This window comes from Streptomyces sp. AMJ-169, from assembly GCF_055597585.1.
The window spans coordinates 110,648-167,617 of sequence record NZ_JBVLTJ010000007.1 but is presented as its reverse complement, the minus strand read 5'-3'; the positions used below and the strand labels follow the sequence as shown (position 1 = coordinate 167,617).

Genomic DNA, 56,970 nt, shown 5'->3' with positions numbered 1-56,970 from the left:
CGCGGTCATGCTGGACCCGGGTTCCGCCGTGACGGCCGTCGAAGGGAGGCGGTCTCCGGCGCCTTTCCGCTAGTTCGCTTCGATGACCGGGTACTCGTAGACAGCGCGCTTAACTCGCAGCTGCCCGTCTGGGCCGCCCGCCGACCCGGCGCCACATGGACGGTCGGCATCCGCTTGCGCGTACCGCTCGCCCGTAGCGGCCTCCCGGCTCTGCACCGCGCGGTTCTGCTTCTGGCGGAGACCGTTCGCCCCGAGGTCGAGATCGCCGTCAACACCTCCGCCTGGTCCACACGGAACGCGCCCCGACTGATGGCCCTCGGGTACGACACCACCTCCGACCGGCTCCGGGAACGGGCACACGCTGGATCGTCATTGACCATCGCGGCTTTCTCGATGCGCTGGTGATCGTGACCCTGCGCCGCAGACACGGCGTCTGGCCCTGCACCTTCGCCCGGCAGGACTTCTTCGATAACCCCGTCAGCTGTGCGGTCTTTCACGACCTGCGGGCGACTCCTACTCTCCGAGGGAGTTCGGCTCTGGACGGACTACGGTGGGCCGAAAGGTTGCTGGTGAACGGTCAGGCCGTCGTGGTCGCAGTGGAAGGACGCATCGTCCCTGAACGAGAGTGTTTCGACAGGGGGACCACGGACTTGCTGCCCAATCCGCTATGTCGGTCGATGAGTTCGTCAGCCAGGGGCAGACCGCTGGAAACCTGCGTACGGACTCCTCTGGCGTCGACGTGCCGAACCTGCTGGAGATGTTCGCCTCTGTCACTGCGGTCTTAGGCGTGGAACCCTGTTGTCGGTGCCGCGTGTGAACCGCAGCCCGGCCGTGTGAAGAGGGCCTGACCACGGCATCAGGCGCTCTGATGATCTGGCTGGTGGAGTGGTTACTCGTCCCTCTGTTGCAACTGCTGCGCGAAAGTGTGTCCGGCTCGGGCGAAGGAATCCAAGAGCGCCAGGTAGTGAGGGCGGGTGGCGGTAGTGAGGAGGGGGTGCAGAGTCTCGAGCCATTCGGGCATGAGGAAGCCTGGCGAGGCCGCCGCGTCGTCGAGCGGGTCGGTGAGTTCCCGTGCCCAGCGCAGGCCGGGGTCGAGTTGGAAGCTGATGGGTTGTGACTTCAGGAGGCCTACGAGAGCGTCCGTGCAGCCCCGGACCTCACGGGCTTCGGGGATCCACGCCTCGATGTGCTCGTGCAGGGGGTGCGCGGACAGCCAGTCTGCGCGTGCTTTTTGAAGGACAGTGTCCAGGGAACTGTCGGAAACGTGAGCCTTGGGCTCGGGGAGGAGCTCCTGCAACAGTGCTTCCCTGTCACGGTTGGCCAGGTCCGCGGAAGAGGGGAGGGTCAGGGCGGTCTCCATGATGTGCGGCCACACGGCTGCGAGCGGGCCGACGAGCTCTGGCTCGTAGGTGGCCGCCATCTTCAAGGCTTCCAGGAACAGCCCCAGCACGGCTGCGGAACCTGCCAGTTGATCGACGATCGCGGTCGTGACCGCGGGTTCCTGGGTCGAGGCGTGCAAAACTGCCGCCGCGAGCGGCGCGATCATGTCAGAACGCTGGTCATGGAACCTTCCGTGGTCCACACAGGCCGCCCGGGTGTAGGCGTTCAGCACCGCAGGCCTCAGGGCCCGTGCCGCAGACGTCGCGCAGTGCCCGCCGGCGGCGGCGTCCAGGACCGCTGCCATGCTCGGGGACAGCAGGTCCAGACGGATCCGGTCGTCCGGCATGGCCTCGAGCTCTGCCGCGAGGGTGTCCGCCTCGCCACAAGCTGTGGACAGCTGTGGGGCTTCATCGTCCTCGTCCGCTATGACGAGAGGGTTGGCGGGGACCAGCCGGATTCCTTCGAGTACCGCTTCCCAGGCAAGCGTGTGATGACAGGAGGGGCCGGTGCACGGTTCGGCCCACACTGCGGTCAGCCCGTCGTAGATGTAACGCCGTACCTCGTGCACCGGATGGCACGCTGCCACGCGTACGGCCTGGGTCGCCGTTTCCACCAGTTCCGGGCCGATCTGCCGACCGGTCCTGGGCAGCAGCAGCTGGGGCAGGACCAGCGCCGCCATCCGGCTCCCGTCCCAGGGATAGGAGGCGTCGGCAGAACCGGTCGGCGTGCGATCGATGATGGCGCGCACGAGCAGTTCGACTGCCCACTTTAGATCGCCGCTGTCCAGGTCATGGCCGCAGGAGGAGGCCATGACGGCCCCGGCGGCCACCGCGTACAGCCCGTCGAGAGCCTGGGCACCGAAATCCTTGGACAGAGGGGACTCGGCGGCCTCCCGGGCTGTACGCAAGTCCAAGGCCAGCTGAGCCAGATCCCTGGGCACCATGGCTGCGGCACGCCGCCACAGATCCGTCAGCGCCCGGTAGCCAGAGGTCATGCCGTACAGCAGGTCCTGGCGACTGCTGTACTCCCGCTTCTGCTCGATCCGGTCCGCGATGTCGGGGGAGGGGAGGACTTCGATCACGGCCTCCCGCCCTTCCGAGCGGATGCTGTAGCGGTCGAAGTCCAAGTGGTCGGCCCAGTTGCCCACCGCCACCGGGTCCAACGAGCCCGGGTCGGCTTCCCGTAACCGCCGTGCGACTTCCTGCAGCCGCGCCAGAGCTGTCTGATCGTCACTGCGTGCGGCCTCGATGACCAGGTGCATGGCGATGCGGCCCGGCGGGGCCGTCAGGAAGACGTCGCCAGGCAGTTCCTTGGGCGAGCTGGAACGGAACACGGCCCGGTACACGGTGCGTTGATTCTCGAAGGACCACACCAGCGGCTGTGCGAGGAAGTCGTCCAGTTCGTCGGTGACGCTGTCCAGGTGGCGCACCAGGAAGGCATAGGCCAGCCCTGCACCAGCGGCCGTGCCGACGTGGCGCAGCGGGAACTCCGCCACGTGCCGCAGCTGCATCCCGGCCTCGAACATCTGGTGCAGCATCAGATCCAGAGCCATCAGGGAACTCATGCACGGCTGAGGCCCGTTGAGGGTTCCCTGATGCCAGCCCCACGCTCCCGGGCCTCCAGCGTACGCGCGGGCACCGATGTCCAGCAGGTCCGCCTCCAGCACCGGCTCGCCGGGGGAACTGGCGCCGTCCGGCTCGCCCGGGACACCGTCCCAGTACTCGTTGCCGGGCCCGCGTACGCAGTCGTGGGCCAGTGCCGACGCCAGCGACAGTCCGTGCCGGGGGGAGGCCCGCAGCAGTGCCATGAACGGTCCCCGGTACCAGGCGGCCTGGCTGCGCAACAGCAGTCCCTCGTACTCGTGCTGTCCCCGGGACTTCTCCTGCCGCCGCGGGCCCCGCCTCGCAACGTCTGGACCCGAGCAGTAGTAGGCCGCCGCGAGCCGCAGCAACAGGTCCGGATCGATGGTGGCGAGCGAGCGCGCGGGGTCGAAGCGGTCCACCACCGGAGCCAGTTTGAGTCGGTTCGTGTCGGCGACTTCCTTCAATGCGCCCACCACGCGCTCGTCCAGGTCACCGCCTAGCAGCCCCAGCGCCTCCAGCCGAAGCCTGCCCCTGCTCCCACCGCATCCGCCGCGCAGCAAGCACTCACGCACCAGGACCCGTACAGGACGGTGCTGCGACACATCCGTCCCGGCCGCCTCCAGACGCGTTACGCCGCGTAGCCAGGTAACCGCCACCTCCTCGCCCCGAGAAGGCTCGTAGTCGGTCGACGGCGCGAACAACGGTGTGTTCGAGGCGAGCCATGCCACGACCGGTGCCGCGACCACAGGATCACAGGCTCCCTCACCAGCGAAGCGCAGTTGTACGCACGACAGCAACTCGTCCAACTGCCGCGGATCACCGGCCAGGGAACCGGACAAGGCATCCAGCGCCTGCCCACACCAGCCTGCCGCGAGCATCGCTTCCCACGGAACCTCTGCCCATCTGGCCCCGTGCACTGTCGCCAGCCTCGTGAACCAGGCCGACAATTGCTCCCACCGGAGTCGGAACATGTCGGGTCCACCGCCACGCTGCCACAGCCTTGCCTGGCATACGATCCGCGCCGCGCGTACCGCCCATCGCTGCCCCGAGGCTTCCAGCAGCGGCAGTCCGTCTTCCAACAGCAGCCGCCGTGCAAGTGCGTAGTCCCTCAGCACGTCGTGCGTGAACTGGTGCTCCTCGCTTCCCACTGCGGACATCTCGTCGACCGGCGCCAGGATGCCGGCCGATCGCAGTGATGCCAGTGCCCGACCCGTAGGAAGACGGACCCGACGAGCCGTCAGTCGCGCCTGCGCCAGCGACACGAGGGCATCGGCCCGGTCGTTACCTGACACTCCGTCACTGTCATTACTGCGCCCGCCTCGCAGCACCAGGGCCTGCCACACCACTTTGTAGACGTCCGCCTCGCAGGACAGCGCGTCGGGCAGATGGGCACCGGCACGTGCCGCGCGCAGCAGCAGGTCGACGGTCGTCAGCCGACCAAGCAGCCAACGGGATCTGGCGTCCCGGGCGATCCGGGCGAGTTCAGGGGCGGCGGACAGGACCTGGGCGCTTTCTCCGTCGTTCAGCGGTTCGAGCGTGAACTCCCGCACGGGGCGCCCTGTCGGCTCCAGGGCCTGTAACAGGGTGTCCACTGCGTCATCGCGGCTGACCAGGACAAGAGCGGCCCCGCAGACCCGGATTGCTTCCGCGGCCTCGGCGACCAGATTCTCCAGCCCCTCCTGCACTGCCTCCGCACCATCCAGGAGCACGGCACAGCGCTGCGGCCCGCTCTCGGCAGCCAGCGCGTGCTCCAGAAGTTCCCGCACCCCGTACTGGTGCTCGGCCAACATGCGGAAGCCTGCCGCGAGCACGGTGAACCGGCGCTGTCTCAGTTCGTCGACGACGCCCAGCGCCAGAGACGACTTCCCGGTGCCTGGTTCTCCGCGCACCAGGACGACTGCGTCCGTTCCCGCGTCGGCGGTGAGAGAGGCCAGGTCGCTGACGGCCGCACTCCTGTCGATGCGCAGGTCCTCGCCGGTGCTGGTGCGCACGACGCCCGGGGTGAGCCGACGCAGCCCCCGTTCCCATTGGGCGAACAGCAGCGGACCGTCCGCAGAGGCGTACCGCACGAACACGTCGCCGTCCTGGGTGGCGAACACGCTTCCGCCGGCGGAAGCGGTGTTGACCTGGACCGGTATCTGCTCTCCGGGGCGGGTACGGTCGTTGCCGTCGGTGTCGCGGCGTGGTTCATTCTGTGCCATTTCATGCTCCGGGTGACAGGGGTCGGTCTTGGCGGATGGTGAGAGAGCCTTTCTGGACCGCGTTGACCGTGCCGTGAGTGTGTGCGGTGTTCACCTGCACCGGCCCGCCGACTGAGTCAGTCCCGGGGGCCTGCGGAACTCTGTCGTGAGGGCGCGGGGCCCCTCCCTGTCCGGGGGCGAGGGAGGCGATGACCGCAGCCGCCGCCGCGGCTGCGTGGGCGGCGGCCAGGGGCTGTGACCCGGTGGCGTCGGCCGCCGCCTTCGCGCCGTCCGCATAGTCGCTCAGCCCCCGGATCACCAGTGCCTCCAAGCCCCCGAGGCTGGCGGCCTCGGCGAGACCCGCGCTCTCCATGTCGATGGCCGCTGCGTCGTCGAAGGTCTCCGCCAGCCGCCTGCGCATTTCTCCTGTCATCGTGTTGAGGACCGCCTCGCCGGCCGCGATCGGCTTGAAGTGCACAGTGGGTCCCCTCCCCTTCTTCTCCCACTGAAGGCGTACATCCGGGGGAACCCGCGCATGCCATTCCCGGCCGCGCAGAGCGTGCCGGGCCGCCTGTGAGATCTGGTGCGAGGAGGGCCAGGACTGAGGGCGCGGGAGCGTGCCCGCCGTTGTGTGCTTGGCGCCCTCGTACGCGTGGATCCGGGTCGCCACCACGACGTCCCCAAGCGCCACATCACTCTTCAGTGCGCCCGCGACACCGACGAACATTACAGCCCACGGACCCAAGTGCTGCCGGGCCTGTTCGGTCACGACGGCGGTGGGCCGGTTCCCTGTGCCGACCTCGGCCAGAGCCACCACCCGTCCAGTCCCCGTGAGCACGCCCATCTCGAAGATGGTCCCGTCATGAACGACACGCCTCATCTCGGATAGGTGAACCCGAAAGGCCTCGTACTCCAACCCCAGAGCGGTCAGTACCACCACAGGCCGAGATTCGATACCACTCACCGGACCCCCAAAGAAGGCAACATCCCTACTCGTACGGACTTTCCCTCGTTCGAATGCATCGGCCCCGCGCCACGGCAGGTCTCTTCGCATCCTTGTCCGTCTGCTGACAACAATAACGCCACCCTCTGACAATGAAGGAGCTCCTGTGGGAGAAGAAGCGACCTCCGTCAAGGCCCTGTTCCTTGAATACCAGCAGACCAAAGAGGAACAGAAGTCCAGGATCGCCTTCCGTGACAACCTCCCCTACGTCACCCTCGGCCTCGTCGCCGCCATCCTCGTCGCCGGCATCCAGGCCGGACCCCTCACCCCACCGCTCCTTCTCCTGGTCTCCGCGGCCACCCCCGCCTTGGGCTGGACCTACCTCGTCAACGACAAGAAGATCAGTGATATGGGGCGCTACATCCGCACCAGCCTCGATCTCCGCCTCGGCGCTGCCAGCCAGGAACAGGTGACGATGTTCGGCTGGGAGCACTTTCACCGCGGTGACGCCAGGCGGACCCAACGCCGGACCATCCAGTGCGCCGTCGATCTTGGACTGTTCACCGGAATCCCAGGCGCGGCGCTGACCGCCTACTGGGCCGGTCCTCAAAACTCCGCCCTAACGCTGACGGTATCCGCTGTCGAAGCAGCAGCGGTGATCACATTGGCAATCCAGATCATCATCCATGCCAAAGCTAGTCACTAAATGAATAAATTCAGAAACCTATCTGATCTCGATGAGTCATAATTCATCAAATTGGAAACCGGTCGGCTCGCGCGACACCTTTCAGGCACGGAAACTCGAGAACCGCAGAAGTTTCCTGTCCCTCCCCGCATGGCAGTCCGCCGAAGCCCCCGCACGAAGGACGGGACAGCCGTGGGGGCGAGGTCGACGGCGCGGTCCTGCTCGCCCACGATGTTGAAGTTGAAGGGGACAGCGCCGTCGAGGGCATGGCCGGTGTGTTCTGTACGTACGAGTCGGGCATCCCATCCGGCCGGGTGGTCTGCCGGTTGACGCCGATGCCGAAGGGGGAGCCGGGGTTTTCCTCGAACAGCGGGATACTCGATCCGGAGATGTAGGTGCGCAAGGTGGGCAGGTCACCGTTCACGACGACATGCAGACGTTGAATCCTGACTTGGACGATCTGCGCGCGGTCGTCTTCGACCTGAAGGGCCGGACTCACCGTGCACTCCAAGGAGTTCACGCACGCCGCAGCCATCGCAGCCGTCCTCGACGCTCTCCCGTACGGCACCGGCAGCGTCGACGAGGCCGAGAACCTCACCGACTCCGTTCTCCGGCACGCCGGATACGCGGTGCAGCTCAAGCCCAAGGGTGCCGAGCACTACACCCGCGCCGCCCGCTACACCACGGCGGACATCGTCGCGGCGGGGAGACTGATCGTCACGTAGACGACCCGCCGTACAGGTGAACAGATTGCCGACGTCAGCGCCGACACGGTCGCGATGCCCCTCTCCGTCGCCGAGGTCCAACAGGGCTTGGCGTTCCCCGGCGAGCAGCGCGCCGTGCTGGACCGCTCCTCACTGCCGGACACGGCGTCGACGCGGTGATCGGCGTCACGGGCGGCGAGCACGGCCTTCCTGCGGCGGATCGGCCGGCCCGACCGGACGCCCGCCGCGCTGATCTTCGAGATCGACGTCCCGCGCCAGGAGTACAGGGGGCTCGCCGGGGTCGACGCCCTTCAACGGCACCATCCCGAAAGGTGAGGTCGGCATCAGCCCCGCCTACCCCGGCCTCCGGCACCAGGTCTGGCGGGCCGAGTAGGGCGACGGGGGCCGGCTCCACCCGGCCGAAGAACTGGACGTGACCCTCGTCTTGCGACTCGTCGACATCAAGCACACCCTGATGCGCAACAGCCAGTCGGCCACCACCTATGGACTGGCCCAGGCCCTGCGCGTCGCCGCGAAGGAACTCGACGTTCACCGCACCTGTATGGCCAGCCAGAAGGCGTGGCCTGTCGGCCGAATCGACAACGTGCCCCGCAAGGTACAGATCGACGGCTTCCTCCTCGTACCCGGGAGGCGGGATTGCCTTGGCCACATCAACACTCGTCTCGACCTGATCAACTGTGTCTTCCACGACTAGGACGACGATCCCGACTACCACCCGCACTTCTGGGTGTACGACTTCGAGAAGTTGGTGCAGCTGTTCACGGAGGCAGGATTCGCCGGAGTCGAACTGTGGACCTTCGATCCCGGGTCGCCAGTCCGAAGCGTGAGTGGGTGAGCGTGTACGCGGCCGCCACCAAGTAGCGCTTCTGCGCGAGGAAGACAGCGAGCCCTCGCCTGGTCGGTTGAACGCAGGCTCTACAAATCGGCTGAATCTGCGGTTTCTGGTGTTGGCGCATGATCTGGGGCTAGCTACGAAAAGCGTGCGCGTGTGCGCCCCGTACTGCACCTCCCCGTGTCCAGGTTGGCGTTGTGCGCAATATGCGAAGGGGTATGTCCTGGACACCCATGTGAGAGGGCCCCGGCGCGTGTTCCTGGCTACCAACCTGAAACGCACCGAGGCCCTGCTCCCAGGCGAACCTGAGAGGAGAAGTACGTGAGCGTACCTCGGTATGTGGATGCCCAGGGTGGATGCCCGGCACACGGCGCAATGGGGTGGCACGTCATCGTCGTCATCGTGTCGATCACGGTGATCGTGCTTGTGCGCCCCGGTGTGAGCCCTGAGTGGCTTACTGCTGCGGTTGCTTTGATCGCCGCAGCCTCTAGCTCTGTCCAGCGCAACTGACCAGCAGGCGGAATTGCGCTCAGCTCCGTCTCGTGGTTCGCGAGACGGAGCTGGTGGGCGGAGTAGCCATGAGGTAGCGGCGAGCGGTATGGCCGCAAGGTAGGGGCTTGGTCTCGGCCGGCCAGGCCCCCAGCGTGGCGGCGACGGGCGTTCCCAAGGCGAAGATCGACTACAAGTCGGAGCTCCCCCGGTCCGGCGCGGAGGCGATCCTGCCGGGTTTGCGGGAGTCGTCGGCGGAGGTGAGTAACGTGCCGTCCACATCGGCGTAGACAACGGCGCTGGTGAACCGACGTGTCCGCGAGGTGGGTGAGCCCGTGAGGGCCGAACGTCTCAATGCCTCTTCTCCAGTCGGCCGCTGACAGCCTCAGCAGGAGGTTGCCGGAGACAGGGGCCTGACCGAAGGACGGGTTCCCCAAGTCCTGGTGGCCCGCTGCTGTCTGCCGCGTCCGCCGTCAGCGCCGCAGCCCCAGCGCCGCGCGGCCCGCGTAGCGCGCCTGGGATCCCAACTGCTCCTCGATGCGGACCAGTTGGTTGTACTTCGCGGTGCGGTCGGCGCGGGAGAGGGAGCCGGTCTTGATCTGGCCGCAGCCGGTGGCGACGGCCAGGTCGGCGATGGTGGTGTCCTCGGTCTCGCCCGAGCGGTGGGACATGACGACGGTGTACCCGGCGCGGTGCGCGGTGCCCACGGTGGCCAGCGTCTCGGTGAGGGTGCCGATCTGATTGACCTTCACCAGGACCGAGTTGGCGATCCCGTCCCGGATCCCCGCCTTCAGCAGCGCCTCGTTGGTGCAGAAGACGTCGTCGCCGGTGAGCTGGCAGCGGTCGCCGAGCCGCGCGGTCAGCTCCCGCCAGCCCTTGTGGTCGTCCTCGGCCATCGGGTCCTCGACGGAGGCGACGGGGTGGCGGTCGACGAGCGCGGCGAGGTAGTCGGCGTGCTCGGCGGGGGTGCGCCGCACGCCCTCGCCGGTGTAGTCGTAGACCCCGTCGCGGAAGAACTCGGACGCGGCCGGGTCCATGACGAGGGTGATGTCGGTGCCGGGCTCGTACCCGGTCCGCTCGATCGCCCGGACCACGAAGTCCAGCGCCTCGTCGGCGGTGCGCAGGTCGGGGGCGAAGCCGCCCTCGTCGCCGACGTTCACGCTGTGGCCGGCGGCGAGCAGGTCGCGGCGCAGGGTGTGGAAGACCTCCGAGCCCATGCGGACGGCCTCGGCGAAGGTGGCCGCGCCGACCGGCGCGATCATGAACTCCTGGAAGTCCAGCGGATTGTCGGCGTGGGCGCCCCCGTTGACGATGTTCATCATCGGCACCGGCAGCAGCCGGGCGTCGACCCCGCCGACGTAGCGGTACAGCGGCAGCCGGTGGGCGGCAGCGGCGGCTTTCGCGGTGGCCAGGGAGACCCCGAGCAGCGCGTTCGCGCCGAGCCGCGCCTTGGTGTCCGTGCCGTCCAGCTCGATCATCGTGCGGTCGACGGCCGCCTGGTCCTCGGCGTCCAGCCCGGTCACCGCGTCCGCGACGCTCTCGTTCACCGCGTCGACCGCGCGGCGGACTCCCTTGCCGTGAAAGCGAGTCGGGTCCCCGTCGCGCAGCTCCACCGCCTCGCGGGCCCCGGTGGAGGCCCCGGACGGCACGGCCGCGCGGCCGAGCGACCCGTCCTTGAGCTCCACGTCCACCTCGACGGTCGGATTCCCTCGGCTGTCGATGATCTCCCGTGCGACGACCCGGCTGATGGCGGTCACGGTGCAACTCCTCGCGCTGGGCCCGCCGAACGGCAGGCGTTAAGTTCCGCACAGAAACAAAGTGAGTCCTGAAAGAGAACCTACTATGGGCGCATGAGGAGGCACAACGCTGACGAGAACTGCGGCATCGCCCAGGCCGCGGTCGTCCTGGGGGACTGGTGGAACGTACTGGTGCTGCGCGAGATCGCCCGCGGACACGTCCGCTTCGACGCGCTCGCCGCCGAGATCGGCCTGTCCCGCAACGTCCTGACCGAACGGCTCGGCCGGCTCGTCGCCCAGGGAGTGCTGCGGCGCAGCCTCTACCAGCGGCGCCCGGTGCGCTACGAGTACGTGCTCACCGACGCCGGGACCGCGCTGCTGCCGTTGCTCGTCGCCATGCAGGACTGGGGGGACCGCTGGATGCTGGGCGACGGCGGCCTCACCGCGACCGCCGAGGCGGCCGGCGCCGAACACACGCGGGTGCACGCCCTGGCCGGCACCCGCCTCCCCGACGGCCTCCAGCTCCCCGGATCCCAGGGCGCCGGCATACCCCTCGTCGACCCCGACGCCGCCGCGACCGTGCTGTTCACCTACCCTGGCACCGGCGTCGAATGGGGCCCGATCCCCGGGGCCGCCGGCTGCACGCTGGAGCACCGGCTCTTCCGGGACGCCGGGCGCGCGGGGGTGGCCGTACGCGGGATCAGCACCCAACTCGTCCATGAACAGGCCGAGTTCGCGCGGGCCGAGGAGATCCCGTACCCGCTGCTCTCCGACGCGGCCCACCAGCTGGCGGCGGCCCTGCGGCTGCCGGCCTTCCGGGGCGCCGGACGGCTGCGGCACAAACGCCTGATCCTGGTGGCGGACGCGGAACGGACCGTGCGGCATGTGCTCTTCCCGGTCGACGACATCCCGTACGCGGTCGCGGAGAGCCTGCGGCTGGCGGCGGAGTGCGCCGGGGGCGGCGGGGAGCTGTGAAGACGACTACGAATACGAAGGAGACAGCGTGGGCGAGTACGAGGGCGTCGGCGTGCGGGAGGGTGAGGGAGTCGAGGAGACCGTGAGCGTGCGGGAATGGCTGCGAGGGCTTGCGGTGTTCGCCGGGCCGCTGCCGGACTTCGACCCGGCGGACACCCCCGCCGACCCGGTCGAACTGTTCCTCGGCTGGCTGCGCGAGGCGGTCGCGGCCGGTGTGCCCGACGCGCACGCCATGACCTTGTCGACGGTCGGCGCGGACGGCGGCCCGGACGCCCGCGTCCTGATCCTGAAGAACGTGGACGACGACGGCTGGCAGTTCGCCGCGCACGCCGGCAGCCCCAAGGGACGCCAGCTCGCCGGGCAGCCCCGCGCGGCCCTCACCTTCTACTGGCCGCTCCTGGGCCGGCAGGTCCGGGTCCGGGGCACGGTCGGGCCCGCGTCCCCCGAACAGAGCGCCGCCGACCTGCTGGCCCGCTCGCACTCCGCCCGCGCCGAGGCGCTGCTGGGCCGGCAGAGCGACCACCTGGCCGACCCCGCGGAACGCGACCGGCTATTCCACGAGGCGCTGGCCCGCATCGAGGCGGAGCCCGGTCTGGTCAGCCCGGAGTGGACGCTCCTCACCCTCGTCCCGGCCGAGATCGAGTTCTGGCAGGCGGACAAGGACCGCCTCCACAAACGGCTGCGCTACGAACGCGCCGCCGGCCGCGGGGGATGGGAGCGCCACCCGCTCTGGCCGTAAACGCGCAGGTCAGGGGCCGGTCCGGAGCAGCTGCCACAGACCCGCCCCGCTGACCGCGGTGATCAGCGCGGTGACGGTCCACCCGGCGGCGAGAAGCCACGGACCGACCGCGCGGTCGCCCATGACCCGTGGGTGCCGCGCCGCCTTGAGAAGGAGGACCAGGCCCACGGGGGTCCCGACGGCGCCGATGATCCCGGCCCAGTACAGGATGGTGATCGGCGGGACCGAGGAGTACGCGGCGCAGGTCCCCAGCAGGATCGAGACGCCCATCGCGGCGAAGAACTTGGGCGCCTGCCGGGGCCGCAGGGACAGGCCGCGCGGCCAGTCGAGGTGGGTGCCGGTGATGTACGCGGTGGTGGCGACGATGACGGGCAGCGCCACCAGGGTCGAGACGAGCAGGCCGAGCGCGAACAGGTCTCCGGCGAACGCCCCGGCCACCGGCCGCAGCGCCTGCGCCGCGTCCTGGGCGGTGTTCACCTCCAGGTGATGCGCGCCCAGGGTGGCGCCGGTGGCGACGAGGATGAACCAGAAGACGAGGGTGGCGAAGAAACAGCCGGCCAGGGCGTCGAAGCGGCGCAACCGGTAGGCGGCGAAAGGGGTGTTCGTCTCGGACTGGGCGATGGTCTGCCAGATGTAGACGTAGCTCGTGGCGGTCGTGCCGATGAGGGACATCGCGCCGAAGACGAAGTCGGCGTCCCAGCGTATGCGCGGGATCAGCGTGCCGACGGCCACGGCGTGCCAGTCCGGGCGGGAGAGCAGGGCCGCCGCCGCGTACACGAACAGGATCAACAGCAGGTAGCGCAGGGCGCGTTGGAGCACCTGGTAGCCGACGGCGAACACCACCACGAGCAGGGTGAGCGCGAGCGGCGCGACGAACCACCGCCAGTCCCACCCCACGAGCAGCCCGAGCGCCGCCCCGCCCGCCTCCAGATCGGCGGCGATGGTGATCACGTTGACGCAGAGCACCGAGCCGAGCAGCAGCCACCGCACCCACCGGCTGTGGATCAGCGCGACCGCGCCCTGAAGATCGAGCCGGGACGCCAGACCCACCCGGGTGGCGATCGCCTGGACCACCGCGAGCAACGGGAACAGCGCCAGCACCAGCCAGCCCATCGCGTACGACGTCGACGCCCCGATCACCACGAGCGTGGCCACCGTCGTCGGATCGGCGTCCGACGCCCCGGCGATCAGGCCGGGACCCAGCGCCCGGACCCGCGCCCGCCAAGTCAGCGCCGGGGCCGGGGTGTTGGAACTCTTGGACAAGGAGAGGGGGCGCGGGGACTGGCTGCGGGAGGCGGGTTCTGTGGCCATGACCGATGTGATGTCCATACCGGGCGGAGGGGGAACCGCCGCCCGCAGGCGCACCGGAGCTTTGCCGCTCGCGCCATGCGCACGGCGATGCACCGCTCCGCACGGCGATCGCCGCTGTGGCCACGGCGTGCACCCCGCACGGAATGGGCATAAGCCCCGTGCCGGACAGCCGGCCAGGCGCCCGGTGACACCTGAAGGAGGCACACGGGAGTGAGCGAGCGAGTCGGCGGTGTGGTGCGGTGGTTCAACCAGGCCAGGGGGTACGGCTACATCGACGCGGACGACGGCGGTGAGATACAGGTGCACCGCAAGGACATCGAGGACGGCACCTTCGTGACGGAGGGACTCCGGGTCACCTACGAGGTGTCGCAGGCCGAGGGAGGGGAGCCGCGGGCCGTACGGGTGCACATCATCGAGCACGCGCGCTGACACCCGGGCCGGCGCGCCCCGTCACCGCCCGGCCCGCGGCCCGACCAACTCCTCGTACAGCGCCCGGCGTTCCTCCGAGACCTCCCCGGTGGCGGCGATCGCCTGTTCCCAGTCCCGCTGGATCTGCTCCAGATAGCCGCGCCAGCCGCCGTCGGAGCGGGAGTCCAGCTCCGCCAGGTCGACGTAGCGCTCGTTCTTGGCCAGGCCGCCGGAACCGACCTTGTCCCCCTTGTGCCCGTGCAGGACGGACTCGGGGTTCGACGTGGCCTCGGTGGAACGGACGTCGTGCCGGTAGCCGACGGGGCTTTCGGCGTGCGGCGCGATGGTCTCGACGCCGACCTGGAGGGAGCCGTCCTTGTCCATCGTCGGGCGGTGGTAGACCAGCAGGACGTGGCCGTACGAGCCGTTCGGCAGGACCATGTCGCCGTTCCAGTCCTTGGAGCCGAGCCCGCCGCCGGAGATGTCCATGCCCCACAGGTCCGGGCTGGCGGCGCCGACGGTGAGCTTGTTCGTGGCGGACGCCAGGAGGCCGCCCTTCTCCTTGAAGTCGCCCCGCTGGTCGTCCTTGTTGGCGCTGATGGAGGTGCGGTGGGTGGCGTAGTCGCGCTCGGCCACGTGCTCCTCCCGCTCCCCCTTGGCGGCGTTCTGGGTCACGCCCAGGAAGTGCGGCAGCCAGTAGGCGGCCTCGTCCTTCGAACTCAGCGCGGGGATACGGATGTTGACACGCCCGCCGTGGGCCAGCGCGCGGATGACGTCCTGCCCGTGGTCCGCCACGTGCCGCTGCTCCTCGGGGTCGTAGAGCTGGAGCCCGTGGCGCAGGACGAGCAGGATCTTGGTGAGCATCGCGCGGCCCGCGGTGTCCTTCGCGGCGTAGTCGGGAGCCTTCTTCTTGCCCTTGCCCAGCGGGGCGCCCTCCGCCGGGATCTCGCCGCCGTGCATCCGGCCGGGCGCCATGCCCTGCGGGTAGAGGGTGTCGACGGCGGTGTCGCGGATCTGCTGGTCGCGCTCCTGCTCCAGGCTCTGCCGCGTCTGCGGCGCGGTGCCCGGCGCCTGGGTGAGCATGAACCGGCCGAGCGTGTAGGCCGGGTCCGTCGGCGTGAGGGTCTCCGGGTCCCGCAGGACCGGATGGTTCGCCCGGACGGCCAGCGTCGCGGTGAGCACGCGTTTGCCGGCCGCCAGCTTCAGCCAGTCCCGGAACGGCCCGGCGGTGTACTCCTCGGCCTCCGCGTAGGTGCCGATCCCCACGTCCTTCAGCCACTTCGGATCCAGCTCGGACAGCCGCCTGATGTCGGCCAGGTCCTGGTCGTCGAACGCCTCACCGCGCATCACCCGCCGGTCCAGGGTCTTGCGCAGCCGGGCGGATCCCTTCAGCATCCACTGCTCGGGCCACCAGGTGCCGGGCGCGAAGACGTTCCGTTTGGACGTCGCCTGGATCGTGTGCTGCTCGATGGACCGGCTGAGGCGGGCGATGATCTGCTTGTCCTCGGGGACTGTCTCCTGAGCGGGTCCGGCGGCTTCCTGCTCGGCGGTGCCGGCCGGCCCGGTGCGCTGGACCAAGACCCGCCGGCCGGGGGCCCGTTGTACACCAGCCGCCTCGCCGAACACCGCACTGGCACCGCCCGACCGCATCCGTACGGCGTTCGACTCCGCTTCCCGTTCCTCGCCGTCGTCCGGGTGCGTCATGTTGAACCCGCCGCCCGTCGGATGCCCGGCCGAGGCCCGCTGCCGGTTGCGGACCGCGTGCGTCAGTTCATGGTCCAGCGTCTTCGGATCGCCGCCGCCCTTGCCGATCACGATGTCCTGGCCCACCGTGAACGCGCGCGCCTGCACCACGGCGGCCGCCTCCTCCGCGGCCGGACCGGTATGCATCCGCACACCCGACAGATCGGCCTGGAACTGCGTCTCCTTACGGGCCAGGGTCACCCGGTCCAGCGGCCGGCCGGGCGTCCGCAGTCCGGCCTCGACGTCGGAGCGGTCGGGGGCGGGTACGTCCGTCTCGGCGGCCCGCTGTTCCTCTATCGCGCGCTCGCGCCGCATGATCGCCAGCACCGCCTGGTTGCCGGCGCCGGCCTGAAGCCCCATCAACCGGCTGGCGGGCGCTGGGCGTTCGGCTTTCTCCTGACGGTCCGGCGCGCTGGGACGACTCCTGTCATGAGCTTTCATCGACACCCTTTGACCGAGATCAATGAAAACAACGTAAGCCGCCCGTACCGCGTCCGGTACCCCCTGCCCGCCGGGCCTGCCTCGCGGGGCAGACTTCCTGCCCCTCAAGGCTTCAGCGCTGCGCCCAGTGGTAGTCCAGCGGCTCCTGAAGCGAACGCATCGCGAGGTCGCGCACCCGGATGAGCTCCTCGGTGGTGGCCTCGGGGCGGGCCGCCCACTGGCGGTGGGCCGCGCGCATGGCCGTGGCGACGGCGCCGACGGCGAGGTAGGGGCGCAGGTCGGTGTCGAGGTCGACGCCCTCACGCTCGGCGAGGTACCGCGCGATGCGCTCCTCCATCGACAGGGCCCGCTGGAGGTGGGCGGCGAGCAGCGGCGGGGAGAGCTCCAGGAGCCGCTGGATGCGCACCCACAGCTCGCCGGTGCCGTCGTCGGCCTGCATGAGTTGTTCCACGGTGGCGCGGGCGGCGTTGGCGAGGGCGGTGACGGGGGGTTCCGCGGCCGGGCGGGCCCGGAGTTCGCGGAAGCCGATCTCGTCGCTCTCGGAGATGAGGGCGAGCGCGACCTCGTCCTTGGTGGCGAAGTAGCGGAAGAAGGTGCGCGGGGCGACCTCGGCCGCCTTGGCGATGTCGGCGACCGTGGTCTCGTCGTAGCCGCGTTCCACGAAAAGGGTCACCGCGGTGGAGATGATCGCGTAGCGGGTGCGCAGTTTCTTGCGCTCCCGCAGACCCGGATTGACCGTCATCCCGTACCTGCCTCCCGTTCCTTGGGCTGGAAGTCTGTCACAGGGCGGCGGAAGGGGCCGGGGCCCGCCGTCCCCACGAGGGCCCCGGCCCGGCGGGAAGCGGGGCAGGTGCCGCCCGGGCCGCTCGAACCGGGCGGCGCGCCGCTTCCCGCGTCTGCGGGCGGCCGGATCAGATGTGCACGGCGGCGCCCTCGACCTTGCGGCCCCGCTTGGTCAGCAGGCCGACCACGGCGCCCCCGACACTCACCACGCCGGCGACGACGAAGGCGAGCTGCATGCCGTCGATGAAGGCGCCGTGCGCGATCTGCGTGATGGTCTCGGCGACGGCGGGCGGCGCGCCGGGCGGCACCGGGGCGACACCGACCGAGACGGCCTCCTTGGCCTGCGCCAGATGCTCGCCGTCGAGGGCGGGCAGCCGGGCGGCCGACCACCGGTCGGTGAACACGCTGTCGAGCTTGCCGGTCATCACCGCGCCGAGGACGGCGGTGCCGAGGGTGCCGCCGATCTGCATCGCGGTGGACTGGAGTCCGCCCGCCACCCCGGCCAGCTCCACCTCCGCGTTGCCGACGATGACCTCGGTGGCGCCGATCATGATGGGCGCGAGGCCGATGCCGAGCAGCGCGAACCACCCGAGCGTGTCGTTGGCGCCCGAACCGGCGTCGAGCGTCGACAGCCCGAACAGCGACACGGCGGTCACGAGCATGCCGGCGACGATCGGGGGTCGGGGCCCGAACCGGTTGATGAGCGCGCCGGCCAGCGGTGAGCCGACGACCATCAGACCCGTCAGCGGCAGCATCCGCACTGCGGCGTCGACGGCGCTCATCCCGTGCACGTTCTGGAGGTAGAAGGTCATGTAGAACATGGCCCCGAACAGGCAGAAGGCGAGCACCAGCATCAGGACGACGCCCGCCGACAGCGGCACGGAGCGGAACAGCCGCAGCGGCAGCAGCGGTTCGTCCGTACGGCTCTCGCGGATCACGAACAGCAGGCCTGCGGCGAGCGCCGCGCCGAGGAAGCCGAGGGTCTTGGCGTCGCCCCAGCCGTAGTCGGGGGCCTTGATCAGGGCCCACACGAGCAGGAACAGCGTGCTGGAGAGCAGGGCTATCCCGGGGGCGTCGAAGGACTTGGTGGTGTGGTCGCGCTCGGTGTCCTTCAGGAACATCAGGCCCATGACCAGGGCGATGATGCCGACGGGCACGTTGATGTAGAAGCAGGACTCCCAGTTGACGTGCTCGACGAGGAGCCCGCCGACGAGCGGGCCTGCCGCGGTGGAGGCGGCGACGACCGCGCCCCACACGCCCAGGGCGGTGTTGAGCTTCTCGGCCGGGAAGGAGGCACGGATGATGCCCAGCGCGGTCGGCTGGAGCATCGCGCCGAAGACGCCCTGGAGGACCCGCAGCCCGATCATGACCTTGATGTCGGGGATCAGTCCGATGGCGGCCGAGGTGGCGACGAAGCCGACGGTCCCGGCGAGGAAGATGCCCCGGTGGCCGAAGCGGTCGCCGAGCTTGCCGATGGTGATCAGGGTGACGGCGATGGCCAGCAGGTAGGCGTTGGTGACCCACTGGATGTCGGACAGCGAGGCGTCGAGGTCCTGCTGGATGGCCGGGCTGGCGATGGCGACGATCGTGCCGTCCAGCGCGACCAGCATCACGCCGAGCGCGACGGCCAGCAGCGACAGCCAGGGATGCCCGCGCAGCCGGCCTCTGCCCGACCCGGGCGGAGCCGATCTCTCGACGGACGTCAATGCGGGGGAGGCCTGACTCACGACCTGTTCTCCTACGGATGAGGGTGGTGGGACAGGCCTCACCTTATGTCACTTCGATGGCAAGTGGCACTCAAGTGCCACTTGCCATCGAAGTGACATTCCGCACGTCAGGGCTTGAGGATCAGCCGCAGCGGGTTCCCCTCCTTGGTGTGCAGCCGCTCGACGGCCGCCGGCGCCTCCTCCAGCGGCAGCACGTCCGTGATGGACCGGGAGAAGTCCAGCCGCCCGCCCGCCACCAGGTCCACCAGCAGCGGCACGGCGTCGAGGGCCGTACCGAAGTGCCCGAGGACGTGATGCCTCAGGTAGCTGAACCGGGTGCTGTCGCTCACCACCAGGGGGCGGCCGGACAGCCCGACCAGGACCAGGCGGCCCTCGGGGGCGAGGACGGACAGCGCCTGCTCGTGCACCGGACTGACCCCGGCGAAGTCGAAGGCGACGTTCAGCGCCCTGCCCTTGGTGGCGGACAGGACGTGGTCGGCGAACGCGGGGTCCGCCGAGTCCAGGGCGAGGTCGGCGCCCAGCTCAAGGGCCCGCTGCCGGGCGGCCGGCGCGGGATCGGCCGCGATGACCGGATAGGCGCCGACGGCCCGCAGCAACTGCACCGCGTGCGCCCCGAGACCGCCCACCCCCCACACGCCGACGGCCTCCCCGGGACGGACCGCGCCGGTACGGACGATGGCGTCCCACGGTGTGGACACCGCGTCCGGGATGATCGCCGCCTGCTCCAGCGGGATCGAGTCCGGCACGGCGAACACCGACTCCACGCTCGCCAGGGCGTACTCGGCCCAGCCGCCGTCGAAGTCGACGCCCCGGGTGTGCAGTTCGCCGTTCTTGGCGTCCCCGGCCTGGAGGACGACCCGTCGGCCGGGGGTCCACCCGGTCACTCCGGGGCCGGTGTCCGCGACGGTGCCGGCCACCTCGTGGCCGATGGTGACGGTGTCGCCCTTGAGGTGCGGCGGGCGGCCGAGGGAGCCGTCGATGAGATGGACGTCCGACATGCAGACGCCCGCCGCCGCGACCTCGACCAGGACCTGCCCGGGCCCGGGGACGGGCCGGGGGACCTCCTCGATCGTCAGCTTGTGGCTGGGGAGGTGCAGGCGCGCGGCGCGCATGAGCTTCATCGGTCTTCTTCTTTCGTTTTTTCTGGAAACGGGCCGTGGGGGCCCGTGAGATGCCCGCGGCGAGCAGTCGCTAGATGCCGCGTCGGCGTCCGCGCCAGAACGGCTCGCGGACGTCTTTCTTCAGGACCTTGCCGTTGGCGCTGCGCGGCAGCGCGTCCACGAACAGGGCCGTCTTGGGGGTCTTGACGCCGCCGAGCCGGGGGCGGCAGTACGCGAGGAGCTCGGCCTCGGTCAGCTCCGCGCCGGCGTTCAGCTCGACCACGGCGGTGACGGCCTCGCCCCAGTCCTCGTGCGGCACGCCGACGACCGCGCAGTCCTGCACGGCCGGGTGGGTCCAGATCACCTGCTCGACCTCGCTCGGCCAGATGTTGAAACCACCCGAGATGATCATGTCCTTGAGGCGGTCGGTGAGGTGGAGGAACCCCTGGTCGTCCAGGAAGCCGATGTCACCGGTGTGCAGCCAGCCGTCGACTATGGTCTCGGCCGTCCTGACGGGGTCCTTGTAGTAGCCCTTCATGACCAGATCGCCGCGCACACAGATCTCACCGGTGTCTCCCACGGGCAGCACCCGCCCGTCCGGGCCGAGCACCTCCACCCGCACCAGCGGCGCGGGCCGCCCGGCCGCCGAGAGCCGCGCGTCGTCGTCGGCCAGATGCTCCTGCGGGCGCAGGAAGGCGATCGCCGACGGGGCCTCCGTCTGCCCGTAGCCCTGGAACATCACCGGGCCGAACACCTCGATGGCCCGGCGCAGCTTCTCCGTGGACATGGGGGCCGAGCCGTACATGAAGTACTTCAGCGAGGAGAAGTCCCGCCGCTCGACGCCCGGGATCTCCAGCAGGCGGTAGATGACCGTCGGGGGGAGGAAGAGCTCGGTGACGCGGTGTTCCTCGATGAGGTCGAGGAGGGCGAGCGGGTCGGGGCGGGACATCACGACGACGGTCCCGCCGCGCGCCGCGCACGGGAGGGTGAGGGTGCCCGCGGTGTGCGTCATGGGGGCGGCGACCAGGTTCACGACGCGTTCGCCGGGCTCGTAGGGGGCGGCGAGCATCTGGTGGACGGCGCTCACGCCGAGCCCGCGGTGGGTGTTCATGACGCCCTTGGGCGCGCCGGTCGTCCCGCCGGTCGGCATGACGCCCGCGACCGACTCCGGGGCGGGGAGATGGCCGGGGAGGTCGCCGGACTCCCCCTCCAGGAACTCGTCCAGGGTGAGGGCGCCGGACGTGGCCGCCGTACCCAGGACGACCACCGACCGCAACTGCCCGGGCCCGTCGCCGAGTTCACCGGCGACCGGCAGGAACTGTTCCTGGCAGAACAGCACCTCGCAGTCGAAACTCCGCATGAGCCGCCGGGTCTGCGCGGGCGGATCGGCCGGGTTGAGCGGTACCCAGGCCAGCCCCGCCCGCCACATGCCGAGCACGCACGCCCAGGCGAGAGGGTCGTTGCCGGCGAGCACCGCGCCCTTCGTCTCCGGGGCGAGGCCCAGGCGCAGCAGCGCGTTCGCCACCCGGCAGGAGAGCTCGCCGATCTCGCGGTAGGTGAAGGTCCGTTCGCCCGCGACGAAGGCCGGCGCGTCCGGTCCTGCCCGCCAGCCCTGGTCGAAGAAATCGGTCACTGCCATGGAGATGTCCTCAGATCCTTTCCGTGGCCCGGCCCGCGCGGTGCAGCAGGCAGGTCAGCCGGCCGAACTTCAGGGAGAGCAGATGGTTCTCGCCGTCCTCGACGCGGGCCGCGCGGGCGTCGCGGAACAGCTTCTCGACCGGGTACTCCCGGGTGAGCCCGTTGCCGCCGAACAGTTGCAGCGCCTCGTCGGCCACCTCGAAGGCGAGGTCCGTGCAGGTGGCCTTGGCACCGCCGGTGTAGTACGGGTGCCTGGCGGGGGAGCGGAAGGTGTAGTCGGTGGCGCGCCGGGACACCGCGCGGGCGGCCTCCACCTTCCGGGCCATGCCGCCCAGCCGGTACTGCACGAGCTGGTGGTCGGCGAGCAGGGCGCCGCCCTGGCGCCGTCCGTGGCAGTACTCCAGCGCGTGCTCGAACGACGCCCGCGCCAGCCCCGTCATGATCTGCCCCAGCGCGACCCCGGCCGAGGACCAGGTCGCGGCGTGCCCGCGCCAGTAGTCGTCGCCCAGCGCCAGCGCGAACCGCGCCGGCACCTTCACGCCGTCGAAGAACACCTCGCCCTGCGGCAGCGCCCGCTTGCCCAGCTTCTCCAGCGGCCGGCCGCGGCTCACGCCCGGCAGATCGAGCGGTACGACGACCTCGACGCCGTGCGGATGCCCCTCGGCGTCGAAGAAGCCCTCGCCGTAGTCGGCGGCGATCGTGACGAGCGCGACCTGCGCGACGGGACCGTTGGACACCCACGCCGAACTCTGCCCGCTGATCACGATCTCGCCGCCGGACACCCGGGCGGTCAGGTTGCCCTTGTTGCCCTGGCGGGCGGCCGGGTGCCGTTCGGCCGGGTACAGGCTCAGCCCGTCGGAGCCCCGGTCGGGCTGCGTGCCGATCCAGCAGCCGATCCGGCCCTCGCACAGGCCGACCAGCTCCTCGCGTCCCGAGCGGGCCGCCATCATCCGGGGGAACGCCCCGGTCCCCAGCGAGACGGCGAGCCCCGCGTCGCCCCAGCCCAGCTCCTCGACCGCGATCGCCTGGAGCCGGGCCAGCGCGGCGGGCGGCACGTCCGGCGCGCTCACGTCGAACTCGATCCCGGACGCCTCGGCGGTCTTCAGGAACCGCCAGTACGGCGAGTCCGGCGCGACGGCCTCCGCCGCGCTCAGCCGGTCCAGCGCGATCCCGGCCGGCCGCATCACCTCACGCGCGAACCGGTGCATGGCCTGCTGCACCGCGCGCTCGTCCTCGTCGAGCGGCGCCTCGAAGCCGGTGGGCTCCACGTACGGCAGCCCGGGGCGTACGGAGGTCATGCCGTGCTCCTCGCGATCGCCGCCGGGAGGTCCAGCTCGTGCTCGACGTCCTGGAGCCGCGCGAGCCTGCCCAGCTCCTGCCGTACGGCGGGGTCCGCGAGCAGGGTGCGCAGGGCGTCGTTCTCGGCGGCGAAACCGGAGAACTGCGCGTCGAGCGCCGGGTCGTAGACCTTCGCCAGCACCTGGTTGACCGCCCGCACGGAACCCGGCGAGCGGGCGGCGATGCGCCGCGCGAGGTCGTCGACGTGGGCGCGGATGCCGTCGGCGGGCAGGGCGCGGTTGACGATGCCGTACGCGGCGGCCTCCTCGCCGTCGAAGTCCCGGGCGGAGAGCAGGACTTCGCGGGCGCGGGCCGGGCCCGCCTGGAGGGCGAGACGGGTGGTGCCGCCGCCGGCGGGCAGGAAACCGGCGCTCGCCTCGGGGAAGCAGAAGCGGCTCCGCGGGGTGGCGAAGCGCAGGTGGAGGGCGAGCAGGAACTCAAGGCCCGCGCCCCGGCAGACGCCGTCGACGAGTCCGACCGTCACCTGCGGCAGGGACTCCCACATGGTGGTCAGCGCCTGGAGGACGTTGATGTCGGGGTACTTGCTGCGCGGGGCGTCCGGGTCGTCCAGCGCGCGGAAGAGGTCGCCGATGTCGAAGTGCGCGACGAAGAAGTCGGGGTGGGCGCTGCCCAGGACCACGACCGAGGTGTCCTGGTCGAAGACCAGCTTCCCGGCGAGGTCGAACAGCTCCCCGGCCATCGCGGCGGTCATCAGGTTCAGCGGCGGGTTGTCGAGGTCGACGTACAGGACGCGGCCCGCACGCCGGACGGCGAGGGTGTCGTAGGTCATCGCGGCTCCGTTCGTAGTGGTGTTCAGGTGCCCAGCAGGGTGATCGCGGCCACGGCCTCCTCGCCCGCGTACATGCCGCCGCCGTTCTCCGCGAGCGCGATGCGCGCGCCGGGGACCTGCCGCGCCCCGGCGGCCCCGCGCAATTGCCGGACGAGTTCGTGGATCTGCCCGAGGCCCGAGGCGCCCATGGGGTGCCCCTTGGACTCCAGGCCGCCGGACGGGTTGACGGGGATACGCCCGCCCAGGGAGGTGGCGCCGGACGCGGCGAGCGCGCCGCCCGTCCCGATCTCGCACAGCCCCAGCAGCTCGGTCTGCAACAGCTCCCCGAACGCCGACGCGTCATGGACCTCGGCCACCGACACGTCCTCGGGCCCGACCCCGGCCTGCTCGTACGCGGCGCCCGCCACGCGCCGGCTGACCGAGCCCGCCCAGTCCGACAGCGCGCGCACCGAACCGGTGCCGAGGACCGAGGCGAGCACCCGCACCGGCCGGGTGGTGCCCACCCGGCGCAGACCGGCCGCGTTGCATACGACGGCCGCGGCGGCGCCGTCGGTGAGCGGCGCGCACATCGGGACGGTCAGCGGCTCGGCGACCGTGCGCGCCGCGAGGATCTCGGCGGCCGTCAGGGGCTTGCGGAAGTGCGCGAGCGGATTGTGCGCGGCGTGGGCGTGGTTCTTCTCCGCGATCAGCGCGAGCTGCTCCTTCGTCGTACCGAAGGCGCTCATGTGCGCGCGGGCGAGCGCCGCGTAGATGTCCATGAACCGGCTGCGCGGCACGCTCTCGTCCGCCGGCACGTCCCCGCCGAGTGCGCGCAGGACCGCGCGGACGCCGTCGGGGTCATGGACGTCGACACCGCCGTCGAAGAGCGCGAGCATCCTGCGCCTGTCGTCGACGTTCGTCTTCTCGACCCCGACCGCGAGGACGACGTCGGCGGCCCCCGACCGCACGTGCAGCACCGCCTGATGCAGCGCGGTCGCGCCGGTCGCGCACGCGTTCTCGACGTTGACCACGGGAATCCGCTCGAACCCCATGCTCCGCAGCGCCATCTGCCCGGGCACGACGAGCTGGCCCTCCAGCACGTCCTGGCAGGTGTTGCCGAAGTAGGCCGCCTGTACGTCCGCCAGCCGCGCGCCGGCGTCGTGGACCGCCTCGGTCACGGCGTCCCGGGTCAGCTCCTTGACCGACGCGTCACGGCGGACGCCGAACGGGGTCATGCCGACACCGGCGATCCACACGGGGTCGCTCATGCCGCGCTCTCCTCGGTGACGCGCGCGAAGCCGTAGGACTCCAGGACGCCCAACAGCTCGCGGTGCCCGAGGAGTTCGGCCGGCGAGCGGAAGCCCGCCCCGCCGGGGAGGGAGCCGAGCAGCCGGGAGGCGGCGTACGCCTGGATGAGGCCGGTCATCTGGTAGCCGGTGCTGCTGTGGATGACGACCCGGGACGTCGCCGTGTTGCCGCGCGCGGTGCACCAGTCGACGGAACGCTGCACGTGCCGGTTCTCGCGCGGCGGACTGTCCGCCGTCATACCGGCCGCCAGCCGGTCCAGGACCGGGTAGAGGGCCTCTTCCGGCAGCCACTGCAAGGAGACCTTGAACAGTCGCTCCATGTCGACGACCCGCTTCCAGATGGTCTGGTTGCGCATCGCGACGAACATGCGGCAGTTGCGCACCCGGCGGTCGTCGCGGAAGAACACCGGCAGCGCGGTGCCGCCCCAGTTCAGACCGGTCACGACATACCCGGAGCCGGGGACCACGAGATCCTGGACGACGACTCCGTCGTACTTCTTCAGGCGCCCGTCCTCCAGGTGGTGCGCGTCCGCGCGGATCACGTCGAAGATGGACTGGGTCGAGCCGACCGTGGGGATCGCGTTGGCGTAGGAGCCCAGCTCCAGGGTGTCGACGCCGGGGGTCTCCAGGCAGATGCGGGCGGCGATGTCGTGCAGCGCGTACTGCACGGACATCGCGGACGACGCCACGAGCCCGGCGGCGGCGAACTTGGGCCCCCACTCGTCGAGCAGCCACAGCATGTACTTCTGCTCGCCCGCCGTGTCGAGGTAATGGCAGCCCGCCCGCACCGCCGCCTCCACGACCGGCGCCGCGTGCCGCAGGAACGGCCCCACGACGTTGCACACCACCCGCCGGCCCGCGAAGAGCCGGGTCAGGGACTCCACGGACCCGTCCGTCTCCGCGACCTCGTAGTCGGCGGTCTCGATGCCCGGGACCTTCTCCATGGCCGCCCGCACCCGGGCCCCGTCCCGGCCCGCGGCGACGAACGGGACGCCGTACTCGCGCAGGTACTCGGCCACCAGCCGGCCCGTGGAACCACTGGCCCCGTAGATGACGACCGGGCGCACATCGCTCACGGCTGCTCCTTCCCTGGACGGCATCGAGGCACCGCGCACGCGGGCGGCTCGGCCGGTATCCGGTGGCAGAAGGCCGGCCCGCCGGGGCTCCTGCCGAAGTGGTCCGAACCACTCTGGAGACATCCGCGAAACATCGCTTGATCAGGGGCGCAACCCGGTTTGACCGTGCGCGCACGCCCTCTTTGCGGCCGGTCCGCCTGGCGGCACGGCCGGTTGCCTCCCCGGCCGGGGAGGGGGTTTCCTGCACAGAGGGCACACAGGAAGGCGGTCGGGATGGGAACGTGGTCGACCGCCGGCCTGTCACCGGCCGAGGCACCGGACGCCTGGACCCGGAAGATGCCCGAACTGCACCTCGCCTGGACCCTGTCGTTCCCCGGCCCGGAACCCTTCGAGGCTGCCGTCCGCCACCGGCGGCTGGACGGGCTGGACCTCGCCGAGTTCCGGGGCGGCCGGTACGCGGGCCGCCGCGCGGACCCGCCCGGCCCGCGGCCCCTGGTAGGGATCCTGGTCAACCTCAGCGGCCGTCTGGTGTGCCGGTACGCGGACGGCGAGGTGCCCGTCGGCCCCGGCGACCTCCTGGTCTGGGACAGCGAGCTGGCCGAGGGCTTCGACGCCGTCGAACCGCATCACGAACTGTCCCTGCTGCTGCCGCGCGAACGGGTCCCGCAGCCGCTGGCGGCGGCTGCCCGGCGCAGGAGCGCGGTGCCGGCCGGGGCCGGGACAGGGCTCGCGGCCATCGCCGCAGGACAGCTGCTGGCCATCGCGCGCGAACTGGACCACCTCAGCGACGCGGGGCTCGCCATCGCCTGCCAGGCCTTCTTCGACACCCTCGGCCCGGCGCTCGCCCCCGCCCGGCAGCGGCCCACCGCCCGCGCGGCCCTCTCCCGCCGGGCCCGCCGGTACATCGAGGAGCGGCTGGACGACTCCGAGCTGAGCGCGCCGGCTGTCGCGGAGGCGCTCGATGTCTCCGTGCGCACGCTGCATCTCGCGTTCGCGGAGACGGGGACGACGGTCGGGGGGTGGATCCGGGTGCGGCGGCTGAAGCATTGCTATCGGGAGCTGGCGGGGTGCGGGGGTGACCGGACGGTCACCGATGTCGCCTTTCGGTGGGGGTTCAATGACACGGCGCATTTCAGCAGGGTGTTCAAGGAGATGTTCGGGGTGACGCCGAGCAGTGTGCGGCGGCAAGGGGGTGTGTCGGGGGCGGGGTGAGGGGCGTTGGCGGGGTGGTCGGCGTCGGCAGGGTGACCGGCGGTGGGGGTTGATCTTCTGCGCGGTAGGTAAATGTGCCTTCTGTCACGGTCCGAGAGGTTCGCAAAGGCCGGGAAGGTTACTAAAGTGGACGGGCGTCCAATCTGATGGCCTCACCCGTCTCACCGGAGTTCGCCATGACCCACACCCCGCGCACCGAATCCGCGCTCGCCGAGTCCGCCGGGCCGGCCGCGGCCCCCGGCCGGCAGACCGCGGTGGACAAGGCGCTCGTCCTGCTCATGTCGCTCGCCGAGCACGACGGGGAGATCGGCGTGAGCGAACTGGCGCGCCGCACCCGGCTCAGCAAGTCGACGGCCTTCCGGCTGCTCGCCATCCTCCAGCGCAACGACGTCGTCGAACGGGTCGGCAGCGACTACCGGCTGGGCGCCCGCCTCTTCGACCTCGGCACCAAGGCCTACGGCCCGACCCCGCCGCTCCTCGGCGAACGGCTCCTCCCGCACCTCATCGACCTCTACGAACTGACCCACGAGACCGTGCACTTGGCGGTGCTGCACGACACCGACATCGTGTACGTCAACAAGATCCACGGCCACCGCGCGGCCCGTTCCCCCTCCCGCGTCGGCGCCCGGCTGCCCGCCCACTGCACCGGCGTCGGCAAGGTCCTGCTGGCCTTCGACCACGACGCCATGGAGACCACCATGGGGACGAGGCTGCACCGCCGGACCGAGTCCACCCTGACGGACCCGGCACAACTGCGCGCGGAACTGCGGACCGTCCGCCGCGACGGCATCGCCTACGACCGCCAGGAGGCCGCGCCGGGCCTCAGCTGCGTCGCCGTGCCGGTCATGGGGCCCGACGGCCATCCTGTCGCCGCGCTCTCGGTGGCCAGCGCGGATCAGCGGTTCGATCCCGCGCGGTTCGCTCCGGCGTTGCGGAGGGTGGCGTTCGAGGCGGCGCGGACTGTTGCTGCGGGGAGGAGGGGTGGGGGGTCTGAGGTGGAGGGGGTGCCGGGGGTTTGATCGGGTGGGTTTTCGGGTGGCGGGGGCTTCGGTTCGGGTGGCGGGTGTTTTCGGTTCGGCCGTGGGGGGGCTTCGGGGTGGCCTCGCGGGGGTTGCTCATGTTGCCGTCGGCCGGTGGCTCGGGCGGGTGTGGGGACGTCCACGTGTCGGTGGCCGGTCGGTGGCTCGGTCAGTTGCTGGTCGGCCGGCGCCTGGCCTTGTTCGGCATTTGTTTTACTCGGCTTATCCGGCTTATCCGGCTTACTCGGTCAGGGGCAGTTGGTCGCCGGTGGCCCCCGTCTCCAGGGTTGCGTAGTCGGGGTGGGCGAAGTGGTGGAGGGCGTAGATCTGGTCGGCCCAGGGCGGGTCGAGCGGGGTGAAGGAGCGCAGGCCCAGGACGCGGCCGAGTGCCCGGTCGTCGTGCTCGGCGTTGAACTCGGCGACCGCCGCCGCTTCCCCGATCTGCTCGATCGTGCCGGGGAGGTCGTCGAGGTAGCAGGTCACGCGGGGGAGCAGCCGGGTGTGGTCGTGGCCGCGGAAGATCTCCAGGGCGGCCAGCGTCGAGGAGTAGTAGTCGAGGTCGAAGGAGACGAATCCGACGGGGTGCGCACGCAGGGTGCGGGCGTGGGTGTCGAGGAAGCGGGGGACGGTCTCGGCGACGTCGCCGAACACGACCTCCGCACTGCTGCCGAGCCGGGACCGCAGCCGGGCCTCGTCCATCGTGTAGTAGCCGGGGCCGAACAGATACGGCAGATCTCTGACGTCTTTGTTCGGCGGCAGCCCGGCACCCGTGTCGAAGCCGACGACCCGCACCTCGACCCCCGTGGCCCGTGCGTAGTGCCGGGCATGCCGCGCCAGCGCCAGCAGCCCGTTCCCGCCGGCGACGCCGAACTCCACCACGGTCACGCCCGGCAGGCCCAGCCGGGCCGCCGACTCGGTCGCCCGGCGTATCCCGTAGGCGTAGTGCGGGCGTTCCACGAGTCCGAACCGGTAGGCGGTGTCCGTATCGACCCCCGGCAGCCGGCGCAGCAGCCGCGTCAGGGCGGCGTGCCGGGTGCCGGATTTCGACCACTCCCAGGCCAGGTCTGCCCATCCGCCGCGCGGGGAGTGTCCGTATGGGTGCCCTTTTTGGGGCAGGGGGCGGGGTGTGCCGTGGCCGGGTGCCGTTCTCATCGTGTTCCTCCTCCGTGATCCGGGTTCGGAAATGGACTCGGGCCTGTCGGGCCGGCGTCACGGGGCCGATCGTCACACAGCCCCCGTCGATCGGACAGGGCTCAACTCGGCCTGTACGGGGTTCGCCCGCTTGCCCCGAACGGGAGTTGACGGAACAGTGGCCGGATCGGCGGCGCTTTGCTGGGCAGGGATGCGGGCGGGGCATCGGCTCCGGTGGACCCGGCCCGGGAGGAAGAACATGCACGCGAACGATGAGGCCAGGCGGGACGAGGCGGATCACCGGCGGCGGGGTACGGGCGGCGGGGCTGCCGACCACGCCGCGCCGGCCCTGCCTCCGCTGCTGGCGTTCCAGGGCAGCGCGGGCAATGCGGCGGTTGTCCAGATGCTGCGCAGGGCGGAGCGGCCGGTGCAGCGGGCGCCTGGTCCGGGCGGCTCGGGTGCGGGTGCTTCGGGGCAGGGAGCTTCAGGCCAGGGAGCTTCGGGTCCGGGCAAAAGGCCGCCCTCGCGGAGCTTCAGCGTGCCGATGCATCCGAAAAGGGGCAGGCAGGAGGCCGAGGAAGAGGAGGAATCCTCGGAATCGGAACTGTCGGTGGCCGAAGCGACTCCGGCGATGGTGGAGGGCCCGCGCGTCAACATGTCGGGCACACAGATCGGCGGAAACCCCGAACTGGACAGCGGAAGCGAGGGGGATTACGCGGATCTCGTACTCGCCTACGAGAGAACAGCCGCCCGCTCCGGTAACGACCCCGAACCCGAACTGCGCATGCTCGACCGCGTAGCACGTCTCCTGAACGACGGCCTTGAGGAACACGACACCGGTCAGATGCAAGGGCTGAAGTCGGACGCGGAAAGGAGAAGTTACAACAAGGCCACACCGCATGTAGCCGTCACACTGAGCGGCGGTGAATTCCACGCGTACGGGAACACGGACCGCCCGTTCAAGCAGGGCCATCGCGAGAAGGCGGGGGAGAAGTTCGGGGCGGCCAAGGATTTCACCCGCCGTGAAACGGTGGCGAGCGGCCGGACGGAACGGGACCGGAGATCCATCCAGGACCGCAACAAGCTGGCCGCCCTAGTCCTGGGCGGCTACGACCCGGGAAAGGCCGACGAAGGCTGGTGGAAGGAGGCCCAGGAGGCGGCCGGAAGAGGCGTCCAGTGGGAAATGAACGAAAGCGAGGGCAGCTCTGCGAGTGTGCATGCGGAGATGCTGGCGGTGGGGGACATGATCGAGAAGAAACTAAAATCAGCTGCCCCGGACCAGACCACATCCACGGAGTACCTAGGCGGCTCACTGAAGCCCTGCAAGGCTTGTATGTGGGTAATAAGCGCGGTCAACGAATTAATCGGAGAGCAGTACGGATTCCGCATCAGAGCCACGGACTCCCACGACAACCTCTACAACAAATGGCAGATGCCGCCTTGGCTACTCCAGAGCAAGGAGGGAACCGCCGAGCACTCGGTCAAAAAACGGGTGGAGGAACTAGCGGCAGCCGAAGGAAAGGGCTTCACCAACGGGAGGCTGACAGGGGTCACACCGGAGGACAAGTCGAGCGGAAACCTACGCAGAAAAAGATCAAACTCCCGCTTCGATCCTGCCTCTTGACCGAGAGCTGCTGCCCCGTCAAGCCGGCGAATCCGAGTCAGGAAGCCAATCGATCTCCCACCGGGAAGACTCCACAAACGCCTCAAGCTCAGCTCTGTCCGCCACCCAGTAGTCTCCCCCGTCCGTGGGCGCGGACAGATCGTTGACCAGATAGATGTAGTATCCGCCGGTGACCTCGGAGTCGCCGTGGAGTTTTACGAAGTACCCCTCGTAGAACCCCGACACAATGCGCCCGTATCGCTCCATGGTGCTCATCGATATCCTCAAGTGTCGACCTCGATTCCGCCGCGCGAAAATCGAGCGAACCATCTGAAATATCGGTGATATCTCCCCGGGCGGATTCCCAGGATTCATAGTGCCCGGGACGCCCGATGGTCGGCCCGTAAGGGCCAACTCGAACCGGATCCGTAATCGACTCCTTGATCTCATTCAAAATCTTGCGCACTTCCTCCGCACCGGCCCCGTGAGCCCGACTCCAGCAGCTGAGCCAGGAAACGGGAGGCGCTGATTCTGCCGCCCGAACACAGACCCAGGTTCTACCGGTAGCCCAAACTTTCACTAGTGCCCTCCGATCATCATCTCGATCAGGATATCTGGATGCATATCCCCGGAAAGAACTCGATTGGCTATCTCGGCCGTCCGGTTGTTCCCGTCGGCGATGTGCAGTACGGATGCCGGAAGATTTATACCGTCTCCCGGGGAAAAGTCCCGGAATCTTGTTATCGGTTCCCTCCCATTCGGCCCGTCGAAGCGAATGAGATCCTCGTTGGAGAGGGCTGTCACTCCGCCGTGACCCGCGGCGGCGCTGCCGTACATCTGCTCGCGTGTCGTCGGGTTGCCGGCGATTCGATCCACCATCTCACTTGCCTTCGCATAAAACCGCGTGGGCGTCTCATGGATCGGCAGGTCCGCGAGAGCGGAATTACAGTTATGAACAAGGATCGGCGTAGTCCCCGCCAGCACAAAGCACGTATGCAGTTCCCCGACCGTCAGGTCATAGGTGACCCCGTCCCGGTGGACGTTCCGTACCCCCGTCACCGTGACGGTCGTTCCGTCGGGCCGGCGGAGTTTTGTGCCGGGGGCCAGGTTGTGGGCGTCGGTCCAGCGTCGGTGTCCGGCGTCCCAGAAGGGGTGGTGCCAAGTGGTGGTCAGCGTCTGTGACTTGTTGCCGGCGGCGGGCGGCGGGGCGCGGACCGGGGGTGCCGTCAGGGTCAGGGTCGTGAAGTCCCGGTGACGATGACCTGCTGGACCGGCTCCGCGGCCGTGACGCCCGTCTGGGGATCCGTCGCGAGGACCTTGTCGCCCGCCTTCAGCTTGCCGATCGCTCTCACCGGGCCGTCGGCCAGCCGCACCGCGGTGCCCGGCGTGAAACTGTGGACCGCGCAGGTGGCGGCCTCCCCCGCGTCCGCCCCCGCGCTCTCCGACTGCCGTGCCTCAGCCATCGCCCGCTCGGCCCGGGCCGCGTCCTGCGCGACGCGCGCCGCCTCCTCCGCGTCCTTCACCGCCGTGTAGGCCCGGTCGAGCTGCCGCCAGATCTTGAAGGCCTCCACCCCGACCTTGATGGCCTTGAACGCCTTGCCCCAGGGCACGGCGGTCAGGGCCGTGTCGAGGCAGCCCATGGCGTCGCCCTTGGTGAAGCAGTCGTAGGCGTCGGTGATGCCGAGGACGTCCGCGACGAGGTTCAGCAGCTGGTGCTTCAGCCCCGACGCCTGTTTCCTCGCCGCCGCTACCGCGGCGTTGGCCGTGGACTTGGCGCGGGCCACGGCGGCGGCCTCGGCCTGCGGGTCGTAGGTCTTCTCGCTGATGTTCCCGCCGCCGGACCCGAAGGAGTGACCGTCGGAGCAGTGCCCGTGGTGGCAGGTGGCGTGGTTGGAGCCGCCGGGGCCGTCGGTGATGTAGCGGACGGGGTTGCCGGGACCGGTGCCGGTGCCGCCGATGGGGTAGCCGACGCCGCACAGGTCGGCGGGGCACTCCCCGGAGGGGTCGGAGAGGGGGACGGGGGAGTCGGCGGCGTAGTCGTACGCGTTCCAGGTCTGCGGGGCGCCCGGGTCCAGCACCGGATCGGGGCTCAGGAAGCGGCCGGTCGCCGGGTCGTACTCCCGTGCCCCCAGGTTCGTCAGGCCCGTGTTGCCGTCCTGGACACCGCCGACGAAGCCGCGCTGCCCGCTCCAGGGCCCGGACTGGCTCCGGGTCTCGCCGAAGGGCTTGTACTGGCGCCGGGTGACGGCCTGAGGCTGGGAGTCGACGGCCAGGGTGGCGGTGCCCTGGTGGTCGGGGATCAGGTACGTGAAGTGCCCGTCGGAGGAGTGGACGGCGACCGTCTCCCCGGCGATCGAGATGTAGCGTCGTCGGCGCCGGCCGCGCCCTTCTTGAGGGTGAGCTCCTCGTCGCCGGCGTAGAGGGTCGTGGTGTCCGGGCCACGGCGCAGGAGCGGGGCGCCGTCGGCGTCGTAGAGATACGTCGTGCCGGCTGCCGTGCCCGTCGAGGACAGCTCGGAGAGGTGGTCCTCGTCGTAGACCGTGCCGGTCTGGGATGGTGTCTGGTCGTCCGCCGCGTCCACCAGGGTTCCATAGGGGGCGCCCGTGTCGTAGTACGGGCGGACGAACTCACCGGCCAGTCGTGGGAGTCGTGCACCGTGTCGGTGATGGTGTGGTCGTCTGGGTCTCGCGGGGCGGAGTGGGGCGTCGTGACGTGCGGTAGGTGGCTTGGGCCCTGCACGGCCGCCGCCGACGCGAACCAGGTCGGCACCCATACCTGGGTCATCGATCAGTTCGACGCCGATGCGCCGATGGTGAGTTGGGCGGATAGGGAAGCGGCTGTGGCGGTGCCCGATGCGGTGAGGGAGCCCCGCCGGGGATGTTTGACTCGGCGGTGTCTGGATCTCGGCGGTCCGCCGTGGTCACTCCTCTTCGGTCAGGGCCGCGCGCAGGTGAGTGATCAGGTCGTTCCTCGGCACCTCGATCCAGTCGGCGCCGGGCGCCCCGGGGTGGACGACCTTGTAACGCCCCGCGTCCGGCTCGTGCACCAGGATCTGACGGCTCGTCCCGTCCAGCGGGTCAACTCGCAGTCGTACGGCGCCGTGGGTGATCGTCGGGAACGTGTTCCGGAGTACCTCGTCCGCGTGGAGGCGACGCAGAAGGTCCCTTTGCCCGTGGTGGAAGTCGGACGACAGGAGGTCGGTCCACTGCGAGACGGTGGGCTCGCCTCTTTCCAGTGCCTTGGTGAACTCGTCGAGTTCCAGAAAGCCGAATTCCACCGCCAGTTCGGCGAGCGGTACTCCTTCCCGCCAGGCGGCGACTGCTTCCACTAGCTTTCCGAGGTCATCTGTCGAGCCGATCTTCCAGGAGTGGCTGGGAATGTGGACGCGTAGATGGAAGCGCCGTTCCTCCGGAGAGGTCGACCGATACGTGACCCCTCGGCGTCTCGATGCTGACGATGTCGGTGACCCAAGAGGAGAGTCCGATGTCGAGGCCGAGCAGCTTCGCCGTCTCTCGCATGGCCGGTCCGAGTCCGCCCGAGGAGGTCACGTCCGGGTACAGGTCTTGCTGATGGGGTTCCATGCGTGCTTCTCGTGGGTCAGTCGGATGTAGGTGTCCGGTGGGAGGCGGAACGCGAGATCGGGGGCGTCCGTTCCGCGGTGTCCGTGACGCGGCCTTGGCGGAAGAAGTACTCGCCTCCTTCTGCGCCGCCCGCCGCATCAGTTGTCCCCCAAACTACAGCTGGCGGTCGCCCTGCCAGGAGTGTCGGCGGCCGTGCGGGCCGCGGTCGCGGCGTCTCCGGCGTTCAGGGACTGGGCGTACGCCTCCTTCGCGTCGGCCTTGGCGCGCAGGGCGTCGGCCTTCTGCTCGGCCGACCAGGCGTCGTCGCGCTTGGACTTGGCGCTGTAGCGGGCCTTGACGGCGTCGTCGCGGCGGGCGGACGCGGTCGCCTCGGCGTCCTCCGCCTTGCCCTTGGCGCTCTGCGCGTCGGCGGCCTCGGTCTGGGCGGTCTGTTTGTACTGGTTGGCTTCGGCCTGCTTGGCGGCGGCGTTCTTCTGTTCCGCGAGTGCCGTCTTCTCCTGCGCCTCGGCGGCCAGCCGCCTGGCACGGGCGTCGGCGGCGGCCGTCTTCGCGTCGCCCTCGGCCTTCAGGGTGACCGCGAGCTTCGCCTCGGCGTCTCCTTGTCCTTCTTCGCGTTGTCCCGGTGCAGTTTCGCCGCGTCCGAGGCGGTCTTCGCCTGGAGTTCGGCGGTCCGCGCGGCCTCCTTGCGGAACTCCGCCTTCGACTGCGCGGCCTGGACGAGCGCCCGCTGCGCGATGGTCTGGCTGTCGGCGCCGGAGGCCCGGGTGGCGGCCTCGGCGGTCTCGCCCGCCTTGACCAGGGCTTCCAGCGCCGCCACGGCACCCTTGGTGACCTGGGCTTTCTGCTGGGCGGCGAGCAGGCCCCGGCCGCGCGGGGCGCCGTTGCCGTCCGCGATCGTGTACGCGGCCTGGACGGCGGTGTCCGTGGCGGTGGCGGCCTTGCGGGCGGTGGCCAACTGGGCCTTCAGGGCGAAGAGTTGCTTCGTGGCCTGGGCCTGGACCGCGGTCATGCCGCGCTTGGCCTGGTCGAACTGGGCGGCGGGCGGGACCTTGCCGGTGTGTCCGGTGGGGACGACCCGGAACCTCTGCGAGTCGCCGCCGGTGCAGGTCCATAGCCTCGCGTCGGTGCCGTTGGTGAAGTTCGGCAGGTCGAGGCACTACGCCGAGGACGACGTCCGCAAGGCCGCCGAGCTGTGGGTGACCCGGAAGGGCAACAACGCGCTCTCGGCGGCGATCAGCCCGGCGCAGCACGACTTCCGGCGCCGCTATGCGCGGGCGATCGAGGAAGGGGACAAGGTCACGCTCCAGGCGCTCGACCTGTTCCGCAAGGACGTCCCAGATCGTCGACTACGGCGACCCCTACATGGAGATGCTCTCGATCTTCCTGCGCCTGCTGGAGAAGGTCATTGCCGACTCCGCCTGGGGCCGCTGACGTCGACATCTCGCTCGTGGGAAGGAACCGAAGTACGTCGCGCTCCAGGTCGTCATAGACAAGATGAACGACCTCTTCGGTGCCGAATCGTTCGCTGAGTCCCAGATCAGGGAGTTCGTGCAGGGACTCGTCCGGCGGCTGCTCGCCGATCCGGACCTGATCAGGCAGACCAAGGTGAACTCCAAGAAGCAGTTCGTGGAGTCACCGGACTTTCAGGCAGCCGTTACGGAGGCGGTCGCAGACAACCAGGACGCCCACAGCACGATGGCTGACTATTTCTTCACCGATGGGCCGGCCATCAACTCGATCAGCGGGCGGATCACCTTTGGTACTCGAGTAAGTCACCCGCCGGGTGAGGGGTGCCGGCTGGACAGTCCCCGCTGTCACCTCTCAACTGCCGTCTGCCGCGCGGGCGTTCAGATGGGCGGTGAGTTGCCGGAGAGCGGTCCATCCCTCGGCGGCGCTGCCCCCGCTGAGGGTGTAGTGGAGGGTCGGCCGACCCGGGGTGCCGAGTTGTTTCGGGGGTGTGGGGGTCGGTGGGTGCTGGGCGTGGTGGAGGCCGATGGTCTGGATGTCGCCGGGGCCGAGGGTGAAAGCGATGGGGGTGGGCGGGCCTTCTAGGTGGGGCGGGAGGGTGAGGTCGGCGCGGGCGGTGCGGAGGGTGGTGAGCATGGTGGTGAGGTTGTGATGGGTGGCGAGGGTTGCGGCCAGGGACTCGATGGCGTCCAGGGGGACGCCCTGTGGGGTCGAGTAGCCGAGGGTCAGGGTGGTTTCTTCGGCGACGCCGGCTGTGGTGCGGGTGGTGAGGTGGGTGGCGATGGCCGGTCGTTCGGGGGCGCCGACCGCGAGGAGGTGGGTGGGGGCGGGTGCGCGGTTGCGGGCCAGGTCGGTCAACTGGGTGGGGGACCAGGGCAGGTTGACGGGTTCGGCGGTGCCCCAGCTGGTGGGTGCCGCACCGGTGAGGTGGCGCCACGCGGTTTCCAGGGCCTGGCCGAGGATCAGGCTGGGGGCCGCGGGGTGGATAGTGCGGAAGGAGACGGTCAGCTGCCGTTGCTGTCCGAGGCCGGTCGTCGGCGTGAACGCTTCGGAGAGCGTGACGGCGGTGGGGGCGAAGGTGCCGTCGCGCCAGGCGAGGGGGGTGCCGGCGAGGCCGTCGTAGTAGCCGTTCCGCGGGTGCTGGACGATCCAGCGGTGGGGGGCGCCACCGAGAGCTGTGCGCAGGGGGAGGGTGAGGCGGGTGTGGGGTGGGGTGACGAGGTGGAGGGCCCGGTTCGTCGCGGTGGTCTCGCGGAGAATGGCGGAGAGCCAGCTGGTGAGGGGGAGGACGGGGCGGTCGGCGATGACGACCGCGGTGGAGTCGGTCAGGACGTCGACGGTGGGTACGGCCGGGCCGGGGTCGGGCACGGTGTCGTGTTCCCCGATGGCGGTGACGGTGCGGGTGGTGGCTGCTGCGGAGGGCCAGACGGTGCCGCCGAGGAAGGCGGTCAGCCGGCCGCAGAAGGCGCCGGCGAGGTTTTCGGCTTCGGGTACGGCGGTGGTGGCGCGGGCCTCTGTCCACCAGAATGGCGGTTCGGGGGGCTGCGCGTGGGGGCCGAGGAGGCGTTGGGCTTCGCCGGAGGTGTGGATGAGCAGGGGCGCTTCGACGGACACGAGGGGGCGGCCGGCGGGGGTGCACAGCTGGAGGACGGCGCCGTCCTCGGTGGCGGCGAGGGTGAGACCGGGGCCGCCTGCGTACAGGGCGGTGAGCAGGGTCTTGGTGTCGGGCATGTTCGGGGTGAGGGCGATGATGTCCCTGGTCATGGGGGTGTCTCCGGTGCAGGTTGCGGGCCTGTTTCGCGCAGGGGGTGTACGGCGCTGTCGTACTCCGCACTCGACGTCGTCGGGACATGGCCCCCGCGCGGATCAGGTCTCGTACTCGCCCACCCACGTGCGCTGAAGCAGGTGCTTCGGCAGATAGCCGGACTCCACCTCGACCGGGATGCCGCCGTCGTGAGCGAGGCAGGCGATGGCCAGCGGGCCCAGTGCGAGGAAGCCCTCGACGCTCTCTTCGCGTTCCTCGGTCTCGGTCCAGTACTGCTTGTGATGGTCCAGCGCCTCGACAAGCGCCTGGTTGAAGCCTGCCTCGTCCTTGCGGAGGAACTTGTGGAACAAGTTGATCGGCTGGTAGAGAATCTTTTCCAGCAAGTCCCGATCGGTGATTCGCGCGATATCCGGATATGAATTCTGGATCGCGGCAGTCAACTCGTCGACCAAGTTGGAGCGCTTGAGCCAGTAGGCCTGCAAAGCGCCCACCCAGTGGTAAATGTATTCGTCATAGGATGCGCCCGATGCGCGCAGGAAATCCACCGGGATCTCGCACAGCTGAGTCATCCGGGCCTGGTCGCGGCAGACGATCGCGAACCAGAACGCGGTCAGCCAGTTTCCCGCGCTGGAGTAGGACTGGACACCGGTCGCGGGAAGGGAGAAAAGATGGCGGTTGATGCGGCATGGCACGCTGCCGTCCGTACGGACCGACGTGGCGAAGAGGGCGGACCCCACCTGCATCGCGTTCACCGTCGCTTCCCAGGTCTCCAGCGCGATGGCCTCGGGATCGGCGGCGCAGTGCGCCTGTGCGGACATCACCGCCTTGTCGAAGGTGATGTCCAGCATGCGCGGCGACCGCTCAAGACGGAGGACCGACCGCGCCGTGCTGTCGGCCAGCCGCTTGGCGTAGCCCGCGTCGTCGGGCCCCGGCTCACTGTGCCGGGCAACCTGAATATTCACCGGTACTCCCGTCACCCGATGTCGAACTTGTCCATGACGTAGCCAGTGTAGTGGCCCGTGTTCTTGCTGCCCTTGACGACGACGTAGTCCAACTTTCCGTCCGCCAAAGCCTCTTCGAGCTCATCGGCCAGCTCCAGTTCGCGCGGATTCTTCTTCCCGCGTCTGCGCATTTCCCGGAGGATGTCGTTGAAGTACTGACGGGTTCCCTGGGAGACTCTTCGCCCGTCCGGGAGATTTCGGGCACCCAGTCTGGTGGTGACGCTGCTCTTCGCCTCGACCACCACCATCCTGCCGTCCGGATGGCGCCACACCTGGTCGAACTGGTCGTTTCCGTTCTTCGGTCCGTCCAATTCCATGCGCTCGTATCCCGAATAGTGTTCGGGGATCACATGGTGTTCGGCGATGGCTTCGCCGTAGGCCTCCGCGGACTCTCCCATCTGGCGGTGCAGAGGCTTGTGCGCCTGGTCGGCAGCCGCCACGGCGTCGCGGTTCTCCGGGGTGTCGTGCTGCTCCAGCGCTTCTTTGGCGGCCTTGAGGTGGTCCTCGGCCGCCTTGTCGGCGGCTATGGCCTGATGGCGGGCGTGCGAAGCGTCGTCAAGCGTGTCGATGGCATGCGCCGCGACCGTTCCGCGAGTGCCTTCCACGCCCTTCGTCAGGTAGTCCGGCGGGATCGGGTCCGGCGCCTCGGCCACAGAGACCCAGGGGCCGTTCGGGTCGGGCCTGACCAGTTGGGGAGGTATGAGACCGGTCTCGTCCGGCACGAGAAGCTTGCGGTTGCCGTTCTTCTTGTAGAAGTCCTGGAAGTACTGCGGGTCGTTGTTGGCCCGCTCCACCTGCTCGCGCGCGATGCGCTCGTGCTCGGCCTGCGTGTAGTGGTGCGCGGAGTCTCCGCCGGAGCCGGACCCGCCTTCTCCGCGTTCCCCGGGCAGTCCGTCTCCCCGGCCGGAGCCGGCACCGGGAGCCGGGCCTATCGCCGATCCGCGAGCGTGGGCGATGTCGTCCAGCGAAAGGGAAGAAGAAACGGGATGCCCGTGGCCGGAACCTTGGGCGTGGGAGCCGGACTGCCCAGCGGCCTCGGCGGAGTTGGTCCCGGCATGCGCGGCGACGAGTTCCCCCTCGTGTACCGCTCCGGTGGGAGTCGTGGTGCCGGGGTCGGCCGTCGTCCGCCGGCCGGCGGGGAGCTCCTGGGTGGCGTCCTCGATGCGCTGGTAGATCGTTCCGTCGGGGTTGAGGAGATGGCCGGTCGTGGTGTCGAGGTAGACGGTCCGGCCGAGTTCGTCGGTGCCCGCGATGGCGTCCGGGGGAATGGCCGCGGGACGTTGCGGCAGGTCGGCGCCGGCCTCGTGGGCGGTGAAGGAGCCGCCGTCGGCGAAGTGGACGGTGGTCGGAGTGCCGTGCAGGTTCTTGAGCGCGGTGAAGACGTCGCCGACCTTGGCGACGGTGAAGGAGCCCGCCTTGCCGATGTAGGTCAGCGGATCGCTGAGCCGTGCGGCCTTGCCCAGGCCGGCCAGGACGCGGGCACCGGCCCCGCCCCGGGCTGCGACGCCCGCTTCCGCGCCGACGACGAGGGTGAGGGCGTTGAAGCCGAAGGTGCCGGCGGCGCGGGCGGGGTTGTCCTCCCAGTCGTCGTAGCCGACGAAGCCCTTGAAGAGGTTGTCGAAGGCTTCCTTCTGGCGCTTCTCCGTGGGGCTTTTCTCAGCAGGGCCGAGAGTGTGGTCCAAGACCCAGTCGTAAGGGGTCATGAGGTACTGGCTGAGGCCGCCGGCCGCGTCGGCGAGGCCTTTCCACGCCTGCCCGGCCTGGTCCAGGCCCTTGCCGCCGAACATGGTGAAAAGCCCGTCGACGGTGCCGACGAACCCGTTGATGACGAAACCGTCCCAGACCAGGCTCTTGGCCTGGTGCAGGAGCCACTCCACACCCGTGTACTCGCGCTGGACCGGCGAGCCCCACGGCGTCTTCTCCGCGTGCTCCCACGCGTCCGCGCTGTAGCCGTTGAACGCCGCGTTCTTGGGGATCAGGCCTTTGTCGCCGGTCGGGTTGAGCATGTAGTGGTGGCCGCCGACCAGAGCGCTGATCTTGTTGGCGCAGTCGTTCTGCGCGGTGGCGAAGTCCTCCAGCGCCGCGGCCAGGTCGGCTCGCAGCCCGGCGTTCTCGTCGACCTTGCCGGCGTCCTCGTGCCAGTCGTCGTCGCCCGCCACGCTCGCCGCGAACGTGCCGGCCTGGGCGCGGACGCGCTCGATGCGCTGCACGATCGGGCGGGCTGCGGTGGCGTACTCCGCCAACGCCGTGGCCACGGTGAACAGTTCGTCCTTGAGGGTGTCGGCCCTGGCCGGGATCGTATGCGTGGAGGAGAAGAGCTTCTCCGCCTCCGGGGCCTGGTAGAACGCGGCCAGGCCCTGGAAGGTGGAGTGCACTCCGTGTCCGTGCTCCGCCAGGTTCCCGGCCGCCGTGTGCACGCCGGTGGCGCTCTTCTCGACCTCGTCCAGGTTGCCGGTGAAGTGCGGTATGCCTGCCGGGTCGATCGCCCCGCCGGTCGTCACCGGTCCGCCTGCTTCTTCATCGCTTTGAGGAACTCGGCGATGTCCGGCGCCTTCGCCGCCTGCGCCTGCGCGTTCTCCGCCATCTCGATGCTGCCGTTCACGTACGCCTGGGTCGCCGCCGCGGCACCCTGCGTCGAACTCCAGGTACGGGCCGCCAGATACAGCAGGCTGTCCTCACGCGCCGCGAAATACTCGCCCAGCGCCGCCGCCACCGCTCCCTGCCCGGGAACGTAGGGTCCGTACCCCTGCGCGAGACCGCCCGCCGACATGGCCGCGGTCCGCACGTGCTCACTGAGCTTCTCGCCGGCCTTCGCCAGCTCTTCGGCCTGATCACCGGTACGGCTCAGCACTCCGTACACTCCGGCCGGGTCTATGTCCCACGCCGTCACCGCGTCCCCCCCGTCCCCGTCAGGGCCGACGCGTGTTCGAGGAGTCCTCGGAACGGCGGCGTCCTGTCCACGCGCAGCCCGCATGGGTTGGACGATCGCCCGCGCGCTCAAAACCCTCCGCAGCCCTCATCGCGGCTGCGGAGGGCGAGGTCGGCCCATTGCTTGTCGAACATGCTCTCCCATCGGGAGTTGGGCCCGCAATGTCGTAAGGCTGTGGGGTGGCTTGATTCACATGATCTAACCTGGGCGTCGGCCGTTCCCACTCGGGCACTCGCGCGACCTGCGAGAGCAGGCGGGGCCCTGGCGTGAACGTCCGGAAGTACGCGATTATGGCTGCGAGTTCCGGATCTGGAGCTCGCAGCCAGCGGCCTCGGCCATGCCGTAGGCGCTGTCGACGGCGGCGTACCCCGGAGCAGTGCGATGCCGAAGGAGTACGACGGGTGTCTCTGCTCAGCACCGGTCCTGCCGCGTTCCCTGCCGAACTCCCTGCCGATCCGTACGAGTCGGCGGTCATCGCGGCCCACGACTGGGTGGACGGCAGCCGGGCGTACTACTGGATGCTGACCTTCCCGGACCACCATCGGCTCGCGGCTCTCGCCAGGCGTTGCCAGGAGGAACTGGCGCCGCTCGGTTTCGCCCCCGTACCGCTGGACGGACTGAACATCGCCCTCACCCGCGCTGGAACACCGGACGACGTCTCCTCCGGCCGGATCGACCGCCTGGCGGACGAAGCCGAGGCGTCACCGCCCGCCGCGTTCTCTGTACGTGCCATGCCGCTGGCCGGTTCCCGAGGCGCTGTCCGCCTGTCCCTCGAACCCTGAGGACGGCTGCTTGGGCTGCACCATGCGTTGTTCGAAGCGGGCGGTGCAGTTGGCCTGGCTCCGCAGAGACCGACGTCTGTCTTTCGGCCTCATCTGAGCCTTGCGTACAGACAACTGCCGTCGGCCCGCTGTCCCTGTCGTACGGACGGTCTCAGGCCTGCGGACTCTCCCGACTGTCGAACTCTCCGTGGCCGACGTCCAGTTGGTCGAGCTTCGCCGCGAAGGGTGGGCATACCGCTGGGAGGTACGGAGGAGTGTCCCGCTCAGTTAGCCCACTGGCGTCCAGAAGTAGAACCGCGACGACTTCCTTGCCGATCGGGGTCGGCTGGGTAGGTCATCTGGAGGTCAGCTTCTCGACCAGCAACAGGCCGAGTCCATTGCCCTTCAGCTCGGCCGGCGCGATCTTCGCCGACCGCGCCTGCACCCGGGACACGTCCCGTCCCGTGTCATGAACCCACAGCACCGCTACGTCACGGTGCACTTCCGCACCTATGTAGTTCGGTCTCCGACCGTGCGTTTGACCGGGCTGCTCATGAGTTCCGAGACCACCAGAACGGCGTCTTTGACCTGCTTCGGGCAGGCGCACCCTGACCTACATGTCTGCGTGCCAGGCCAGAGGGCTTGGGACAGCCGGCCAGTTTCACCGAATAATGCTGTACTCGCGTCTACTCGCGGAGGCGTTCTGTCTGCCGCCGGTCCTTTAGCGTCTGCCCGCCATTTCACTCACCGCCGGACGGCGGACGAACGGCGTGCTGACGGTGTACCGCCGCCGTCCGCTCTTGACGAGGCTCTTCACCGAGGAGCCGGTCCCGCTTCGACTGCTTTCTTCGGATGCTCCGAATCCTTCTTCCTCATGGGACCCAGTCAGTTGGAGAGGGGGCTGGCCACTTTGTGCGCGGGGTGAGAGAGCGGGAACTGGCGGGCCCGTCCGGCGTGACTTGTGCCTTCGTGTAGCGGCGGAGCAGGAACTGCTCCGTGAGCGGCTGCACCTGGACCGCCCCACCGACGGGTCATGGGCCAAGGCCGTCATCAAGCGCACCGGGTTACGGGGCATGCCCGCTCTTGTTTGCAGGTCCTGTCTTGTATCCAGATATGCCGGAGTCCCTGTGGCGACGTTCAGTGCCACAGGGACTCCGGCTTTTCATCCGAAGAATCTTGCCGATTATCGGAGAAATCCTCTAAATGCCCGAGAGGTTAGATAGGGCAAATTTCTATGTCACAATTACTTGATCGGCTTCGGGTAGTGAGGTAGGGGGCTGGTCGGCGTACCAGGCGTATTCGAGGCCAGATAGCATTCCTGAATCGATCCACAAGATGATTTCTCCGACAGGCTCGCCTTCTTTGTCGAAAACGATGGAGGTCACCGGCGCGATTCCAGTGGGAATGGGGGCGTGAGGGGCAGGGGCCTCGACATGCAGATCGACGCTTACAGAGTCCCTTCCCCAGTGTGCAACCACCTGGGTGAGATCGACCTGGCGCCGAAGTTCTGGCGATCCCGGAAAATCCGCTTGCAGGATCTTTTCCACCACTGCCCGCTCTTCAGTTGTCAGCCGACGTGGCTCAACAGGTACTTTCACTTAATTTCCTCCTGTGAACTTGTCGGCAATGAATGCTGTTCCGATTCTTGGAACGTCATTGACCACGGCTCCCCTGATGGTCACACTCTCGCCATCTATGACTCGAACTACTTCGAACCGGCCAGCTTCTGGAAGATCGTTCGCGTTCCCCAGGCTATCTACAATTCGTCGCATTGCTTGCTGGCGGCCGCCAGATCGAGCGACCAAGTCGGCGAAGCCATGCTTCTCTGGGTCAATAATATGCTCCAGCTTTGCTGGCGTACTTGCCGACTTGTAGGTTTCATCCAGTATTTGCCGGCAGAGTGCACCGGAATTATGCACGAGGACTGGAGTTTTTCCAGCTAGTACATAATATGTGTGTAGATCATCGACTGTGAGGTTGTACGTCCGGGCCGTCTCCTCGAAAGCGCGGTTGTTCCGGACGGTGATGGTGGTGCCGTCGGGGGTGCGGAGGGTTGTTCCTGGGCTGAGGTGTTCGGTGTTGACCCAGGTTCCGGCGGAGGGGGACCAGAAGGGGTGTTCGTTGGTCGCGGTGAGGTGTTCGGTGCCGTGGCGGGTGGTGAGGGTGAGTTCGTTGAAGTGTTTGTCGTGCTCGGTGATGATCTGCCGGGTCACGGTGCGGGCGGCGGTGATTCCGGTCAGCGGGTCGGTTGCGGTGACCTGGTCACCGGCCTGGACCGATTCGATGTTCTTGGCCGAGCCGTCGGCCATGAGGACCTTGGTGCCGGCGAGGAAGCACTGGGTGCATTTCTTGGCGGCTTTGGCCGCGCGGGACGCCTCGACGATGTCCTCGACGCCTTCGGCGCCCTTCTTGAGGAGCTTGACCTTGCCGAGGGGAAGGACCCCGGCGACGGCGATGACGCATTTGCCGAGGGTGGGTTCCTTGGCGCAGTCGATGAGGTCGTTGACGCCGAGGATCTCCATGCCGCCGTTGAGCAGGAGTTTGGCGAGATCGGGGGAGGCCTCGGGGAGTTCGAGAGGCTGGCCCGCCAGCGCGCAGGGCGGGGGGTTGTCGCGGGACATGTAGGCGATGCACCGCTTGCGGTCCTTCGCCTGTTTGTCCTGCTCGCGCTGCTTCGCACGCTGTTCTTCGGCCTGCTTGCGGGCTGCGGCCTCCTCGGCCTTGCGCTTGGTCATGACGTCGGCCCAGGCGCTGGAGGCTTCGGCCTTGGCCTGGGTGGCGCTCTTGCCCGCGGCGATGGCGTCCATCTCGGCGTTGTCGGCGGCCTCGCGGGCGCTGGAGGCGGAGTCCCGCGCATACCCCGCAGACCACTCCGCCCGAGCGGCCGACTCGGCCGCAGCGGCGGCGTCCTGGTCGGCGCGGTCTGCTGCCGCGCGTGCGGTCTTCGCTGACTGGGCCGCCTGGGTGGCGCTCGTCTGGGCCTGGTCGGCGGACTTCTTGGCGTCGGCTGCGTAACCACTCGCCTGGGCGGCGCTCTTCTGGGCCTCGGCGGCTGCCTGGTCGGCCTCGGTCTTGGCGTTCTTCGCCGTCGCGGCGGCCTTGGCCGCGAGCCAGCTGTCGGCGCGGGCCGCCGCCGCGATGCCGTCCGTCTCGTCCAGCAGGCGCTGCATCTGCGCGATGTGGGTCTGGGCGAGCTTGTCCTTGCGGTCGGCCATGTACTGGCCGGTCTGGAGGAAGGTGTGCAGCTCGTCGGCCGGGCCGGTCAGGGCGGTCTTCGCGGCGGACTGGGTCTCGGGGCCGCCGTCGTTGACGAGTTTGGAGGCGAGGACGCGTTCGTCGGTGGTGCGGGCCTGGTACTGGCCGCCGTTGAGGAAGGCCTGCATCGCGCGCGGGGTGCCGTCGGCGAGGGCGGCCTTGGAGGCCTCCTTCACGGACGGGCCGCCGGTGTTGTTGATCTGGGAGACCAGGACCCGGTAGTCGGTGGCGGCCACGGTGTACTGGCCGGCGGTGTAGAAGTCCCGGATCTGCTGGTCGCTGCCCTTGAGCGCCTCGGTGGCGCCGACGCGGACGGTGTCGTACGGGCTGGTCGCGGCGAGGTCGGAGACCTGCTGGCGGATCTCGTCCGTCTCGGCCTGGGCGGCGCCGGTGCGCAGCCAGGCCAGGACCGTGGCGTCGCCGCCGGACAGGGCCTGGGCGGCGGCGTCCTGGCGCCAGGCGCCGTACTGCTTCAGCGCGCGCAGGGCCACCGCGCGGCCCTTGGCGGCGACGGCCGCGGTGTCCGCGCCGGGCTTGGCCGCCTCGGCCGCGAGGGCCGTGGTGTCCTGGCCGATGCGGACGTCCTCCAGGGCGACCTGCGCCAGCTGGGAGGTGAAGGTGTCGGCGGCGTCCTTCTGCGAACGGGCCGTCTCCATCGCCGCGTTGGTGCGGGTCAGGAGGTCCTCGGCCTCGGTCTTGCGGGTGACGTCGAAGACCTTGTGCGCGGTGGCGGCGGCAGCGGTCGCCGTGTCGGCGGCCTCCTTGGCCTTGGCCGCCTGCTTGGCCGACTCCGCGGCGGCGGTCGCGGCCTCGCCCGCGTGCTTGGCGGCCTCCTCGGCCGCGTCCGCCGCGTTCTCGGCGTGCCGGGCCGCGGAGTTCGCCGCGTCGCGGGCCGCGTAGGCGGCCGAGGCGGACTCGTCCGCGAGCGTGGCGGCGGCGCTCGCCGCGCGGTTCGCCTCACGGGCGTGCCGCCGCGTCTCGGCAGCCGCCGCAGCCGCCTCGGCGGAGTGGACACCCGCGGCGTCCGAGGCACGGCTGGCCTCGTCGGCCGCGTTCGCCGCCGCGTTCGCGTTGCTGACCGCGCTCTGCGCTGAGCGGACCGCGGCACCGGCCGCCGCCGACGCCTTCGCGGCCTGCTCGGCAGCCGCCGCAGACGCCTTGGCCAGCGCACCGGCCGCACGCGCCGACGCGGCCATGGTCTGCGCCTTCGCCGCGCTGTTCTTGTCACTCGCCGCGTCGGCGGCCGCTTTGTACGCGGCACCGGCCGCGTTCGCGGCAGCGGTCGCCGCCGCCGAGGTCTGCGCCGCCGCCAGCGCGGCGATGCGCGCCGAGCGGTTGGCCGCGTTCGCCGCGCCGATCGCGGTCTGCGCCGCGTTCGCGGCGGCCCGCGCCGCGTCGGCCGCCTGCCGCGCGTAGGCGGCCGCCTTCAGCGAGTCGTTCTTCGCCGCCGCCGTCTCCCTCGCGGCCTCCTCAGCCGCCGCCTTCGCCAGCCCCGAGGCCAGGACCGCCTTGTCCGACGCCTCCTGCGCCGCCTTCGTGGCGTCCTCCGCCTGCGCGCCGGCCTGCTTGGCCTGCTCGGTCAGCTGCGCGATCGTGGCGTGCTCCTGGTCACGGTCGCGGGCGGTGAACTGCCCGACCTCCAGGAACTCCACGACGTCGTCCGGCGTCCCCTGCAACGCGAGCTTGCCGGCCGCCTTCATCGCCGGGCCGCCCGAGTTGACCAGCTTGGAGACCGCGACCCGGTTGTCCGTCACGCGGGCCGGGTACTGGCCCTCCGCGAGGAACTTCGCCACGTCCTCCGGCGTCCCCTGCAACGCCGCCTTGCCGGCCTCCTGCACGCCGGTGCCACCGAAGTTGATGACCCGCGACGCCTCGACCCGGCGGTCCTGCTCCAGCGGAGCCTTCCAGCCGTCACGCAGGAACGCCGCCACGTCCTCGGGGCTCTTCCCCAGCGCAAGGGCGGCCTTCGCCGCCTCCCGCACCGCGGGGCCGCCCGCGTTCACGACCCGGCTGATCTCCACCCGGTCGTCGACCATCTGAAGAACGTCCACGTCGTCGAGGAACGCCCGGATCTCGGTCGGCCCACCGAGCAGCGCCTGCTCCGCCGCCTCCTTGACCCCGCTGCCTCCGGTGCGCCAGTACTCCACCACGAGCGGGCGGTTGAGCAGTATTGCCGAATCGTCGTCCACGGCTGCGGCCACCGGGGCGCCGAGAAGTCCTACGGCCAGGGCGAGCGGCAGCAGCCCGGCGACCGCGCCGCGGGCCCGTACGGACCTGGGGGCTCGGTCATGTGACGCCCGTACGGGGCGCCAACGCTTTGTCATCTCACGTCCACTTCGATAGTTCACACCCCCTCCGCGACACGTCGAACCAGTCGAGAACGTGTCAGAACGGACACTTTCTCGGCGGTGAGTGTTTGCTCGGTGAATCCCAACTCGGCCCAGCTGTGCGGAACTTGTGGGCGGTATGCAGGCTTTCGAGGGGGTGCTCTTCACGCATTTCTCAGGAGATTCTTACATATGATTAACTTTCGCCAACCCGGGGGGATGCTCCGTTTCCTCCCTGTTCATGAAGAAGGAAGCAGATGGCGATACTGCGTGCCCGTAAGGCACTTGGGCTCGGACTGTGCGGCGCCGTGGCGGCCGGTATCGGCGTGACGGCCCTGCCTCTGGGCTCCGAGGCGACGGCGGCGGACGCCAAAATGCCCTCCGCGGTCGAGGACTTCGGCTATCCGGGCGCCGACCGCGTCTACCAGGAGCGCAAGATCACCCTCAAGCAGGGCGACGGCAACGTCATGCTGGTGGACTGCGCCGAGACCTGGAACATCAAGATCGAGTCGCGTCTGGACAGCAACGGCTACTGCTTCCGCGTGACGGCGAAGACGGGTTTCCTCTCCCTCGAACTGCCCGACGCCTACGGCGTGTGGACCGAGGACCACCCGGTCTCGGCGACGCTGACCGCCGCCGGCGGCAAGACGGTCGTCAAGGTCCCGGCCGACGAGTACCAGCCGGTCGGCGAGGCCGGTAACACCGGTCTGCGCTCCGTCCTCGTCGAACTCCGCGTCACCGGCTGAACCACGCCGCACGCCCCACTTCGCGTCACCGGCTGAGCCGCACCGCGCGTCCAACTCCCCACCACAGCAACCCTGCTGCGTCCATCACGCGCTGCCGGCCTTCGGCCGCGGCCATCCGTAGGAGCACTTCTTCATGACCCGTTTCCCCGCCCGCGCAGCCGTCAGCGGCGCCATAGCCGCCGTCATGGCGACAGGCGTTCTCGTCGCCGCGCCCGCTCAGGCGCTGGACGGAACCCAGGCGGCGGACTCGTCGTACGCGTTCACCGCGAAGCTGTCCATCGGCGCCTTCAGCTCCACCGACAGCACTGCCCGCTCCTGCACCGCCACCCTCGTCAACGCGCAGTGGCTGCTGACCGCGAGCAGCTGCTTCGCCGCCGACCCCGCGGCCGGATACACGGTCGCCGCCGGGGCGCCGAAGTGGAAGACCACCGCGACCATCGGCCGCGCCGACCTCACCACCACCGCCGGACAGGTCCGCGACGTCGTCGAGCTGGTCCCGCGCGCCGACCGCGACCTGGTGCTGGCGAAGCTCGCCACCCCCGTCCGCGGCATCCTGCCGCTGCGCGCCACCGCGACCGCCCCGGCGGCGGGGGACAAGTTCACGGGCGCCGGGTACGGCCGGACGAAGAACACCTGGGTGCCCAACCTCCTGCGCACCGGCACGTTCACGGCCGGCCAGGTCACCGCCACGGGCGTGGACATCGACGGCACACCGGTGTGCAAGGGCGACACCGGCGCCCCCGTCGTCCGCGAGAAGGACGGCCTGCTGGAGCTCGCCGCCGTGACGACCGCGTCCTGGCAGGGCGGCTGCCTCGGCTCGGCCGAGACCCGCACCGGCGCCACCGCCACCCGCGTCGACGACCTCGCCGCCTGGATCAGGCAGTCCACCGCCCCGACCCTCACCCCCTGGCGCCTCCAGATGGTGACGACGGCCGGCAAGGACCTCTTCCACACCATCCGCGACAGCAACTGGGACTGGTCCGCCTTCGGGGACGTCGAGCGGGCCGCCGGCGGCATCGGGGACATCGCGGTAGCCGCCGACGCCGCGATCTCCGGCACCAACCACGTCCTCGCGCTCGGCGCGGACGGCGTGATCTACCAGGCCACCCGCAACTCCAACGGCACCTGGGTCGCCTTCCGCCCCCTCACCACCGAACTCGGCGCCCTCGCCGGCATCAAGAAGATCGCCGTCACCTCGATCGGCAGCGAACTGGGCCTGGCCGCCATCACCGCCGGCCGCGTCTACCACGCGGTCCGCGACGCCGACGGCAAGTGGAGCAAGTGGGGCGACGTCACCGCGAGCCTCGGCGCCCTGAGCGCCGCCCCGGTCGACATCACCGCCGCCCGCGTCGACACCGCCACCCACATCGGTGTCGTCACCGCCGACGGCAAGGCCTTCCACACCATCCGCAACAGCGACCGGACCTGGGAGAAGTGGGGCGAGATCACCAAGATCTCCGGCAGCCCCGCCAAGGTCGCCGGCATCGCCTTCGCCGGCACCGGCACCGACCTCCAGGCCGTCCTCACCGAACCCACCGGCGGCGTCAAGCACGTCGCCCGCGCCGCCTCCGGCGTCTGGGGCGCCTTCGGCAACCTCGCCGGCACCCTCGGCACCACCCCCGTCACCGGCGTCAGCGCCGCCGCCGTCGACAACGAGTTCCACACCGCGATCATCACCGGCGGCCGGATCAAGCACACGATGCGGCACACCAACGGCACCTGGGAGCCCGCCGACACGCCTCCCGGCGCCCCGGCCGACCCCACCTCGCTGGCGCTGACCGGCAGCTGGAACTGACCAGGCAGGCACACACGGCGCAGGCCCGCCGCGTGCAGGTGCGGCGCCGGTCCGCCGTACGAAGGCACCGGCCCGCTGTACGGAAGCACCGGTCCGCCGTACGAAGGCGCGGGTCCGCTGTACGAAGGCGCCGGCCCGCCGTACGGAGGCGGACCGGCGCCGCACCTTCCGCCACACCCGCCACTCCCGCCACACCCCCCACCTCTCCTCCACGCGCGCCGCTTCCCGCGATGCACCGCCTCCTCTCCGGACACCGGGCATCGCGCACCCCACGGCCCACAGCGCGTCCTCGGTCCCAGGACACCGCAATGCCCCGCACCCTCGAACTGACCCGCCCGACCCCGCCCAGCCCGGCCCCTCCGCCCCGCCGCCCGCGCTGGTCGCACGGCACCGTCGCCGACCTCTTCACCGGCCACACCAACAGCCTCGGCATCATCCGGCTCGCCCTCGCCACCGCCGTCGTGATCTCCCACGCCCGCGTCCTGGGCTACGGCGGCAAGGAATACGGCCACCACTTCACCGGCGGCCAGACCGACCTCGGCAAACTCGCCGTCTACGGCTTCTTCGTCCTCTCCGGCATCCTCGTCACCCGCAGCGGCACCCGCCTCCCCACCGGCCGCTTCCTCTGGCACCGCGCCCTGCGCATCCTGCCCGGCTACTGGGTCTGCATAGCCCTGACCGCCCTGGTCGCCGCCCCGCTGCTGTACGGCCACGTCCACGCCACCCTCGACGGCCTCCACCCCCTCGGCTACCTCAAGGCCAACTGGGCCATCACCACCCGCGAGTACGACATCTCCGGCCTCATGACCCACCAGCGCGCCGCCGGAACCGTCCACGCCCCCGCCTTCAACGGCTCCCTGTGGACCCTGCGCTACGAAGCCCTCTGCTACGCCGGCGTCGCCCTCCTCGCCGTCACCGGCATCCTCACCCGCGCCCGCCGCGCCGTCCTGCTCATCACGGCGTTCCTGGGCTGGCTCATCGTCCGCCAGGCGATCGCCACCCCCTTCTGGACCGGCCCCTCCGACGCCCGCTACCTCCACGTCCTCGACCTCCCCCCGATCGGCGAGGTCACCCCGGCCTGGCTGCTCTACCTCGGCTTCGCCTTCTGCCTCGGCGCGCTGATCGAGCTGTACAAGGAACACGTCCCCGTCAGCGACCCCCTCGGCGCGACCGCCCTCGCGGTCCTCCTCGCCACCCTCCACTACGGCCACTTCTTCGTCGCCGGCCTCCCCGCCCTCGCCTACGTCCTCCTCTGGCTCGCGATCCGCCTGCCCGCACCCTTCCGCCGCATCGGGGCGCGGGAGGACTACTCCTACGGCATCTACATCTACGGCTTCCTCGTCCAGCAGATCCTCGCGGTCTTCGGCATCCCCCGCCTGGGGATGGCCGTGTACCTGCTGCTGACCATGACGTTCACCCTTCTTCTGGCCGCCGGTTCCTGGCACTTCGTCGAGAAGCCTGCGTTGCGGTTGAAGGATCTGGGCCGCCGCCGGCCGAAGCAGACCGCGACAGCCTGAACCGAGCCTGGCGGGCGCCGTCATCCGTCCGGTTCCGATTCCTTCGGAGAGCGGCGTCGTTCAGCCGCGTGGCACCTCGACGAGTGACAGCAGTCCCCCGAGAGCCGTGACACCACGCCACGGTGCAGAGGACGAGGAGGTGGTTGCCCCGCTCGCCCAGCAGCCGCATACCGGCCCACAGCAGCAGCGGCATCGACAGCAGGCCGACCGCGCTCGCCAACGCCCCCTCCAGCCACCCCGCTCCCATCACATCGCCTCCGGTGGGCGGAGGAGTTCTCCGCCCACCGGCACAGGGTGTTCCATAACCGATAGCACACGGCCGCCGTGAGCCCCGAAATGAGTATGCCTTTGCTGGAAGGACTTCATGGATGGGGCGATGTTGTCCGGCAGCCAGTCCGTGGCACGGTTGTCGGCCTTGGAGCGGCTGGAAGGGACGATGCCGTGGATCGACTCGGTCCGGTCTCCGCACGGGTTATGGCGACGGCGGCTGTCGCGGTGCCCTGGTGGTGGAGAGGGGGGGCGAGAAGCTGGCGGCGTGCGGACGGCCGCCGTCTCGTCCCCGTGGGTGTAGTAGCGGACGCCCTCCTTCGTACCGTCCGGCTCGCCTCGACGTCCGCCGGTGTCCAGGTACCGGCCCCTGCCTCGATCAAGTCAGCCGCAGCGAACCGGACCCGCTCACGCCGATCGGGTTCGCCGGCCGCCGGCCCACCGCCATCGGGACACCTCATACCTCCGGCATGGCGTGGCCCACATCGGCCGTGGCACAAGTCTGCGTCCGAACGAGATGGTGGGTGGGGCCCGCCGTAGGGATCATTCCTGGTGGTTGAGGTTGTCTCCCACGAGGAAGGGCGGATAGCCGAAGCGTTTTCCAAGAGTGATGAAGGTGTCGTAGGCCGGTGTCTCGATCCTTACGAAGTACTCCTTCATCGCGCGCAGGAACAACCGGTAGCCGAGGTCGGCACAGACCTGGCCGGTGACCGCTTCCAGGGCGGGGACGAGGCCGGTTGCCGGGGCGCCGTACAGGCGGCCGTCCGTCACCGCGCGGTCGAGGTCGTCCGCGGCCAGTGCGACGGTCTGGAGAACGGCTTGCCGTAGTCCCTCGTCGAGTACGGGCTGTGGGGGCGCGGGGACGAAGTCCGGGGCGTCCTGGTGGACACGGGTGAGCCATGCCTCTCTCATCCGGTGCAGCCAGGCGCGGGTGTCCAGGCCGTGCTCGGCCGGGTCGAAGCAGCCGTGGACGGCCCCGAGCCAGACCGTGCGCAGGGTGTCGTCCGGGAGCGGGGAACCCGTCAGCCGGTCGATGTCCTGGCCGAGTTGTCGCGCCTTTGTCCGGTCGAACGTGTCCACCGCGGTCTCGGCCAGGCGCAGCCACAGCGCGTCCGGGCCGCCGTCCCGCAGGAAATGCCCGGCGTCCTCTGCCGAGAGGGAGTCGAGGATGCTCCGCTTCGAGGCGACCCAGGTCAGCCCGATGTCCTCGACGGAGGTGTCTTCGAAGTACGGGTCCTCCGGTGTCACGGTCAGCCTTCCAGGTATGAGGTGTAGACGACGTACTTGCCCTTGTGGGGTTTGCCCACGTACTTCAACTGGATGACGACGACGTTGGTCTCCACGTCCCAGACCTCCACGGCGTCACCCTTGCGTACCCACTTCTTCCCGATTGTCTGTGCCTGCTTGACCGTCCAGGCCGCTAACTCCTGGGCTTTGCCGGACTGGACTATCCACTGTTGCATGGCCGATTCGATGGCCTGTGCTGCGATGTTCTGGCTGGCCGAGCGCGTGGCGATGCCCTTGTCGGATTCCCTCCGCCTTCTGTGCCATCTTCTCGTCGTCCGGATTATGTGGTCCTTCAGGGTGTGGACCCCTTTTATGTCTTCTCCGCCGGGACCGGCCGGTGGCGCTCACCATCGGCGGCGCCGATTTCGCCTGCAACCCGGTCATCCCCTCGTACGACGCGTCGCGGGCCTACGAACTGTCAGTGCTGATCGTGGTGTTCAATAACTGCGCCTGTCCGTCGACGAACCTCAACTACCGCCGTTCTACCTCGGGTGGGGGTGCGGCCACCGGCGAACGGCTCGGCACTGATCTGCGCAGGGTGTCCCGACTGGCCGCGTTCACCGAGTCGTTCGAGATGTACACCGAGACGGCCGACGCCCTCACGCTCGCTCTGGAGCGTGCCTTCAAGGCTGTGACGGACGGTACGACTGCCGCCGTCGACGTCCTCGTCACCCGCGATCCTGGAGGTTTATGCTCGTGACCGCGGGTATCGCTGCCGCCCTCCTGGGGAAGGGCGGCCTTGGTCCCGAGGGCACGCGTACCATCGCCGACGTGTTTGCCTGGGCCGTCCTGATCGCTCGTGTCCCCGTTTACCTGGACCTGCCAGCTGAGGGCGTGGTCAATGGTCGGCCCGAGATCAGCGTCGAGTCGACGGCACCGGCCGCCGCCGTCCTTGACGCCGACCGTGAACCCAGCCTGGCCCTCACCGTAGCTGCCGCGAAGTCGTACGACGGGCCGGGGCGAGTGACGTCGCCGTGGTCGGCATACGCCGGATCTTCCGCACCGGCGCCATCGGCTACTCCGAGGCGTGGATCGCCGCACAGGGTCACATCGACATTGCTTTCGCCGCCGGATGCCAGGCATGGGCTACACCGGGGCCAAGGGCGCGGCCGCTGTCGTCGTACCGGCCTGCGCGCTGCTGCTCCTCGACATGGCCCCCGCAACCATCGTCCTCTGCAAGATCTGCCAGGCGAAGGCGAACGGCGCCGCTACCTAGGGAGCCGCGACCACCACTGACCCGGAGCGGACGGCGATGCCGCTGCCGCCCGGGGTGCGAAGGGTTCCGGTATGTCGCCCGCCTTCGAACTCCTCACCAGTGCGCTGGTCGGGGCGCCTGTCTTCTCGGCCTTCCGCTCTAGTGATCCGCCAGAACGCGCTGCTCATCGCCCTCGATCCGGGTGCTTTCGGGGGTCCGGACGCTTTCACCGGGGCTGTCGATGCCGCGCTGGCGGAGGAGCAGGGAGAGAGGAGGAAGCGTGGCGCGGCTTGACTGCGTACGCCGATAAGTCGGGCGTCGTGCTGCCGGTGAGGGCGGGCTGGTGAGCCCGCGGCCTCACCTCTGTACGGCCCCTAGCGGGGCGTCTCGTCCTTCAGCATTTTTCGCAGCTCCGCGCGGAGTTCGGGGCTGTCGGGGTGGCCGTGCACCGATGCGGCGTGCTCGGCGGCGGCCTGGACGACTTCCTCTTCTTCGCCGGAAATCGCCAGGCTACAGTTGGATTCGCTGGGGTAGTCCCGGCAGTCGGCGACTTTACGCATGAGTGCCTCCTCGGGAGGGTGGGTCCCTGTTCCAGGGTCTCACCGTTCCGCCTTTTCGGTCGCCTTAGGTGTGGTCGGTGACTGCTTCGCAGGCCACGAACCTCTGGTCCTCCCAGTCGAGGGCGTCGCGCATGAACAGGGCCCGTCGCTCGGCAAGTGAGAGAGGGACCGTCTCCCAGCCTCGTCGGATGTCAGCGAGGCGGGCGACCGCGTGCCGACGGCCTTCTTGTCGACCGCGTCACGGGGCATGTCGGCATCCGGGGCCTGTGGGTTGCGGATGCCGTAGGCGGCTTCGATGTCCCGTCGTGGTTGCCGGGAACGGCGAAGGCCGTCAGGCGGTTCGCCAGCTGGGCGAAGCGGATGATCGCGTACGCCATCAGCCGGCGGGTGAGCCGGATCTGCTCGGTCAGGGTGAGGCGGGTCCGCCAGGTGTTGGCGCCGCTCTGGGAGACGTGTCCCTTGACGTGATCACCGAGCCAGGCGAGGTGGACGTGTTCGATGTCGAACCGCTTGCGGTACTCGGCGAGGGGACCGGCGGCCTTGCTGCCAGTAGAGGTGCGTGTACCCGGCCTTGGGCCCACCACGCGTGTGTGACCGAGGAACATGTCCCAGCCAGTTCGATCTAGAACGCGTCGAGCGTGTTGGTTTCCACGCCGCTCGGGAGGTTGACCAGGGCGCAGCTCTTCTTGTCCGCGGGGGAGTGCTGACGGTAGACGAGTTTCTGCGCCTTGAATTCAGGCTTCGTGTCCAGGTCGGGGACTTCTGTTTTCGGGAGATGAAGTTACTTCGATGTAGCTGGAAACTATAAGTCCCGCCCTGACGGAGACGGGCCAGATAGGTGTTATTGAGTGGAGCGGTCAGTAGCGGTTTTTGCGTGAGAGGGCAGCTGCGTCTTGTGCCTTCGCTGCTGCCGATGAGAGCTTTTCCGCTGCATTATTGATGAGTCCCGCCGCATCAGAGAGACCTCGGATTTTTTCCGCAGCGTTCGAGAAAACTATAACGCTGTCTGGGAGTGACCTGAGAGATTGAGACGCCTTATGAAGTAGAAACGCGGTGTCCTGGAGGTGCCTCAGATCGCGGGACGCGTTGTTGAGCATGAGGATGCTGTCCTCGGAGATTCCGAAACCGTGAACCCTGGGATCGGAGATCTCCTTGACCACGCTCCTCAGCAGGCTTGCGAGTTCAGGGGCGGTTCTGGCGAACTCGTCCAGTGCGGGATCCAGCCGCTCGAAGAGTTCATGCTGCGCTTCCTGGATCATCCTGGCCAGCTTTTGTTCGGTCAGATCCGTTAACCCTGCGAGGGCGTCGATTCCATCGGACTCCCGAGAATATTTCCAGCCTTCAAGAACCTCGACCGTGAACTCATCGCTTCGAGGACCGTCCACCAATTTGTGATGCGGTGTACACAGCAAGATCAAGTTAGCGAAGCTATTCCGATCCTGAGTGTTGAGGGAAGTATCCGACCGTGGGCCGTTGTCCTCGAACGCGCGGATGTGGGCGATCTCAAGGTTCAGGAAGGGATCACCCTCGATGATCTTCAGGATGGGGATCCGGCACTCGGGGTAGTAGCAGCCGCCGCGAGCGAGAGTGGTCAGGGCGGCGATGGTGGCGTTGCTGTAGGTGCGACGAGGCTTGGAAGTCACG

General features: G+C 69.6%; 49 protein-coding genes and 4 pseudogenes (1 of these 53 running past the window's edge). 18 read left to right on the top strand and 35 right to left on the bottom strand.

Annotation, left to right across the window (positions count from 1 at the left end):
• A protein-coding gene (locus ACYUD3_RS19165; RefSeq protein ID WP_470971350.1) for a hypothetical protein crosses the window boundary here: on the top strand, positions 1 to 73 show its final stretch. It extends 188 nt beyond the left edge of the window; only the last 73 of its 261 coding nucleotides appear in the window; the start codon falls outside the window, past its left edge; the stop codon is at positions 71 to 73.
• A gap of 816 nt (positions 74 to 889) precedes the next feature.
• Here the strand turns inward: ACYUD3_RS19165 and ACYUD3_RS19160 are convergent.
• A complete protein-coding gene (locus tag ACYUD3_RS19160; RefSeq protein WP_470971348.1) occupies positions 890 to 5,164 on the bottom strand; it encodes a hypothetical protein in 4,275 nt (1,424 codons plus the stop codon).
• Between the two features lies 1 nt (position 5,165).
• Entirely contained in the window at positions 5,166 to 6,083 is a 918-nt protein-coding gene (locus tag ACYUD3_RS19155; RefSeq protein ID WP_470971345.1) for a 5'-methylthioadenosine/S-adenosylhomocysteine nucleosidase family protein, read from the bottom strand.
• A gap of 169 nt (positions 6,084 to 6,252) precedes the next feature.
• Between ACYUD3_RS19155 and ACYUD3_RS19150 the strand changes: the two genes are divergently transcribed.
• Entirely contained in the window at positions 6,253 to 6,792 is a 540-nt protein-coding gene (locus ACYUD3_RS19150) for a hypothetical protein (RefSeq protein ID WP_470971342.1), read from the top strand.
• Between the two features lie 46 nt (positions 6,793 to 6,838).
• Here the strand turns inward: ACYUD3_RS19150 and ACYUD3_RS19145 are convergent, their stop codons facing one another.
• Positions 6,839 to 7,270, bottom strand: coding sequence for a hypothetical protein (locus ACYUD3_RS19145; RefSeq protein ID WP_470971340.1), 432 nt, complete (start codon positions 7,268 to 7,270; stop codon positions 6,839 to 6,841).
• Between the two features lies 1 nt (position 7,271).
• Here ACYUD3_RS19145 and ACYUD3_RS19140 point away from each other — a divergent pair, with 1 nt between their 5' ends.
• Positions 7,272 to 7,496, top strand: a complete 225-nt coding sequence (locus ACYUD3_RS19140; RefSeq protein WP_470971337.1) for a hypothetical protein — start codon at positions 7,272 to 7,274, stop codon at positions 7,494 to 7,496.
• A 165-nt stretch (positions 7,497 to 7,661) separates the two neighbouring features.
• Here the strand turns inward: ACYUD3_RS19140 and ACYUD3_RS19135 are convergent, their stop codons facing one another.
• Positions 7,662 to 7,820 (bottom strand): hypothetical protein, encoded by a 159-nt coding sequence (locus ACYUD3_RS19135; protein WP_470971335.1) that lies wholly within the window; start codon positions 7,818 to 7,820, stop codon positions 7,662 to 7,664.
• On the opposite strand from ACYUD3_RS19135, the pseudogene ACYUD3_RS19130 reads away from it, so the two are divergent.
• From ACYUD3_RS19130 to ACYUD3_RS19120, 3 genes and pseudogenes are all read left to right on the top strand, one after another.
• Positions 7,783 to 7,965: pseudogene (locus ACYUD3_RS19130) on the top strand (hypothetical protein); the annotation flags it as partial. The gene ACYUD3_RS19135 and the pseudogene ACYUD3_RS19130 overlap by 38 nt on opposite strands.
• A pseudogene (locus tag ACYUD3_RS19125) lies at positions 7,951 to 8,357 on the top strand (hypothetical protein). The pseudogenes ACYUD3_RS19130 and ACYUD3_RS19125, both read left to right, overlap by 15 nt.
• A 588-nt stretch (positions 8,358 to 8,945) precedes the next feature.
• Positions 8,946 to 9,107, top strand: coding sequence for a hypothetical protein (locus ACYUD3_RS19120; protein WP_470971332.1), 162 nt, complete (start codon positions 8,946 to 8,948; stop codon positions 9,105 to 9,107).
• Between the two features lie 183 nt (positions 9,108 to 9,290).
• Here the strand turns inward: ACYUD3_RS19120 and eno are convergent, their stop codons facing one another.
• Positions 9,291 to 10,574, bottom strand: coding sequence for a phosphopyruvate hydratase (gene eno, locus ACYUD3_RS19115; RefSeq protein ID WP_470971330.1), 1,284 nt, complete (start codon positions 10,572 to 10,574; stop codon positions 9,291 to 9,293).
• Between the two features lie 93 nt (positions 10,575 to 10,667).
• Between eno and ACYUD3_RS19110 the strand changes: the two genes are divergently transcribed.
• Together ACYUD3_RS19110 and ACYUD3_RS19105 are read left to right on the top strand one after the other, a co-directional pair.
• Positions 10,668 to 11,528, top strand: coding sequence for a winged helix-turn-helix transcriptional regulator (locus tag ACYUD3_RS19110; protein WP_470971327.1), 861 nt, complete (start codon positions 10,668 to 10,670; stop codon positions 11,526 to 11,528).
• Between the two features lie 28 nt (positions 11,529 to 11,556).
• Positions 11,557 to 12,267: a pyridoxine/pyridoxamine 5'-phosphate oxidase gene (locus ACYUD3_RS19105; RefSeq protein ID WP_470971324.1), complete on the top strand. Its 711-nt coding sequence runs from the start codon at positions 11,557 to 11,559 to the stop codon at positions 12,265 to 12,267.
• A gap of 9 nt (positions 12,268 to 12,276) precedes the next feature.
• On the opposite strand, the gene ACYUD3_RS19100 is transcribed toward ACYUD3_RS19105, so the two are convergent.
• Entirely contained in the window at positions 12,277 to 13,578 is a 1,302-nt protein-coding gene (locus ACYUD3_RS19100; RefSeq protein WP_470971321.1) for an NRAMP family divalent metal transporter, read from the bottom strand.
• Between the two features lie 210 nt (positions 13,579 to 13,788).
• Here ACYUD3_RS19100 and ACYUD3_RS19095 point away from each other — a divergent pair, with 210 nt between their 5' ends.
• Complete coding sequence (locus ACYUD3_RS19095; protein WP_470971318.1) at positions 13,789 to 14,007, top strand: cold shock domain-containing protein; 219 nt, start codon at positions 13,789 to 13,791, stop codon at positions 14,005 to 14,007.
• A 21-nt stretch (positions 14,008 to 14,028) separates the two neighbouring features.
• Here the strand turns inward: ACYUD3_RS19095 and ACYUD3_RS19090 are convergent, their stop codons facing one another.
• The 9 genes from ACYUD3_RS19090 to ACYUD3_RS19050 all read right to left on the bottom strand — a co-directional run bounded on the left by ACYUD3_RS19090 (position 14,029) and on the right by ACYUD3_RS19050 (position 25,908).
• Positions 14,029 to 16,089: an eCIS core domain-containing protein gene (locus ACYUD3_RS19090; protein WP_470971316.1), complete on the bottom strand. Its 2,061-nt coding sequence runs from the start codon at positions 16,087 to 16,089 to the stop codon at positions 14,029 to 14,031.
• Positions 16,090 to 16,282: 193 nt separating this feature from the next.
• Positions 16,283 to 16,912, bottom strand: a complete 630-nt coding sequence (locus tag ACYUD3_RS19085; RefSeq protein ID WP_470971313.1) for a TetR family transcriptional regulator — start codon at positions 16,910 to 16,912, stop codon at positions 16,283 to 16,285.
• A gap of 169 nt (positions 16,913 to 17,081) precedes the next feature.
• Entirely contained in the window at positions 17,082 to 18,659 is a 1,578-nt protein-coding gene (locus tag ACYUD3_RS19080; protein WP_470971962.1) for an MFS transporter, read from the bottom strand.
• A gap of 128 nt (positions 18,660 to 18,787) precedes the next feature.
• A complete protein-coding gene (locus tag ACYUD3_RS19075) occupies positions 18,788 to 19,801 on the bottom strand; it encodes a zinc-binding dehydrogenase (protein ID WP_470971311.1) in 1,014 nt (337 codons plus the stop codon).
• A 70-nt stretch (positions 19,802 to 19,871) separates the two neighbouring features.
• Positions 19,872 to 21,419, bottom strand: a complete 1,548-nt coding sequence (locus tag ACYUD3_RS19070; RefSeq protein WP_470971308.1) for a class I adenylate-forming enzyme family protein — start codon at positions 21,417 to 21,419, stop codon at positions 19,872 to 19,874.
• Positions 21,420 to 21,429: 10 nt separating this feature from the next.
• Positions 21,430 to 22,716, bottom strand: a complete 1,287-nt coding sequence (locus ACYUD3_RS19065) for an acyl-CoA dehydrogenase family protein (RefSeq protein ID WP_470971306.1) — start codon at positions 22,714 to 22,716, stop codon at positions 21,430 to 21,432.
• Positions 22,713 to 23,546: an enoyl-CoA hydratase/isomerase family protein gene (locus tag ACYUD3_RS19060; protein WP_470971303.1), complete on the bottom strand. Its 834-nt coding sequence runs from the start codon at positions 23,544 to 23,546 to the stop codon at positions 22,713 to 22,715. The genes ACYUD3_RS19065 and ACYUD3_RS19060 overlap by 4 nt, the downstream gene beginning before the upstream one ends.
• A 23-nt stretch (positions 23,547 to 23,569) precedes the next feature.
• Positions 23,570 to 24,793 (bottom strand): thiolase family protein, encoded by a 1,224-nt coding sequence (locus ACYUD3_RS19055; RefSeq protein WP_470971300.1) that lies wholly within the window; start codon positions 24,791 to 24,793, stop codon positions 23,570 to 23,572.
• A complete protein-coding gene (locus ACYUD3_RS19050; RefSeq protein ID WP_470971297.1) occupies positions 24,790 to 25,908 on the bottom strand; it encodes a saccharopine dehydrogenase family protein in 1,119 nt (372 codons plus the stop codon). Before ACYUD3_RS19050 ends, ACYUD3_RS19055 begins: the two co-directional genes overlap by 4 nt.
• Before the next feature lie 273 nt (positions 25,909 to 26,181).
• Between ACYUD3_RS19050 and ACYUD3_RS19045 the strand changes: the two genes are divergently transcribed.
• Both ACYUD3_RS19045 and ACYUD3_RS19040 read left to right on the top strand, forming a co-directional pair.
• The gene (locus ACYUD3_RS19045) at positions 26,182 to 27,120 is read left to right on the top strand and encodes a helix-turn-helix domain-containing protein (RefSeq protein ID WP_470971295.1); all 939 of its coding nucleotides are present in this window, start codon (positions 26,182 to 26,184) and stop codon (positions 27,118 to 27,120) included.
• 176 nt (positions 27,121 to 27,296) lie between these two features.
• The gene (locus ACYUD3_RS19040) at positions 27,297 to 28,139 is read left to right on the top strand and encodes an IclR family transcriptional regulator (protein WP_470971292.1); all 843 of its coding nucleotides are present in this window, start codon (positions 27,297 to 27,299) and stop codon (positions 28,137 to 28,139) included.
• A 240-nt stretch (positions 28,140 to 28,379) separates the two neighbouring features.
• Here the strand turns inward: ACYUD3_RS19040 and ACYUD3_RS19035 are convergent, their stop codons facing one another.
• A complete protein-coding gene (locus ACYUD3_RS19035) occupies positions 28,380 to 29,291 on the bottom strand; it encodes a class I SAM-dependent methyltransferase (protein WP_470971290.1) in 912 nt (303 codons plus the stop codon).
• 523 nt (positions 29,292 to 29,814) lie between these two features.
• Between ACYUD3_RS19035 and ACYUD3_RS19030 the strand changes: the two genes are divergently transcribed.
• Positions 29,815 to 30,894: a hypothetical protein gene (locus tag ACYUD3_RS19030; RefSeq protein WP_470971960.1), complete on the top strand. Its 1,080-nt coding sequence runs from the start codon at positions 29,815 to 29,817 to the stop codon at positions 30,892 to 30,894.
• Between the two features lie 18 nt (positions 30,895 to 30,912).
• Here ACYUD3_RS19030 and ACYUD3_RS19025 read toward each other — a convergent pair whose 3' ends face one another.
• The 11 genes and pseudogenes from ACYUD3_RS19025 to ACYUD3_RS18975 form a co-directional block, all read right to left on the bottom strand.
• On the bottom strand, positions 30,913 to 31,149 hold the full coding sequence (locus ACYUD3_RS19025; protein WP_470971287.1) for a hypothetical protein: 237 nt from the start codon (positions 31,147 to 31,149) through the stop codon (positions 30,913 to 30,915).
• 303 nt (positions 31,150 to 31,452) lie between these two features.
• On the bottom strand, positions 31,453 to 31,752 hold the full coding sequence (locus ACYUD3_RS19020; RefSeq protein ID WP_470971285.1) for a hypothetical protein: 300 nt from the start codon (positions 31,750 to 31,752) through the stop codon (positions 31,453 to 31,455).
• A 129-nt stretch (positions 31,753 to 31,881) separates the two neighbouring features.
• Positions 31,882 to 32,046, bottom strand: a pseudogene (locus tag ACYUD3_RS19015) (hypothetical protein); the annotation flags it as partial.
• 59 nt (positions 32,047 to 32,105) lie between these two features.
• Positions 32,106 to 33,173: an RHS repeat-associated core domain-containing protein gene (locus tag ACYUD3_RS19010; RefSeq protein ID WP_470971958.1), complete on the bottom strand. Its 1,068-nt coding sequence runs from the start codon at positions 33,171 to 33,173 to the stop codon at positions 32,106 to 32,108.
• A complete protein-coding gene (locus ACYUD3_RS19005; protein WP_470971283.1) occupies positions 33,173 to 33,454 on the bottom strand; it encodes a hypothetical protein in 282 nt (93 codons plus the stop codon). Before ACYUD3_RS19005 ends, ACYUD3_RS19010 begins: the two co-directional genes overlap by 1 nt.
• A 339-nt stretch (positions 33,455 to 33,793) precedes the next feature.
• On the bottom strand, positions 33,794 to 34,201 hold the full coding sequence (locus ACYUD3_RS19000; RefSeq protein ID WP_470971280.1) for a hypothetical protein: 408 nt from the start codon (positions 34,199 to 34,201) through the stop codon (positions 33,794 to 33,796).
• Positions 34,202 to 34,624: 423 nt separating this feature from the next.
• A pseudogene (locus tag ACYUD3_RS18995) lies at positions 34,625 to 35,610 on the bottom strand (RICIN domain-containing protein); the annotation flags it as partial.
• Positions 35,611 to 36,275: 665 nt separating this feature from the next.
• The gene (locus ACYUD3_RS18990; RefSeq protein ID WP_470971278.1) at positions 36,276 to 37,685 is read right to left on the bottom strand and encodes a DUF6177 family protein; all 1,410 of its coding nucleotides are present in this window, start codon (positions 37,683 to 37,685) and stop codon (positions 36,276 to 36,278) included.
• 102 nt (positions 37,686 to 37,787) lie between these two features.
• Positions 37,788 to 38,648, bottom strand: coding sequence for an immunity 49 family protein (locus ACYUD3_RS18985; protein WP_470971275.1), 861 nt, complete (start codon positions 38,646 to 38,648; stop codon positions 37,788 to 37,790).
• A gap of 11 nt (positions 38,649 to 38,659) precedes the next feature.
• Positions 38,660 to 41,188, bottom strand: coding sequence for a hypothetical protein (locus ACYUD3_RS18980; RefSeq protein ID WP_470971273.1), 2,529 nt, complete (start codon positions 41,186 to 41,188; stop codon positions 38,660 to 38,662).
• Entirely contained in the window at positions 41,185 to 41,577 is a 393-nt protein-coding gene (locus tag ACYUD3_RS18975) for a DUF6507 family protein (RefSeq protein ID WP_470971270.1), read from the bottom strand. The genes ACYUD3_RS18980 and ACYUD3_RS18975 overlap by 4 nt, the downstream gene beginning before the upstream one ends.
• Positions 41,578 to 42,017: 440 nt before the next feature.
• Between ACYUD3_RS18975 and ACYUD3_RS18970 the strand changes: the two genes are divergently transcribed.
• Complete coding sequence (locus ACYUD3_RS18970) at positions 42,018 to 42,398, top strand: hypothetical protein (RefSeq protein ID WP_470971268.1); 381 nt, start codon at positions 42,018 to 42,020, stop codon at positions 42,396 to 42,398.
• 334 nt (positions 42,399 to 42,732) lie between these two features.
• On the opposite strand, the gene ACYUD3_RS18965 is transcribed toward ACYUD3_RS18970, so the two are convergent.
• The 3 genes from ACYUD3_RS18965 to ACYUD3_RS18955 all read right to left on the bottom strand — a co-directional run bounded on the left by ACYUD3_RS18965 (position 42,733) and on the right by ACYUD3_RS18955 (position 47,956).
• Positions 42,733 to 42,879: a hypothetical protein gene (locus ACYUD3_RS18965; protein ID WP_470971265.1), complete on the bottom strand. Its 147-nt coding sequence runs from the start codon at positions 42,877 to 42,879 to the stop codon at positions 42,733 to 42,735.
• 730 nt (positions 42,880 to 43,609) lie between these two features.
• The gene (locus ACYUD3_RS18960) at positions 43,610 to 43,975 is read right to left on the bottom strand and encodes a hypothetical protein (protein WP_470971264.1); all 366 of its coding nucleotides are present in this window, start codon (positions 43,973 to 43,975) and stop codon (positions 43,610 to 43,612) included.
• Positions 43,976 to 47,956, bottom strand: coding sequence for a polymorphic toxin-type HINT domain-containing protein (locus tag ACYUD3_RS18955; protein ID WP_470971262.1), 3,981 nt, complete (start codon positions 47,954 to 47,956; stop codon positions 43,976 to 43,978).
• Between the two features lie 260 nt (positions 47,957 to 48,216).
• On the opposite strand from ACYUD3_RS18955, the gene ACYUD3_RS18950 reads away from it, so the two are divergent.
• The 3 genes from ACYUD3_RS18950 (at position 48,217) to ACYUD3_RS18940 (ending at position 52,017) form a co-directional block, all read left to right on the top strand.
• Positions 48,217 to 48,705 (top strand): hypothetical protein, encoded by a 489-nt coding sequence (locus ACYUD3_RS18950; protein WP_470971259.1) that lies wholly within the window; start codon positions 48,217 to 48,219, stop codon positions 48,703 to 48,705.
• Between the two features lie 133 nt (positions 48,706 to 48,838).
• Positions 48,839 to 50,500 carry a S1 family peptidase gene (locus ACYUD3_RS18945; RefSeq protein WP_470971257.1) on the top strand — a complete coding sequence of 554 codons (1,662 nt, stop codon included), beginning with the start codon at positions 48,839 to 48,841 and terminating at the stop codon, positions 50,498 to 50,500.
• 308 nt (positions 50,501 to 50,808) lie between these two features.
• A complete protein-coding gene (locus ACYUD3_RS18940; protein WP_470971255.1) occupies positions 50,809 to 52,017 on the top strand; it encodes an acyltransferase family protein in 1,209 nt (402 codons plus the stop codon).
• A gap of 810 nt (positions 52,018 to 52,827) precedes the next feature.
• On the opposite strand, the gene ACYUD3_RS18935 is transcribed toward ACYUD3_RS18940, so the two are convergent.
• Positions 52,828 to 53,532 carry a hypothetical protein gene (locus ACYUD3_RS18935; protein WP_470971252.1) on the bottom strand — a complete coding sequence of 235 codons (705 nt, stop codon included), beginning with the start codon at positions 53,530 to 53,532 and terminating at the stop codon, positions 52,828 to 52,830.
• A gap of 2 nt (positions 53,533 to 53,534) precedes the next feature.
• A complete protein-coding gene (locus ACYUD3_RS18930) occupies positions 53,535 to 53,747 on the bottom strand; it encodes a hypothetical protein (protein ID WP_470971250.1) in 213 nt (70 codons plus the stop codon).
• A 161-nt stretch (positions 53,748 to 53,908) separates the two neighbouring features.
• On the opposite strand from ACYUD3_RS18930, the gene ACYUD3_RS18925 reads away from it, so the two are divergent.
• Both ACYUD3_RS18925 and ACYUD3_RS18920 read left to right on the top strand, forming a co-directional pair.
• Positions 53,909 to 54,271, top strand: a complete 363-nt coding sequence (locus ACYUD3_RS18925) for a hypothetical protein (RefSeq protein WP_470971248.1) — start codon at positions 53,909 to 53,911, stop codon at positions 54,269 to 54,271.
• A gap of 381 nt (positions 54,272 to 54,652) precedes the next feature.
• Entirely contained in the window at positions 54,653 to 54,787 is a 135-nt protein-coding gene (locus tag ACYUD3_RS18920) for a hypothetical protein (RefSeq protein ID WP_470971245.1), read from the top strand.
• Between the two features lie 353 nt (positions 54,788 to 55,140).
• On the opposite strand, the gene ACYUD3_RS18915 is transcribed toward ACYUD3_RS18920, so the two are convergent.
• The 3 genes from ACYUD3_RS18915 to ACYUD3_RS18905 form a co-directional block, all read right to left on the bottom strand.
• Positions 55,141 to 55,326 carry a DUF1059 domain-containing protein gene (locus tag ACYUD3_RS18915; RefSeq protein WP_470971243.1) on the bottom strand — a complete coding sequence of 62 codons (186 nt, stop codon included), beginning with the start codon at positions 55,324 to 55,326 and terminating at the stop codon, positions 55,141 to 55,143.
• Positions 55,327 to 55,517: 191 nt separating this feature from the next.
• Complete coding sequence (locus ACYUD3_RS18910; protein WP_470971241.1) at positions 55,518 to 55,907, bottom strand: hypothetical protein; 390 nt, start codon at positions 55,905 to 55,907, stop codon at positions 55,518 to 55,520.
• A gap of 276 nt (positions 55,908 to 56,183) precedes the next feature.
• On the bottom strand, positions 56,184 to 56,969 hold the full coding sequence (locus ACYUD3_RS18905) for an HNH endonuclease (protein WP_470971238.1): 786 nt from the start codon (positions 56,967 to 56,969) through the stop codon (positions 56,184 to 56,186).
• Position 56,970 lies beyond the last annotated feature (1 nt).

Excerpts from the sequence above, each read along its gene's own strand:
- ACYUD3_RS19160 (WP_470971348.1), bottom strand. The coding sequence starts at position 5,164 with ATGGCACAGAATGAACCACGCCGCGACACCGACGGCAACGACCGTACC.
- ACYUD3_RS19135 (WP_470971335.1), bottom strand. The coding sequence starts at position 7,820 with ATGCCGACCTCACCTTTCGGGATGGTGCCGTTGAAGGGCGTCGACCCC.
- ACYUD3_RS19110 (WP_470971327.1), top strand. The coding sequence starts at position 10,668 with ATGAGGAGGCACAACGCTGACGAGAACTGCGGCATCGCCCAGGCCGCG.
- ACYUD3_RS19100 (WP_470971321.1), bottom strand. The coding sequence starts at position 13,578 with ATGGCCACAGAACCCGCCTCCCGCAGCCAGTCCCCGCGCCCCCTCTCC.
- ACYUD3_RS19090 (WP_470971316.1), bottom strand. The coding sequence starts at position 16,089 with ATGGGGCTTCAGGCCGGCGCCGGCAACCAGGCGGTGCTGGCGATCATG.
- ACYUD3_RS19085 (WP_470971313.1), bottom strand. The coding sequence starts at position 16,912 with ATGACGGTCAATCCGGGTCTGCGGGAGCGCAAGAAACTGCGCACCCGC.
- ACYUD3_RS19075 (WP_470971311.1), bottom strand. The coding sequence starts at position 19,801 with ATGAAGCTCATGCGCGCCGCGCGCCTGCACCTCCCCAGCCACAAGCTG.
- ACYUD3_RS19070 (WP_470971308.1), bottom strand. The coding sequence starts at position 21,419 with ATGGCAGTGACCGATTTCTTCGACCAGGGCTGGCGGGCAGGACCGGAC.
- ACYUD3_RS19065 (WP_470971306.1), bottom strand. The coding sequence starts at position 22,716 with ATGACCTCCGTACGCCCCGGGCTGCCGTACGTGGAGCCCACCGGCTTC.
- ACYUD3_RS19060 (WP_470971303.1), bottom strand. The coding sequence starts at position 23,546 with ATGACCTACGACACCCTCGCCGTCCGGCGTGCGGGCCGCGTCCTGTAC.
- ACYUD3_RS19055 (WP_470971300.1), bottom strand. The coding sequence starts at position 24,793 with ATGAGCGACCCCGTGTGGATCGCCGGTGTCGGCATGACCCCGTTCGGC.
- ACYUD3_RS19045 (WP_470971295.1), top strand. The coding sequence starts at position 26,182 with ATGGGAACGTGGTCGACCGCCGGCCTGTCACCGGCCGAGGCACCGGAC.
- ACYUD3_RS19040 (WP_470971292.1), top strand. The coding sequence starts at position 27,297 with ATGACCCACACCCCGCGCACCGAATCCGCGCTCGCCGAGTCCGCCGGG.
- ACYUD3_RS19035 (WP_470971290.1), bottom strand. The coding sequence starts at position 29,291 with ATGAGAACGGCACCCGGCCACGGCACACCCCGCCCCCTGCCCCAAAAA.
- ACYUD3_RS19030 (WP_470971960.1), top strand. The coding sequence starts at position 29,815 with ATGCATCCGAAAAGGGGCAGGCAGGAGGCCGAGGAAGAGGAGGAATCC.
- ACYUD3_RS19025 (WP_470971287.1), bottom strand. The coding sequence starts at position 31,149 with ATGAGCACCATGGAGCGATACGGGCGCATTGTGTCGGGGTTCTACGAG.
- ACYUD3_RS19020 (WP_470971285.1), bottom strand. The coding sequence starts at position 31,752 with ATGGTGGATCGAATCGCCGGCAACCCGACGACACGCGAGCAGATGTAC.
- ACYUD3_RS18990 (WP_470971278.1), bottom strand. The coding sequence starts at position 37,685 with ATGACCAGGGACATCATCGCCCTCACCCCGAACATGCCCGACACCAAG.
- ACYUD3_RS18955 (WP_470971262.1), bottom strand. The coding sequence starts at position 47,956 with ATGACAAAGCGTTGGCGCCCCGTACGGGCGTCACATGACCGAGCCCCC.
- ACYUD3_RS18950 (WP_470971259.1), top strand. The coding sequence starts at position 48,217 with ATGGCGATACTGCGTGCCCGTAAGGCACTTGGGCTCGGACTGTGCGGC.
- ACYUD3_RS18945 (WP_470971257.1), top strand. The coding sequence starts at position 48,839 with ATGACCCGTTTCCCCGCCCGCGCAGCCGTCAGCGGCGCCATAGCCGCC.
- ACYUD3_RS18940 (WP_470971255.1), top strand. The coding sequence starts at position 50,809 with ATGCCCCGCACCCTCGAACTGACCCGCCCGACCCCGCCCAGCCCGGCC.
- ACYUD3_RS18930 (WP_470971250.1), bottom strand. The coding sequence starts at position 53,747 with ATGCAACAGTGGATAGTCCAGTCCGGCAAAGCCCAGGAGTTAGCGGCC.
- ACYUD3_RS18920 (WP_470971245.1), top strand. The coding sequence starts at position 54,653 with ATGGGCTACACCGGGGCCAAGGGCGCGGCCGCTGTCGTCGTACCGGCC.
- ACYUD3_RS18915 (WP_470971243.1), bottom strand. The coding sequence starts at position 55,326 with ATGCGTAAAGTCGCCGACTGCCGGGACTACCCCAGCGAATCCAACTGT.